This window comes from Streptomyces populi (assembly GCF_002911015.1).
Classification (GTDB): Bacteria; Actinomycetota; Actinomycetes; order Streptomycetales; family Streptomycetaceae; genus Streptomyces; species Streptomyces populi.
In genome coordinates this window covers 1-57,282 of the sequence record NZ_KZ626879.1, presented here as the reverse complement: position 1 = coordinate 57,282, position 57,282 = coordinate 1, and the positions used below count along the sequence as shown (strand labels likewise).

The 57,282-nt window shown below is 72.6% G+C and carries 51 protein-coding genes; 30 read left to right on the top strand and 21 right to left on the bottom strand.

All coding sequences use genetic code 11. The annotated features are described in order from the left end of the window. Positions 1-259 precede the first annotated feature (259 nt). Together CW362_RS21255 and CW362_RS21250 are read left to right on the top strand one after the other, a co-directional pair. Positions 260-904, top strand: a complete 645-nt coding sequence (locus tag CW362_RS21255; protein ID WP_103551107.1) for a GAP family protein — start codon at positions 260-262, stop codon at positions 902-904. 128 nt (positions 905-1,032) lie between these two features. Then, a complete protein-coding gene (locus tag CW362_RS21250) occupies positions 1,033-1,452 on the top strand; it encodes a DUF6325 family protein (protein WP_103551089.1) in 420 nt (139 codons plus the stop codon). 282 nt (positions 1,453-1,734) lie between these two features. Here the strand turns inward: CW362_RS21250 and CW362_RS21245 are convergent, their stop codons facing one another. Further along, on the bottom strand, positions 1,735-2,166 hold the full coding sequence (locus CW362_RS21245; RefSeq protein ID WP_103551088.1) for a DUF7144 family membrane protein: 432 nt from the start codon (positions 2,164-2,166) through the stop codon (positions 1,735-1,737). 252 nt (positions 2,167-2,418) lie between these two features. Here CW362_RS21245 and CW362_RS21240 point away from each other — a divergent pair, with 252 nt between their 5' ends. Continuing rightward, positions 2,419-2,721, top strand: a complete 303-nt coding sequence (locus tag CW362_RS21240) for an SHOCT domain-containing protein (protein WP_103551087.1) — start codon at positions 2,419-2,421, stop codon at positions 2,719-2,721. A gap of 125 nt (positions 2,722-2,846) precedes the next feature. Here CW362_RS21240 and CW362_RS21235 read toward each other — a convergent pair whose 3' ends face one another. Together CW362_RS21235 and CW362_RS21230 are read right to left on the bottom strand one after the other, a co-directional pair. Beyond that, entirely contained in the window at positions 2,847-3,350 is a 504-nt protein-coding gene (locus tag CW362_RS21235; RefSeq protein WP_103551086.1) for an NUDIX domain-containing protein, read from the bottom strand. A gap of 38 nt (positions 3,351-3,388) precedes the next feature. Beyond that, positions 3,389-4,456 carry an ADP-ribosylglycohydrolase family protein gene (locus CW362_RS21230; RefSeq protein ID WP_103551085.1) on the bottom strand — a complete coding sequence of 356 codons (1,068 nt, stop codon included), beginning with the start codon at positions 4,454-4,456 and terminating at the stop codon, positions 3,389-3,391. Positions 4,457-4,624: 168 nt separating this feature from the next. Here CW362_RS21230 and CW362_RS21225 point away from each other — a divergent pair, with 168 nt between their 5' ends. Further along, a complete protein-coding gene (locus CW362_RS21225) occupies positions 4,625-5,776 on the top strand; it encodes a glycerate kinase (RefSeq protein ID WP_206301010.1) in 1,152 nt (383 codons plus the stop codon). Positions 5,777-6,116: 340 nt separating this feature from the next. Here CW362_RS21225 and CW362_RS21220 read toward each other — a convergent pair whose 3' ends face one another. Continuing rightward, complete coding sequence (locus CW362_RS21220; protein WP_103551084.1) at positions 6,117-7,340, bottom strand: PucR family transcriptional regulator; 1,224 nt, start codon at positions 7,338-7,340, stop codon at positions 6,117-6,119. Positions 7,341-7,520: 180 nt separating this feature from the next. On the opposite strand from CW362_RS21220, the gene CW362_RS21215 reads away from it, so the two are divergent. From CW362_RS21215 to CW362_RS21195, 5 genes are all read left to right on the top strand, one after another. Continuing rightward, positions 7,521-8,327 carry an ABC transporter ATP-binding protein gene (locus CW362_RS21215; protein ID WP_103551083.1) on the top strand — a complete coding sequence of 269 codons (807 nt, stop codon included), beginning with the start codon at positions 7,521-7,523 and terminating at the stop codon, positions 8,325-8,327. 85 nt (positions 8,328-8,412) lie between these two features. Next, positions 8,413-9,210, top strand: coding sequence for an ABC transporter ATP-binding protein (locus CW362_RS21210; protein ID WP_376451568.1), 798 nt, complete (start codon positions 8,413-8,415; stop codon positions 9,208-9,210). Next, complete coding sequence (locus tag CW362_RS21205; protein ID WP_103551082.1) at positions 9,207-10,097, top strand: branched-chain amino acid ABC transporter permease; 891 nt, start codon at positions 9,207-9,209, stop codon at positions 10,095-10,097. Before CW362_RS21210 ends, CW362_RS21205 begins: the two co-directional genes overlap by 4 nt. Then, on the top strand, positions 10,090-11,247 hold the full coding sequence (locus CW362_RS21200) for a branched-chain amino acid ABC transporter permease (protein ID WP_103551081.1): 1,158 nt from the start codon (positions 10,090-10,092) through the stop codon (positions 11,245-11,247). Before CW362_RS21205 ends, CW362_RS21200 begins: the two co-directional genes overlap by 8 nt. Further along, positions 11,244-12,506: an ABC transporter substrate-binding protein gene (locus CW362_RS21195; RefSeq protein WP_103551080.1), complete on the top strand. Its 1,263-nt coding sequence runs from the start codon at positions 11,244-11,246 to the stop codon at positions 12,504-12,506. Before CW362_RS21200 ends, CW362_RS21195 begins: the two co-directional genes overlap by 4 nt. Before the next feature lie 361 nt (positions 12,507-12,867). On the opposite strand, the gene pssA is transcribed toward CW362_RS21195, so the two are convergent. The 9 genes from pssA to CW362_RS21150 all read right to left on the bottom strand — a co-directional run bounded on the left by pssA (position 12,868) and on the right by CW362_RS21150 (position 23,779). Then, positions 12,868-13,686 carry a CDP-diacylglycerol--serine O-phosphatidyltransferase gene (pssA, locus tag CW362_RS21190; protein WP_103551104.1) on the bottom strand — a complete coding sequence of 273 codons (819 nt, stop codon included), beginning with the start codon at positions 13,684-13,686 and terminating at the stop codon, positions 12,868-12,870. A gap of 22 nt (positions 13,687-13,708) precedes the next feature. Next, on the bottom strand, positions 13,709-14,356 hold the full coding sequence (locus CW362_RS21185; protein ID WP_078943298.1) for a phosphatidylserine decarboxylase: 648 nt from the start codon (positions 14,354-14,356) through the stop codon (positions 13,709-13,711). Between the two features lie 170 nt (positions 14,357-14,526). Further along, on the bottom strand, positions 14,527-15,732 hold the full coding sequence (locus CW362_RS21180; protein WP_103551079.1) for an acyl-CoA dehydrogenase family protein: 1,206 nt from the start codon (positions 15,730-15,732) through the stop codon (positions 14,527-14,529). A gap of 2 nt (positions 15,733-15,734) precedes the next feature. After that, on the bottom strand, positions 15,735-16,262 hold the full coding sequence (locus tag CW362_RS21175) for a MaoC family dehydratase (protein ID WP_037621470.1): 528 nt from the start codon (positions 16,260-16,262) through the stop codon (positions 15,735-15,737). Positions 16,263-16,267: 5 nt separating this feature from the next. Further along, a complete protein-coding gene (locus CW362_RS21170; RefSeq protein WP_103551078.1) occupies positions 16,268-17,233 on the bottom strand; it encodes an HpcH/HpaI aldolase/citrate lyase family protein in 966 nt (321 codons plus the stop codon). Then, positions 17,230-19,257, bottom strand: coding sequence for a protein meaA (locus tag CW362_RS21165; protein ID WP_103551077.1), 2,028 nt, complete (start codon positions 19,255-19,257; stop codon positions 17,230-17,232). Before CW362_RS21165 ends, CW362_RS21170 begins: the two co-directional genes overlap by 4 nt. A gap of 9 nt (positions 19,258-19,266) precedes the next feature. Then, the gene (ccrA, locus tag CW362_RS21160; RefSeq protein ID WP_103551076.1) at positions 19,267-20,604 is read right to left on the bottom strand and encodes a crotonyl-CoA carboxylase/reductase; all 1,338 of its coding nucleotides are present in this window, start codon (positions 20,602-20,604) and stop codon (positions 19,267-19,269) included. A 420-nt stretch (positions 20,605-21,024) separates the two neighbouring features. Further along, complete coding sequence (locus CW362_RS21155) at positions 21,025-21,837, bottom strand: TetR family transcriptional regulator (protein WP_240657949.1); 813 nt, start codon at positions 21,835-21,837, stop codon at positions 21,025-21,027. Positions 21,838-21,973: 136 nt separating this feature from the next. Next, a complete protein-coding gene (locus CW362_RS21150; protein WP_103551074.1) occupies positions 21,974-23,779 on the bottom strand; it encodes a 3-hydroxyacyl-CoA dehydrogenase family protein in 1,806 nt (601 codons plus the stop codon). Between the two features lie 409 nt (positions 23,780-24,188). Between CW362_RS21150 and CW362_RS21145 the strand changes: the two genes are divergently transcribed. Then, positions 24,189-24,773 carry an adenylosuccinate lyase gene (locus CW362_RS21145; protein WP_103551073.1) on the top strand — a complete coding sequence of 195 codons (585 nt, stop codon included), beginning with the start codon at positions 24,189-24,191 and terminating at the stop codon, positions 24,771-24,773. A gap of 48 nt (positions 24,774-24,821) precedes the next feature. Here the strand turns inward: CW362_RS21145 and CW362_RS21140 are convergent, their stop codons facing one another. The 4 genes from CW362_RS21140 to CW362_RS21125 all read right to left on the bottom strand — a co-directional run bounded on the left by CW362_RS21140 (position 24,822) and on the right by CW362_RS21125 (position 28,687). After that, the gene (locus CW362_RS21140; protein ID WP_206301012.1) at positions 24,822-25,334 is read right to left on the bottom strand and encodes a GNAT family N-acetyltransferase; all 513 of its coding nucleotides are present in this window, start codon (positions 25,332-25,334) and stop codon (positions 24,822-24,824) included. 20 nt (positions 25,335-25,354) lie between these two features. Next, positions 25,355-25,753: a RidA family protein gene (locus CW362_RS21135; RefSeq protein ID WP_103551071.1), complete on the bottom strand. Its 399-nt coding sequence runs from the start codon at positions 25,751-25,753 to the stop codon at positions 25,355-25,357. Positions 25,754-25,813: 60 nt separating this feature from the next. Next, the gene (locus tag CW362_RS21130) at positions 25,814-27,418 is read right to left on the bottom strand and encodes an alpha/beta hydrolase (protein ID WP_103551070.1); all 1,605 of its coding nucleotides are present in this window, start codon (positions 27,416-27,418) and stop codon (positions 25,814-25,816) included. Positions 27,419-27,637: 219 nt separating this feature from the next. Then, a complete protein-coding gene (locus tag CW362_RS21125) occupies positions 27,638-28,687 on the bottom strand; it encodes an Rv2578c family radical SAM protein (RefSeq protein WP_103551069.1) in 1,050 nt (349 codons plus the stop codon). 181 nt (positions 28,688-28,868) lie between these two features. On the opposite strand from CW362_RS21125, the gene CW362_RS21120 reads away from it, so the two are divergent. The 9 genes from CW362_RS21120 (at position 28,869) to CW362_RS21080 (ending at position 40,765) form a co-directional block, all read left to right on the top strand. Beyond that, the gene (locus CW362_RS21120; protein WP_103551068.1) at positions 28,869-29,312 is read left to right on the top strand and encodes an SRPBCC family protein; all 444 of its coding nucleotides are present in this window, start codon (positions 28,869-28,871) and stop codon (positions 29,310-29,312) included. 162 nt (positions 29,313-29,474) lie between these two features. Beyond that, the gene (locus CW362_RS21115; protein ID WP_103551067.1) at positions 29,475-31,931 is read left to right on the top strand and encodes an ATP-binding SpoIIE family protein phosphatase; all 2,457 of its coding nucleotides are present in this window, start codon (positions 29,475-29,477) and stop codon (positions 31,929-31,931) included. 178 nt (positions 31,932-32,109) lie between these two features. Then, positions 32,110-32,835 (top strand): class I SAM-dependent methyltransferase, encoded by a 726-nt coding sequence (locus CW362_RS21110; protein WP_103551066.1) that lies wholly within the window; start codon positions 32,110-32,112, stop codon positions 32,833-32,835. Positions 32,836-32,910: 75 nt separating this feature from the next. Then, a complete protein-coding gene (locus CW362_RS21105; RefSeq protein ID WP_103551065.1) occupies positions 32,911-33,744 on the top strand; it encodes a M55 family metallopeptidase in 834 nt (277 codons plus the stop codon). After that, positions 33,737-35,041 (top strand): M20/M25/M40 family metallo-hydrolase, encoded by a 1,305-nt coding sequence (locus CW362_RS21100; RefSeq protein ID WP_103551064.1) that lies wholly within the window; start codon positions 33,737-33,739, stop codon positions 35,039-35,041. Before CW362_RS21105 ends, CW362_RS21100 begins: the two co-directional genes overlap by 8 nt. Positions 35,042-35,050: 9 nt before the next feature. After that, positions 35,051-37,024 (top strand): LpqB family beta-propeller domain-containing protein, encoded by a 1,974-nt coding sequence (locus CW362_RS44090; RefSeq protein WP_103551063.1) that lies wholly within the window; start codon positions 35,051-35,053, stop codon positions 37,022-37,024. Positions 37,025-37,189: 165 nt separating this feature from the next. Beyond that, entirely contained in the window at positions 37,190-38,116 is a 927-nt protein-coding gene (locus tag CW362_RS44085; RefSeq protein WP_103551103.1) for a S66 peptidase family protein, read from the top strand. 46 nt (positions 38,117-38,162) lie between these two features. Further along, positions 38,163-38,711, top strand: a complete 549-nt coding sequence (locus CW362_RS21085) for a GNAT family N-acetyltransferase (RefSeq protein ID WP_103551062.1) — start codon at positions 38,163-38,165, stop codon at positions 38,709-38,711. Between the two features lie 77 nt (positions 38,712-38,788). Further along, on the top strand, positions 38,789-40,765 hold the full coding sequence (locus CW362_RS21080) for a DUF5107 domain-containing protein (protein ID WP_103551061.1): 1,977 nt from the start codon (positions 38,789-38,791) through the stop codon (positions 40,763-40,765). A gap of 243 nt (positions 40,766-41,008) precedes the next feature. Here CW362_RS21080 and CW362_RS21075 read toward each other — a convergent pair whose 3' ends face one another. Beyond that, on the bottom strand, positions 41,009-41,356 hold the full coding sequence (locus tag CW362_RS21075; RefSeq protein ID WP_103551060.1) for a VOC family protein: 348 nt from the start codon (positions 41,354-41,356) through the stop codon (positions 41,009-41,011). Positions 41,357-41,474: 118 nt separating this feature from the next. On the opposite strand from CW362_RS21075, the gene CW362_RS21070 reads away from it, so the two are divergent. The 3 genes from CW362_RS21070 to CW362_RS21060 all read left to right on the top strand — a co-directional run bounded on the left by CW362_RS21070 (position 41,475) and on the right by CW362_RS21060 (position 44,954). Next, a complete protein-coding gene (locus CW362_RS21070; protein WP_376451571.1) occupies positions 41,475-41,966 on the top strand; it encodes a phage holin family protein in 492 nt (163 codons plus the stop codon). A gap of 259 nt (positions 41,967-42,225) precedes the next feature. Next, positions 42,226-44,073: a transketolase gene (locus CW362_RS21065; protein ID WP_103551059.1), complete on the top strand. Its 1,848-nt coding sequence runs from the start codon at positions 42,226-42,228 to the stop codon at positions 44,071-44,073. A 140-nt stretch (positions 44,074-44,213) separates the two neighbouring features. Beyond that, on the top strand, positions 44,214-44,954 hold the full coding sequence (locus tag CW362_RS21060; protein ID WP_103551058.1) for a GvpL/GvpF family gas vesicle protein: 741 nt from the start codon (positions 44,214-44,216) through the stop codon (positions 44,952-44,954). Positions 44,955-45,046: 92 nt separating this feature from the next. Here CW362_RS21060 and CW362_RS21055 read toward each other — a convergent pair whose 3' ends face one another. From CW362_RS21055 to CW362_RS21045, 3 genes are all read right to left on the bottom strand, one after another. Beyond that, a complete protein-coding gene (locus CW362_RS21055) occupies positions 45,047-45,217 on the bottom strand; it encodes a hydrophobic protein (RefSeq protein ID WP_103551057.1) in 171 nt (56 codons plus the stop codon). Between the two features lie 43 nt (positions 45,218-45,260). Further along, complete coding sequence (locus tag CW362_RS21050) at positions 45,261-46,088, bottom strand: class I SAM-dependent methyltransferase (RefSeq protein WP_103551056.1); 828 nt, start codon at positions 46,086-46,088, stop codon at positions 45,261-45,263. A 158-nt stretch (positions 46,089-46,246) separates the two neighbouring features. Next, positions 46,247-47,746: a bifunctional phosphatase PAP2/diacylglycerol kinase family protein gene (locus CW362_RS21045; RefSeq protein WP_103551055.1), complete on the bottom strand. Its 1,500-nt coding sequence runs from the start codon at positions 47,744-47,746 to the stop codon at positions 46,247-46,249. A 103-nt stretch (positions 47,747-47,849) separates the two neighbouring features. On the opposite strand from CW362_RS21045, the gene CW362_RS21040 reads away from it, so the two are divergent. From CW362_RS21040 to CW362_RS21005, 8 genes are all read left to right on the top strand, one after another. Beyond that, on the top strand, positions 47,850-49,469 hold the full coding sequence (locus tag CW362_RS21040; protein WP_103551054.1) for an ABC-F family ATP-binding cassette domain-containing protein: 1,620 nt from the start codon (positions 47,850-47,852) through the stop codon (positions 49,467-49,469). 172 nt (positions 49,470-49,641) lie between these two features. Beyond that, positions 49,642-49,884 (top strand): DUF6158 family protein, encoded by a 243-nt coding sequence (locus CW362_RS21035; RefSeq protein WP_103551053.1) that lies wholly within the window; start codon positions 49,642-49,644, stop codon positions 49,882-49,884. Then, a complete protein-coding gene (locus tag CW362_RS21030) occupies positions 49,881-50,147 on the top strand; it encodes a maleylpyruvate isomerase N-terminal domain-containing protein (RefSeq protein WP_338069074.1) in 267 nt (88 codons plus the stop codon). The genes CW362_RS21035 and CW362_RS21030 overlap by 4 nt, the downstream gene beginning before the upstream one ends. Positions 50,148-50,456: 309 nt before the next feature. After that, a complete protein-coding gene (locus tag CW362_RS21025; RefSeq protein ID WP_103551052.1) occupies positions 50,457-51,926 on the top strand; it encodes an FG-GAP and VCBS repeat-containing protein in 1,470 nt (489 codons plus the stop codon). 489 nt (positions 51,927-52,415) lie between these two features. Beyond that, positions 52,416-53,210: an RNA polymerase sigma factor SigF gene (locus CW362_RS21020; RefSeq protein ID WP_103551051.1), complete on the top strand. Its 795-nt coding sequence runs from the start codon at positions 52,416-52,418 to the stop codon at positions 53,208-53,210. A gap of 454 nt (positions 53,211-53,664) precedes the next feature. Continuing rightward, on the top strand, positions 53,665-54,774 hold the full coding sequence (locus CW362_RS21015) for a hypothetical protein (RefSeq protein ID WP_103551050.1): 1,110 nt from the start codon (positions 53,665-53,667) through the stop codon (positions 54,772-54,774). Between the two features lie 206 nt (positions 54,775-54,980). Next, positions 54,981-56,228, top strand: a complete 1,248-nt coding sequence (locus CW362_RS21010; protein ID WP_103551049.1) for an aminotransferase class I/II-fold pyridoxal phosphate-dependent enzyme — start codon at positions 54,981-54,983, stop codon at positions 56,226-56,228. After that, the coding region (locus CW362_RS21005; protein ID WP_103551048.1) for an MBL fold metallo-hydrolase at positions 56,225-57,282 on the top strand (1,058 nt) is incomplete at its 3' end. The genes CW362_RS21010 and CW362_RS21005, both read left to right, overlap by 4 nt.

Sequence of the window (57,282 nt, the reverse complement as noted above, 5' to 3'; positions counted from 1 at the left end):
TGCCGGTGGCCGGTGGGACGCGGTCGGCCGTGCGGGGCTCGCCGGCGACCTGCGGTCGGTCGGGGCGCACCGGTCGTGGCGGGAGGGGCCGGGCCCGGACACCAAGGTAGCCCCGGGTCATATGTCCGGCGAGTCGGGCCGAACGGGCTCCGGCACCCGGGGCGGAGCACCGGATTTGTGGGCGCCTGCGGCAAAGGTGACGATGATGGCATGCGCGACACCGCGGCTCCGGGCCGCGCGGGACCACGCGGGGGCGACGATGGTCCTTGACCTGCTCCTCATCGCTCTGGCGATCGCCCTCGACCCGCTGCCGGTCACCGGATTCGTGCTGGTGCTCTCCTCGGACAAGGGGATCTGGAAGGGCCTCGCCTTCATCCTGACCTGGCTGGCCTCCTTCGTCGCCATCATCGCCGCCGTGCTGCTCATGACCGGCGGTGAGCCGCCGCCGCCGAAATCCACGCCCTCCACGGCCGCGCTGGCCGGCAAACTCGCCATCGGCGTCGGACTCGTCCTGTACGCGGAACGCAGACGGCGCAACCTCGACAAGCAGCCGAAGTCCTCCGGCTTCATGTCCCGGATCGAGCGGATCTCCCCCTGGACGGCGGCCGGGCTGGCGCTGCTGCTCCAGCCGTGGGGGATGATCGCGGCCGGCGCCTCCACCGTCGTGGACGCGAACCTCGACCACGCCGCGTCGTACGCGGCCCTGATGGGCTACGTCCTGCTGGCCAGTTCCAGCATCCTGGCGATGGAGCTCTACGCGACGTTCGCCCCGCGTACGGCGCACATCCGGCTGGGGAAGTTGCGCGCGTGGCTGGAGCGGCACCAGGACCAGGCACTGGTGTCGCTGTTCCTGTTCCTGGGGCTGTGGCTGGTGGGCAAGAGCATCTACCAGCTCACCGCGTGAACCACCCGGACCGTCCGAGTACCGAAATGCGGCGGCTTCCGTCCGGTGCTGCAATGACATTGACCTGGGGCAGGGCAAAACCATGACCACGCAGGGGTGAAGCCGTGAGCGAAGATGAATTCGTCGAGATGGGGCCGATCGACTATATCGTCGTGGAGTTTCCCGGTAACCGAATGACGGGGGAGGGGCTGCCGATCCTGGTCGATCTGGTGGACCGCGGCCTCATTCGGATTCTCGACCTCTTGTTCGTGAGGAAGGGCGAGGACGGATCCGTGGCCGGCATGGAGATCGCCGATTTCGACGGGGACGGCGCCCTCGACCTCGCCGTGTTCGAGGGCGCGTCCTCCGGTCTGCTGGGTGAGGACGACATCGAGGAGGCCGGGAAGGCGCTCGAACCCGGAAACTCCGCCGGAATCCTGGTCTACGAGAACGTGTGGGCGGCGCCCTTCGCCGCCGCGCTGCGACGTGGCGGCGCACAGCTGGTCGCCTCCGGGCGCATCCCGGTGCCGGCCGTGCTGGCCGCACTCGAGGAGACGGACGCCGCATAGCCGGCACGGGGCCGGACGCTCCCCGCGGCGGCCCGGCCACGACAGGGGCCGCGCTCCCGGACCCGCCGCCCGGCGGAGATCCGGGGGTGCGGCCCCCGTCGTGGACCCGCGCGGATCCCGCGCCGGACCGGCGCTCGGGGGCTTCCCCGAAGGTCGGCGCCCGGGCGGCGGGGCCCGGGGGCGCTCGGACGGGAGACGGAAACCGTCGGAGACGCGCGGCGGCCCCGCACGTCGGTGCGGGGCCGCCACCGGTCGGAGACCTCGGGGAGGTCGCGCCCGGGGCTACGCGGTACGGGCGTCCCGGCCGGCTCCGACGCACAGCGCCCAGATGACGAAGGCGTCGATGGCGATCAGCACGCTGGCCCACACCGGGGAGTACGGCAGCCACATGAAGTTGGCGATCATGGCCAGCCCCGCCAGGGTGATGCCGACGATCCGGGCCCACAGCATGCCGCGGAACACGGCGATGCCGGCGAGGACCACCAGGACGCCGAGGGTGAGGTGGATCCACCCCCAGCTCGTGAGGTTGAAGGTGTAGACGTAGTTGCTGGTGGTGACGAACACGTCGTCCTGGGCGATGGCGGCGATGCCCTGGAATATCGCCATCGCACCTCCGAAGATCATCATGACTCCGGCGAAGGCGGTCCAGCCGGACACCCACGCGCCCGAACCGCCGGCGGATTCCTGCCGGTGGTGCATACCCGTCGTAGCCATTGCGAGCTCCTCCTGCGTAGACCTCGCCACCGGCCGTCGCCGGCCGGTGGCCACATTTCAGCTTGCCACGGGAATGACGGACCGGCAGATCGTCGGAAATCGTGCCCGGCGACGGCGGGACCGAGGTGCGGGGGAATCCGTTCGGTGCTCCAATGGATCTGCCCGGTGCGCCGGGAGGAATTCGGCGCGCACAAGGGACCGCATCCCTTTCGGGCTCGTTCCGTACGTTCTCGTGCCGGAAAGGAAATCACCGTGCCAGGTCTCCTCCGCGGGGTCGCCCGCACCGCCGTGGTGGCCGGTACGGCCACCGCCGTCTCGAACCGTGTGTCACGTCGTCAGCAGGGGCGATGGGCCCAGCAGGAAGCACAGCAGCAGTACCAGCAGCAGTACCAGCAACAGCAGTACCAGGAGCAGCAGCCCCCGCCTCCGCCCGCCGCCCCGGCCGACGAGATGACCAGCAAGATCGACCAGCTGAAGCAGCTGGGAGACCTCAAGGCCCAGGGCGTGCTCACCGAGGCCGAGTTCGAGGCGCAGAAGGCCCGGATCCTCGGCTGACCCCACAGGACCCCGTCGAGGACACCTGACGAGAACCTCGACGAGGACGCGCGCATGTCGCGAACACCGGCCTCGGCGGCCGGGGCCCGCCCCCGGCCGCCGAGGTGTGTGCGGCGGACTCCCGGTCAGTCCCGGGACCGGCCCACCCGGTGGCCGTTCTCCAGTTCCGCCGTGCCCGAGCCCTCCGCCAGGACGTCGAGCGCGGTGAGGACGCGGCGGCCCGTGGCCCCCGACAGATGGGAGACCACGTCCTCGCGCGGCACCAGCCGCCAGGACAGCAGCTCCTCCTCCTGCAGCCGGATCTCCTTGAGCTCCCGCTCGCCCAGCACGCCGCCGTCGTACAGATAGGCCACCAGCGGCGGCCGTCCCGGCCCGAGGACCCAGTCGACCGCCAGCAGCCGTCCGAGCTCCACGTCGAGCCCGATCTCCTCGGCCGTCTCGCGGCGCGCCCCCTGACGTGGGCTCTCGCCGGCGTCCGACTCCACGGTTCCGCCCGGAAGCGTCCAGCCCTCGCGGTAGTTCGGTTCGACGAGCAGCACCCGCCCCTCGGCGTCCCGGAAGAGTGCGGCGGCCCCGGCGAGGACACGGGGCAGACCGGCGATATATGCGGCATAGTCCGAAGTGCTCACCCCGGAAGGGTAACCAGGCCCGGCCCCGGACTCCCGGTTCAGACGTCGACCAGCGCGACCGTGCGGGACGCGAGCTCGCTGATCCGTACCCCGTCGAAGCCGAACACCGCGCTGCGGACGGTGTCCTCCAACGGGTCCTTCCACTGCGGGGGAATCGCCTCCGCCCCGCACAGGACGCCCGCGACGGACCCCGCGGTCGCGCCGTTCGAGTCGGTGTCCAGTCCGCCGCGGACCGTCAGCGTGATGGTGCGGGTGAAGTCGCCGTCGCCGTACAGCAGCCCGGCGGTCAGCACGGCCGCGTTCGGGACCGTGTGGATCCAGCCCATCCCCGCGGTCTCCTCGGACATGGTGGTGAGCGTGTCCTCCCAGCTCATCCGGGTCTCGTGGAGCGCGATCACCCGGCGCACGGCGCGGGCCAGCCGGCTGCTCGCGGGGATCACGTCGAGCGCCGTGTCCAGCGCGTCCCGGACGGACGGGGCGGTGAAGGCCGCGGAGATCAGCGCCGCCGCCCACATCGCGCCGTAGACGCCGTTGCCGGTGTGGGACAGGACGGCGTCACGGCGGGCCAGGGACGCCGCGCGCCACGGCAGCCCCGGGGACGTCCAGCCGTAGACGTCGGCGCGGATCAGCGCGCCGATCCACTCCTGGTACGGATTCTCGTACGTCGCCGTCACCGGCGGTTTCAGCCCCTTGGCGAGGTTGCGGTAGGCGGCGCGCTCCGCCGTGAACGTCTGGAGGTACGGCAGGCGCGCCAGCCACAGGTCACCGACCTGCTCGGTGCTGAACGAGAAGCCGTGCGTCTCCAGCAGGTCGAGTCCGAGGATCGCGTAGTCCACGTCGTCGTCGCGGCAGCTGCCGTGGATGCGGCCGCGCACGCAGTCGCGCCACTCGGGCCGCAGCTCGAACTCGCCCCCGGCGCCGTCGTCGGCGGGCCCGGGGAGGTAGTCGGTCAGCGGCAGGGCCGCGGCCTGCCGCAGATAGCGGTCGATCCGGTCCCGCGTCCAGTGGTCGCCCTGCTCGACCGGCTTGCCGAGCATGTTGCCCGCGATCCGGCCCAGCCAGCCCCCGAGGACGCGGTCGGCGATGTCGGTGCCCACAGGGGTCATGGCTCCGGTCTAGCCGATTCCGGGCGGGCGTGCTCGCCGGGGCGGGGCGCCACCCGGCCGGTCCCGGGGATTGGGCAGGGGCATGACGACGGGGGCGCGCTCCGGTTATGGTCGCAGCGGCGCGACTGCCTTGACGTGTGCAAGGCCCGGAAGCAAGGGGAATGCGAGATGGCGGACGCTGCTGTGGACCGGACCCCGCGCGTGCTCGTCGCGGCGGACAAGTTCAAGGGATCGCTGACGGCCGTGCAGGTCGCGGAGCGGGTGACGGCCGGACTGCGCCGCGCCGCGCCGCACGCCGAGGTCGAGTCGCTGCCCGTGGCCGACGGCGGCGACGGCACCGTCGACGCGGCGGTCGCGGCCGGGTTCGAGCGCCGCGAGGTGCGCGTCGCCGGTCCGCTGGGCCACGAGGTGACCGCCGCGTTCGCGCTGCGCGGGTCGACCGCGGTCGTGGAGATGGCCGAGGCGAGCGGGCTGCAACGGCTGCCCAAGGGGGTCTTCGCACCGCTCTCGTCCTCGACGTACGGCACCGGGGAACTGCTGCGCGCCGCGCTGGACGCCGGCGCCCGCACCGTCGTCTTCGGAGTGGGGGGCAGCGCGACGACGGACGGCGGGGCGGGCATGCTCTCCGCGCTCGGCGCGCGCTTCCTCGACGCGGAGGGCGAGCCGGTGGCCCCCGGCGGCGCCGCGCTGTGCGACGTGGAGAGCGCCGATCTGTCCGGCCTCGACGAGCGGCTCGCCGCCGTCGACCTCGTGCTCGCCAGCGACGTGGACAACCCGCTGACCGGCCCCCGGGGCGCGCCCGCCGTCTACGGCCCCCAGAAAGGAGCCGGTCCCGACGACGTGGCGGTGCTGGACACCGCCCTCGCCCACTTCGCCGGCGTCCTGGAGAAGGAGATCGGGCCGAAGGCCGCCGGGTACGCAGCCGCGCCCGGTGCCGGTGCCGCGGGCGGTGTCGGCTACGGAGCGCTGGTGCTCGGCGCCCGTTTCCGGCCCGGTATCGAGGTGATGCTCGAGGTGCTGGGCTTCGCGGCCGCACTGGAGCGCGCCACGCTGGTGATCACCGGTGAGGGGTCGCTGGACGAGCAGACCCTGCACGGCAAGGCGCCCGCCGGGGTCGCGGCGGCCGCCCGGGCCGGGGGCAAGGAGGTCGTCGCGGTCTGCGGCCGCCTCGCGCTCCCGCCCGAGGCGCTCGGCAGGGCCGGCATCCGGCGGGCGTACCCCCTCACCGAGGCCGAGCCCGACATCGCGAAGTGCCTCTCCGACGCCGGGCCGATCCTGGAGCGGGTGGCGGAGGACATCGGACGGGACTTCCTGGTCTGAGAGAGGGCCTCCGGCCGGGTGCGGGGGCCTCGGCCCGGGGGCCGAGGCCGACCGGCGTCCCCGCCGGGCTCAGGCCCCGGTGGTCCGATGGCTGGGGGCCGATGGCGTTCCGACCGGGCCCGGGGTCGACCGGTGTCCGCGCCGGGTACGCGTCCTGGTGGCCCAGGGGCCGGGGGCCGACGGCGTTTCGACCGGGTACGCGTCCTGGTGGTCCAGGGGCCGGGGGCCGGCGGCGTTCTCACCGGGCCTGCGGCCTGCCCGGCGGGCGTACGGCAGCCCGGTCCAGGTGCGCATGGCCCGGGCCGGCGGGCGCCCGGTCCGGGCCCAGGAGCCAGGGGCCTCATCGGCCCGGGCCCGTGGTGGTCGGGGCGCCCGCCAGCCGGTAGGCGTCCAGGGCCAGGGTCATCTCGATCAGGTCGCGGGGACGGGCCAGCGAGCGCGAGGTCAGCTGTTCCAGCCGGCGCAGCCGGTTGAAGACCGTGTTCCGGTGGCAGTACAGCCGCCCTGCCGCGCGCCCCGCCGAGCCCTCGCAGGCCAGCCACATGTCCAGCGTCTCGATCAGCACGGCCCGGTCGCCGGGCTCGAGTTCCAGCAGTGCCCCGAACACGTCCGACACCAGCCGGCCCGCCAGCTCCGGCTGGCTCACGACGAGCGCCGTCGGCATCCGCCGGTCGAGGCGTACGACCCCGGTCGCGTCCGGCGGACAGGTGCGCAGCGCCAGCTCGGCCCACCGCCGGGCCCGCCCCAGCTCGCCGAGCCCCGAGACCACGGGAGAGATGCCGCCCGGACCCGAACGCCGTCCGTCCAGCAGCCGGGCCACCTCGTCCAGGCCCTGCCCGGCGTCCAGCGCCACCACCGCGATCTCGCAGTCGGCCCGCATCCGCCAGATGAACCGCAGCCCCGCGCCCAGCACCGGCCGGACACAGCCGTCCCGTCCGTCGTGACGTTCCGTCCGCAGCACGACGACGGCGTACGGTCCGTGCTCGGGCAGATCGAGCCCGGCGGCCGCCCGCGCCGCGAGCCCCGGTGTCTCCTGGCCCTCCAGCAGGGCGTCGAGCAGGGCCTGTAGCTGTTCGTCGGTGCGCCGCCGCAGTTCGCGTTCCGTGGCGAGGTAGGACTCCGAGGCGGTCGCGGCCTGCGCGTCCACCGCCGACCACACCATCGTGGCGCACCGCATGAGCACCGCGAGCCGCTCGGGCTCGCGGCCCGCCGCACTCTCCATCAGCGCGTCCCACACCAGATAGCCCGCGGCACGGTAGGCGTGCACGAGGAGTTCGAGCGGCAGCCCCTGATGGGCCCGCCGCCGGCCCGCCTCCTCGGCGTGCTCCAGATCGCGGCGCGGTGAGTCCCGCGGCGCGGAGATCGCCTCGATGCCGATGCGCATCGCGGTCTCCGCCTCCCGCCACTGCTGGTCGTACGGCAGCACCTGCCCGTAGACGGGGGAGTACTCGGTGAGCTGCCCGACGTGCTCGTCGACGAGCTCGGGCAGCCGTTCCAGCAGAGCCGCACACGACTCCGCGAGCAGCTTCCAGTCATGACCGGTCCGCGGTCTGCGCCCTCCCATGGCCGGAGGATGCCACCGGTACCCGGGGGCGCACAGGCCCCTGACACGCGGTGTTGTGCGCGTGCACAACGGGCGGGCACCACCGGTGGGCTCCCGCCGCGTATCGGCCTCGGCCCGTGGACGGGGATGTCCGCCGGTGCTGAGGTGAGCGCCACACCGAGTGAGGACAAGGGAGATGCCATGGGCGGTTCCGCTCTGCTCGTGCGGGATCTGTCGGCCGGATACGGCCCCGTACGCGCACTGCGTCATGTGTCGCTGGAGGTGCCCGAGGGAACCGTGGTGACGGTCCTCGGCGGCAACGGCGCGGGCAAGTCGACGCTGCTGCGGGCGGTGTGCCGGACCCTCTCCTTCCACGGGGGAGCGGTCACCGGCGGCACGGTCACCCTGGGCGGGCGTCCGCTGGACCGGCTGCCGCCGGACCGGGTGGTGGCCGCCGGGGTGTCCCAGGTCCCGGAGGGGCGGAGGGTGTTCAGCCGGATGACGGTCGCGGACAACCTGCGCGCCGGAGCCCTCGGCGGCGCCGGCGGCCGCGTCGGCCGGGCGCGCGCCCTGCGGCGCGTGCACGAGCTGTTCCCGGTCCTCGCCGACCGCGCCGGGCAGCGGGCGGGGCTGCTGTCCGGCGGGGAGCAGCAGATGCTCGCGGTCGGCCGGGCGCTCATGGGCGCCCCCGAGGTGCTGCTGCTCGACGAACCCTCGCTCGGGCTCGCCCCGTTGATGGCCGCGCGGATCGCCGACACCGTGCGGGAGATCAACGAACAGGGCACCTCGGTCCTGCTCGTCGAACAGAACGCCGCCCTCGCCCTGCGCCTCGCGTCCAGGGCCTACGTCCTGGAGGTCGGCGAGGTCACCCTGTCCGGCCCCGCGGACGAACTCGCAGCCTCCGACGAGGTGCGCCGCCGCTATCTCGGCGTGGTCGACGAGGACGCCGCCTCCGACGGAGCGGCCACGCCGGACGGCCTTCCGTCCCTGTCCCGCTGGAAGGGGTGAACCCGCCGTGGAAGAACGCGACGACGCATCGGCCCGCACGACCGCCCGGGCGACCGCGCCGGCCCGTACCGCCGCCCGGACGACCGTGCCCTCCGGCATCCCGTCGCTCGACGTCCGGGACGTGACCGTCCGCTTCGCCGGGCTGACCGCGCTCGACGCGGTGAGCTTCACCGTGCGGCCGGGCACCGTGCACGCCCTCATCGGACCCAACGGCGCCGGGAAGTCGACCTGCTTCAACGTGCTGTCCGGTGTGTGCCGGCCCGCCGCCGGAAGCGTCCGCCTCGGCGAGCACGAGCTCACCGGCCTGCCGCCGCACAGGATCGCCGGGCTCGGAGTGGCCCGCATCTTCCAGAACCTCGCCCTGCCCCCGCACGCCAGCGTCGAGGACTGTCTGCTGCTCGGCCGGCACCGGCTGACCCGCGCCGGGTTCCTCGCCGCCGGGCTGCGGCTGCCCTCGGCGGCCCGCGAGGACCGGCGCCACCGTGAACGCGTCCGCGAGATCGCCGCGTTCGTGGGCCTGGAGCGGCAGCTCGACAAGCCCGCCGGTTCGCTCCCGTACGGGCAGCAGAAGCTCGCCGAGCTGGCCCGGGCCCTGTGCATGGAGCCCCGGGTCCTGCTCCTGGACGAACCCGTCGCCGGCATGACCGCCGACGAACGGCGCCGTACCGCCGCGGTCGTCGCGGGGGTCCGCGACAGCCTCGGCATCTCGATCGTGCTCGTGGAACACGACATGGGGGTGGTGATGCGGCTCGCGGACGCGGTGACCGTACTCGACTTCGGGCGCCGGATCGCTGACGGCGCCCCCACCGACGTACAGAACGATCCGGCGGTGGTACGCGCCTACCTGGGCGGACAGGCCGGCCCCGAGGAGACCGCTTCATGAGCACCTTCGCCGAACTCCTGCTCAACGGACTGTCGTTGGGCTCCGTCTACGCCCTCGTCGCGCTCGGCTTCGTCGTCATCTTCCGGGCCACCGAGGTCGTCAACTTCGCGCACGCCTCCCTGTTGCTGGCGGGCGGCTACGTCACCGCGACCCTCCACGACGACATCGGCTTCTGGCCCGCCCTGCTCGCCGGGATCGCGGGCGCCGCGCTGGTGGGGGCGGCCGTGGAGTTCCTGGTGATGCGCCGCTACCGGGGCTCCGACCAGAGCGTCCTCGCGATCGTCACCATCGGCGTCGACATCCTGCTCACCACCGAGCTGACGCGCCGCATCGGCACGGACGTCCTGACGCCGGGCGACCCCTGGGGCGACGCCGTCCTGACCGTGGGCCCCGTCTCCATCGCCCACACCCGGATCGCCGCCTTCGTCACCGCGTCCCTGCTGATCACGGTCTTCCTGCTGGCCTTCCGTTTCACGTCCTGGGGCGTCGCGATGCGCGCCGCGGCCGAGAGCCCGGAGACCGCCGCCCTGATGGGCGTCCGGCTCGGCCGGGTGTCGCTCGGGGCCTGGGCGGTCGCCGGCGGCCTCGCGGCCGTGGCCGCGCTGTTCCTGACCGTCTTCCCGACCCCCGGGCTGGAACGCGCCACCTCCCTCGCCGCGCTCAAGGCGTTCCCCGCGGCGATCCTCGGCGGCCTCGACTCGACGACCGGCGCGCTGGTCGGCGGACTCCTCGTCGGCGTCACCGAGTCCCTGGCCACCGGCTACCAGAGCGACCTCACCTTCCTCGGGCGCGGCCTCGGCGACCTCGCGCCCTACGTGGTCATGGTCGCGATCCTGCTCATCCGGCCCGCCGGGCTGTTCGGCACGAAGGAGCTCGCCCGTGTCTGAGGTCCTCACCCGCGACGAGACGGACAGCGCGTCCCGCCCCGCCCGCCGGCGCCCGCTCCGGCTGCCCGCGGCCCGGACCGCCACCGGTGCCGCCTGTGCCGTGCTCCTGCTCGCGCTGCCCTTCTACGTCGACCGCTTCTGGTTGCAGGCCGGACTGTTCGCGATGGCCGCCGCGATCGGCGCGATCGGCCTGAACCTGCTGACCGGCGCAACCGGGCAGCTCTCCATGGGGCACGCCTTCTTCCTCGCGGTCGGCGCGTACGGCTACTGCGTGTTCGCCGCCGACGGGGGCGACGGACCGGCCGGCCTGGGCCTGCCCGCCTGGCTCGCGGCCGTGCTCGCCGTGGCCGTCTCCGGGATCGCCGGGGGCCTGTTCAGCCCGATCGCGGGACGGCTGCGCGGCGCCTACCTCGGCATCGCCACACTCGCCCTGATCTTCATCGGACAGCACGTCCTGTTCAACGCCCGGGACCTGACGGGCGGCTTCAACGGCCGCGACGTGCCGCCGCTGAGCCTCTTCGGACTCACCTTCGACGACCGCGAGCTGGTGGTCGCGAACGTGCCGTTCGGCTCGGCCGAGAAGCTCTGGTACGTGGGTCTGCTGCTGCTCCTCGGCTGCGGGCTCTTCGCCCGCGGGGTGCTGCGCGGCCGGCCCGGCCGGGCGATGAACGCGATCCGCGACCACCGGATCGCGGCCGGGGTGATCGGCGTGCCCGTCGCCCGTTACCGCGCCGGCGTCTTCGTCCTGTCCTCGATGTACGCGGGGCTCGCCGGGGTGCTGCTCGCCCTGGTCTTCCAGCGCACGGTGCCCGACTACTTCGGGATCACGCTCTCGCTGGACTACCTCGCCATGATCGTCATCGGGGGGCTCGGCTCGGTCGCCGGGGCGGTGGCCGGGGCCGCGTTCGTCTCGCTGCTGCCCCAGCTGCTGACCCGCTACAGCGACGCCCTGCCCCTGGTCTCCGACCCGGGCACGGGCGGGATCGCGCCCGGCGAGGCGGCCCGGTACCTGTACGGCGCCGCCGTCGTGGCGGTGGTGCTCTTTCTTCCGGGCGGCCTGGTCAGGCTGGCCGCCCGGCTGCGCGTCAAGCCCCGTCCCGGGGTCCGCGTCACGCCCCGTCCCGGGGCCACCGAAGGGGAGGAACGATGAGAACGACACACACCGCGCGGCTGGCCGCCGGGGCGCTGGCCGCCCTGCTCGTCCTGGCCGGATGCAGTTCGAAGGCCAAGGACGACGGCGGCGACAAGGGGTCGGCGGGCGGGGTGAAGACCGGGGAGGGGATCTCCGGGAAGACGATCGGCCTCGGAGCGCTCACCGACATGAGCGGTGTCTACGCGACGCTCGGCAAGAGCGTCACCCAGGCCCAGCAGCTCTACGTGAAGCAGATCAACGCCGCGGGGGGCGTCTGCGGCTACAAGCTGGCGCTGACGGTCCGCGACCACGGGTACGACCCGCAGAAGGCCGTCTCCGGCTACACGGAGCTGGCGCCGAAGGTGCTGGGCTTCACCCAGTTCATCGGCTCACCGTTCGTCGCGGCCGTCAAACAGCGCATCGACGGCCAGGACAAGGGCCTGGTCCTGCCGCAGGCCTGGTCGGCCACCCTGCTGGGCAGCCCGTACATCCGGCCCATCGGCTCCACGTACGACATCGAGACGATCAACGCGATCGACTTCCTGATGAAGGAGAAGGGCCTGAAGAAGGGCGACAGCATCGGCCACGTGTACTTCGAGGGCGACTACGGCGAGAACGCCCTGACGGGCTCCCGGTACATGGCGAAGCAGGCGGGGCTCAAGGTCGTCGAGCAGAAGATCAAGCCGACGGACAACGACATGACCGGTCAGGTCGTCGCGCTGAAGAAGGCCGGGGTGAAGGCCGTGGTGATCAGCGCGGGTCCGCGGCAGGCGGCCTCGCTCGTCGGGGTCGCGGCGGCCGTCAAGTTCGGCGTGCCGGTGATCGGCAACAACTCGGCGTTCGCCCCGCAGCTCCTCGCCACCGCGGCGGCCCCGGCCCTACAGGCGAACTTCTACGTGGCCAGCCCCCTGCTGCCGATCGGCGCGGACACCCCGAAGGCGAAGAAGCTGGTCGCGGACTACAAGGCCGCCTATCCGAAGGACTCCCTGGACAACGGTGTGGTGGCCGGCTGGGTGGCCGCGTCGGCGTTCGGCGAGGCGCTGAAGAAGGCCTGCGCGGCCAAGGACCTCACCCGTGAGGGTGTCGACAAGGCCCTGCTGACCATCGGCGCGTTCGACACGGGGTTCGGCGTCTCCCAGAACTTCACCGACCCGAAGTCGGCCTCGTCGAGGGAGAGCGTCATCCTGCAGCCCGACAAGAACGCCGTGGGCGGGATGAAGGCAGTCCGCGAGGCCGAGGCCTCGTCCGTCGCCCAGGGATACACGCCCGGCGCCTGACACCGGCGCACGCCCAGCGCGTGCTCCCGTGCGCCCCGCGCGAGGGCGCACGGGCTGGGAAGGGCTCGCCCCGGGCCCGAGGAACTCCGCCGGCACGACGGGCCTCCGCCCGGTCCAGGGGTCTCCGCCCCGGGCCGGGCGGGCCGCTGTCCGGCCCTGAAGCTTCGGCCGGGCGGCAGATGCCACCGTCCGGCCGGGGCCTCCGTCCGAGCGCCAGGGGGCTCCGTCCCGGCGTGAGGGCCGTCGCCCGGCCCGAGGTCACCGTCCGGCCTCCGGGGACTTCGTCCGGACGTGGGGGACCGTGCACAGCACAAGGGCCCCGAACCGTGTGGTTCGGGGCCCTTCGGCGTCGTACGGGGTGTTACGGGAGCTGCGCGGCTCGCGCCTCACGGCGGTTGCCCCGGAAGTTGTTCACCCGGCGGGCCGTGGCGAACAGCGGGATCACCGCGCCCATCACCAGTTGCAGCGCGCAGCCGGTCTGGAGGAGCAGCTGGCCGCCCGGAGCGTCGAACGCCCACGCCGCCAGGAGACCCATCGACAGGACGATCCAGGAGAGCATCGCGACCGCGAGGCGGCCACGCGGCTTCGGGTACTCGACCCGGCTCACCATCAGCCAGGCGGTGCCCATGATCGCCATGAGCGTGGCGACGAAGGGCAGCTCCAGCAGGATGATGGAGACCACCGTCAGCGCGCCGAACGGGCTCGGCATGCCCTGGAACGTGCCGTCCTTCACCGTGACGCAGGAGAATCTCGCGAGCCTCAGCACCACGGCGAGGAGCACCACGATCGCTCCGACCGCCGCCACCTTCTGGTAGGCGTCGTCCGCGACCATGCCGTACACGAGCACGAAGTACGCCGGCGCGAGACCGAAGCTGATCAGGTCGGACAGGTTGTCCAGCTCGGCGCCCATCGGGGAGGAACGCAGCTTGCGGGCCACCAGGCCGTCGAACAGGTCGAAGACCGCGGCGCAGAGCATGAGGATCACGGCCGTCGCGGCGGAGTGACGGGCCATGCCCGACTCGTCGCTGCCCGTGAGGTGCGGGATCAGGATGCCGGTGGTGGTGAAGTACACCGCCATGAAGCCGCACGTGGCGTTGCCGAGCGTGAGCGTGTCCGCTATCGAGAGGCGGAGCGAGAGAGGCATCTCCTCCTCGTCGTCCATCTCATCGGCCTCCGGCACCCAGCCGGCCTGTGTCTCGGGATCAATCACGGTCAATTCGAGTCACCCCAGCCACGGTCTTCTGACCGACCTCCACGTCGACCTCGACACCCTCGGGGAGGTAGATGTCCACGCGCGAGCCGAAGCGGATCAGACCGATCCGGTCGCCCTGCTCGACCTTCGTCCCCTGCGGGATGTAGGGAACGATGCGACGGGCGACGGCGCCGGCGATCTGGATCATCTCGATGTCACCGAGCTCGGTGTCGAAGTGCCAGACGACGCGCTCGTTGTTCTCGCTCTCCTTGTTGAAGGCCGGGACGAACCCGCCGGGGATGTGCTCGACCGACGTCACGGTGCCGGAGAGGGGCGCGCGGTTGACGTGGACGTTGAGAGGGCTCATGAAGATCGCGACGCGGGTGCGCCCGTCCTTCCACGGCATGATGCTCTGCACCACACCGTCGGCGGGCGAGATGACCCGGCCCTGCGTGATCTCACGCTCGGGGTCGCGGAAGAACCACAGCATCCCGGCCGCGAGTGCGGTGGCGGGTACGGCCACGGCCTTGGCCGCGCCGGAACGGCGCGAACGGGCCAGGCTGAGTGCTGCGGTGGCAACGGTCGGGAGAAGCCACGGCGATGCTCCGCGCGCGAGGCGGACCCGGCCGCGAGGTGCAGAGGTTTGGCTGTGGGGCATGGATGACCTTCGTAGCGGATGATGCCGCGCTCGAACGGGGGACGGCGGCTTTCACGCGATCGTACCGGTCGCATACCGCAACTGGGCAAGCCAAGATGCGGAGTCGACAACCGAAGAGAGCTGACGGGGTGTGATCTTCTTCGCGAAGAAAACACCCCGAACCCGGACATCTAGCCCTGGAGTCGATACTCTTCGAGCAGTCGGCGCCCGATGATCATTTTCTGGATTTCGGCGGTACCTTCGCCGATCAGCAGCATCGGTGCCTCACGGTAGAGGCGCTCGATCTCGTACTCCTTGGAGAAGCCGTAGCCGCCGTGGATCCGGAACGCATCTTCCACGACCTCTTTGCAGTACTCGGAGGCGAGGTACTTCGCCATCCCTGCTTCGAGGTCGTTTCGTTCCCCGGAGTCCTTTTTGCGAGCTGCGTTCACCATCATTGCATGGGCGGCCTCGACCTTGGTAGCCATCTCGGCCAGCTTGAACTGGATCGCCTGGTGCTGGGCGATCGCCTTGCCGAAAGTGTGACGTTGCTGGGCATACGAGACGCCCAGCTCGAACGCACGCTGCGCGACACCGCAGCCACGGGCCGCCACGTTGACGCGGCCGACCTCGACCCCGTCCATCATTTGGTAAAACCCTCGGCCGGTGGTGCCGCCGAGGACCCGATTGGCCGGAATGCGCAGTCCGTCCATGATGAGTTCGGTGGTGTCGACCCCCTTGTAACCCATCTTGTCGATCTTGCCAGGGATGGTCAGACCGGGACGGACCTCTCCGAAGCCCGGCTCCTTCTCCACGAGGAAGGTCGTCATCGACTTGTGGGGCGCCGTGCCCTCGGGGTGTCCTTCGTCACTTCTGACGAGAACGGCCACCAGGGTCGACGATCCGCCGTTCGTCAGCCACATCTTCTGGCCGTTGAGGACGTACTCGTCGCCGTCCTTGACCGCCTTGGATGTGATCGCCGACACATCGGAGCCGAGCCCCGGCTCCGACATCGAGAAGGCGCCGCGCACCTCGCCGAGCGCCATGCGGGGCAGGAAGTGGTCCTTCTGCTCCTGCGTCCCGTGCTGCTTGAGCATGTACGCCACGATGAAGTGGGTGTTGATGATGCCGGAGACCGACATCCAGCCGCGGGCGATCTCCTCGACGCACAGCGCGTACGTGAGGAGGGACTCGCCGAGACCGCCGTACTCCTCGGGGATCATCAGCCCGAAGAGGCCCAGCTCCTTCAGGCCGTCGACGATCTGCTGGGGGTACTCGTCGCGGTGCTCCAGCTCGGTGGCGACCGGGATGATCTCCTTGTCCACGAAATCGCGGACCGTGGAGAGGATCTCCTGCTGGACGTCGGTCAGACCGGCGGTCTGGGCGAGTCGCGCCATGACTACTTCTCCGTCTTCTTCTCCGCCGGGGCGGTGAGTTCGGGCCGGCCGGGCTGCTCGCCGCCGCGCTCCTTGATGTACGTCTCGGTGGGGACCATCACCTTGCGGCGGAACACGCAGACCAGCGTGCCGTCCTGCTTGTAGCCCTTGGTCTCGACGTAGACGATCCCGCGGTCCGACTTGGACCGGGAGGGCGTCTTGTCGAGGACCGTGGTCTCGCCGTAGATCGTGTCGCCGTGGAAGGTCGGCGCCACGTGCTTCAGCGACTCGATCTCCAGGTTCGCGATCGCCTTGCCGGAGACGTCCGGCACGGACATGCCGAGCAGCAGCGAGTAGATGTAGTTCCCGACGACGACGTTCTTGCCGAAATCGGTCGTCTTCTCCGCGTAGTTGCTGTCCATGTGGAGCGGGTGGTGGTTCATGGTCAGCAGGCAGAAGAGGTGGTCGTCGTACTCGGTGACCGTCTTTCCGGGCCAGTGCTTGTAGACCGCCCCGACCTCGAACTCTTCGTAGGTGCGTCCGAACTGCATGGTGCTCAGGCCTCCGGGGCTTCGAACGAGGTGGTGCGCTGCATGCCGGCGGCCCGGCCCTTGCCCGAGATGACGAGCGCCATCTTGCGGCTGGCCTCGTCGATCATCTCGTCGCCGAGCATCGCGGAGCCCTTCTTGCCGCCGGCCTCGGACGTGTAGTAGTCGTACGCGTCCAGGATCAGCTCGGCGTGGTCGAAGTCCTCCTGCGAGGGGGAGAAGATCTCGTTCGAGGCCTCCACCTGACCCGGGTGCAGCACCCACTTGCCGTCGAAGCCGAGCGCGGCGGCGCGCTGCGCGACCGCGCGGTAGCCGTCGATGTTGCGGATCTGGAGGTAGGGGCCGTCGATCGCCTGGAGGTTGTTGGCGCGGGCGGCCATCAGGATCTTCATCAGGATGTAGTGGTAGGCGTCCGCCGGGTAGCCGGGCGGCTGCTCACCGACGACCAGCGACTTCATGTTGATGGAGGCCATGAAGTCGGCCGGGCCGAAGATGATGGTCTCCACGCGCTGCGAGGCGGTGGCGATCGCGTTGACGTTGTTCAGGCCCTGGGCGTTCTCGATCTGCGCCTCGATGCCGATCTTGCCGACCTCGAAGCCCATCGTCTTCTCGATCTGCGTCAGCAGCAGGTCGAGGGCGACGACCTGCTCGGCCGTCTGCACCTTCGGCAGCATGATGCAGTCGAGGTTCTGGCCCGCGCCCTCGACGACCGTGACGACGTCGCGGTAGGTCCACTCGGTCGTCCAGTCGTTGACGCGCACGACCCGCGTCTTGCCGGTCCAGTCACCCTCGTTGAGGAACTTGACGATGGTGTGCCGGGCGTCCGGCTTGGCCAGCGGCGCGCACGCGTCCTCCAGGTCGAGGAAGACCTGGTCCGCGGGGAGCCCCTGGGCCTTCTCCAGGAAGCGGGGGTTGCTGCCCGGCACGGCCAGACAGGAGCGCCTGGGACGCAGACGGTTCACGGGCGTGGTCATGCGGGGACCTCCAGGGGGTCGAGCTTGTTCGCTTTCCGGATCTCGTCGACGATACGGCCGATGATTCCGGTGATGTCGAAGTCCTTCGGTGTGAAGACCGCGGCCACTCCCGCGGCCCGCAGCTGTTCGGCGTCCGCGTTCGGGATGATCCCGCCCGCGATCACCGGAATGTCGCCCGCGCCCGCCGTGCGCAGCTTCTCCAGGACGTCCGGGACGAGCTGGGCGTGCGAGCCGGAGAGGATGGACAGGCCCACGGCGTGCACGTCCTCGGCCACGGCCGCGTCCACGATCTGCTCCGGGGTGAGCCGGATGCCCTGGTAGACCACCTCGAAGCCGGCGTCACGGGCCCGCACGGCGATCTGCTCGGCGCCGTTGGAGTGCCCGTCCAGGCCCGGCTTGCCGACCAGGAACCGGAGGTTGCCGGCGCCGAGGTCCTTGGCGGTCAGCTCCACCTTGCGGCGCACCAGGGCGAGCGCGGTGCCCTCCTCGGCGGTGACGGCGACGGGCGCCGACGAGACACCGGTCGGGGCGCGGAACTCGCCGAACACCTCGCGCAGGGCCCCGGCCCACTCGCCGGTGGTGACACCGGCGCGGGCGCACTCCAGGGTGGCCTCCATGAGGTTGTCGGTGCCCTTCGCGGCCTCCTTCAGCCGCTCCAGCGCCTTGCACGGGCGCGGGTGGTTGAAGGGCGGCTGGTACCGCGTGTCGCGCCAGGTCCCGAGCGCCGAGATCACCCGGGCCTCGACCGCGGGGTCGACGGTCTGGATCGCCGCGTCGAGGTCGGCCGTGAGCGGGTTCGGCTCGGTCGACTCGAAGACGTTGACGCCGACGATCTTGTCCTTGCCGCCCTCGATGCGGGCCCGGCGCTCGGCGTGCGAGGAGACGAGCTGCGACTTGAGGTAGCCGGACTCGACGGCGGCCATCGCGCCGCCCATCTCCTCGATCCGCGCGATCTCGGCCAGCGACTCCTCGACGAGGGCGGTCACCTTGGCCTCGATCACGTGCGAGCCCTCGAAGATGTCCTCGTACTCCAGCAGGTCGCTCTCGTGCGCCAGGACCTGCTGGATGCGCAGCGACCACTGCTGGTCCCAGGGGCGGGGCAGACCGAGCGCCTCGTTCCAGGCGGGCAGCTGCACGGCACGCGCGCGGGCGTCCTTGGACAGGGTGACGGCCAGCATCTCCAGGACGATCCGCTGGACGTTGTTCTCCGGCTGCGCCTCGGTCAGACCGAGGGAGTTGACCTGGACGCCGTACCGGAAACGCCGCTGCTTGGGGTCCTCGATGCCGTACCGCTCGCGGGTGATCTTGTCCCAGATCCGCCCGAACGCCCGCATCTTGCACATCTCCTCGATGAAGCGGACGCCCGCGTTCACGAAGAAGGAGATGCGGGCCACGACATCGCCCTTGCGGTCCTCGGAGATCTGCCCGGACGCGAACACCGCGTCCAGGACGGCGATCGCGGTGGACATCGCGTACGCGATCTCCTGGACCGGCGTGGCGCCCGCCTCCTGCAGGTGGTAGCTGCAGATGTTGATCGGGTTCCACTTGGGGATGTGGTTGACCGTGTACGTGATCATGTCCGTCGTGAGACGGAGGGAGGGCCCCGGCGGGAAGACGTGCGTCCCCCGCGAGAGGTACTCCTTCACGATGTCGTTCTGGGTCGTGCCCTGGAGCTTGGTGATGTCCGCACCCTGCTCCTCGGCGACGACCTGATAGAGCGCCAGCAGCCACATGGCGGTGGCGTTGATGGTCATCGAGGTGTTCATCTGCTCCAGGGGGATGTCCTGGAACAGCCGGCGCATGTCACCGAGGTGCGAGACCGGCACGCCGACCCGGCCGACCTCGCCGCGGGCGAGGATGTGGTCGGGGTCGTAGCCCGTCTGCGTCGGCAGGTCGAAGGCCACGGAGAGCCCTGTCTGCCCCTTGGCGAGGTTGCGCCGGTACAACTCGTTGGACGCCTCGGCCGTGGAGTGGCCGGCGTAGGTGCGCATGAGCCACGGCCGGTCCTTCTGGCGCTCTGTCATGGATGGACCTCAGACGTTCCGGAAGCGGTTGATGGCGTCGATGTGCTGGGCGCGCTTCTCGTGGTCGCGGACTCCCAGGCCCTCCTCGGGCGCCAGCGCGAGGACGCCGACCTTGCCCTGGTGGAGGTTGCGGTGCACGTCGTAGGCGGCCTGCCCGGTCTCCTCCAGGGAGTAGACCTTGGAGAGCGTCGGGTGGATCTTGCCCTTGGCGATGAGGCGGTTGGCCTCCCAGGCCTCGCGGTAGTTCGCGAAGTGCGAGCCGATGATCCGCTTCAGCGACATCCACAGGTAGCGGTTGTCGTACTCGTGCATGTAGCCCGAGGTCGAGGCGCAGGTGGTGATGGTGCCGCCCTTGCGGGTGACGTAGACCGAGGCGCCGAAGGTCTCGCGGCCGGGGTGCTCGAAGACGATGTCGATGTCCTCGCCGCCGGTGAACTCGCGGATGCGCTTGCCGAAGCGCTTCCACTCCTTCGGGTCCTGGGTGGTCTCGTCCTTCCAGAACTTGTAGCCCTCGGCGCTGCGGTCGATGATCGCCTCGGCGCCCATCGAGCGGCAGATGTCCGCCTTCTGCTCGCTGGAGACGACACAGATCGGGTTGGCGCCGCCGGCCAGCGCGAACTGCGTGGCGTACGAGCCCAGCCCACCGCTCGCGCCCCAGATGAGCACGTTGTCGCCCTGCTTCATGCCGGCGCCGTTGCGGGAGACGAGCTGCCGGTAGGCGGTGGAGTTCACCAGGCCCGGGGCGGCGGCCTCCTCCCAGCTCAGGTGGTCGGGCTTCGGCATCAGCTGGTTGGACTTGACGAGCGCGATCTCGGCGAGGCCGCCGAAGTTGGTCTCGAAGCCCCAGATGCGCTGCTCGGGGTCGAGCATCGTGTCGTTGTGGCCGTCGGAGGACTCCAGCTCGACGGACAGGCAGTGCGCGACGACCTCGTCGCCGGGCTTCCAGGAGTTGACCCCCGGGCCGGTGCGCAGGACGACGCCCGCGAGGTCCGAACCGATGATGTGGTACGGCAGGTCGTGGCGCTTGCTGAGGTCGCTGAGCCGGCCGTAGCGCTCCAGGAAGTTGAAGGTCGACACCGGCTCGAAGATCGACGTCCAGACCGAGTTGTAGTTCACGGAGGACGCCATCACGGCGACCAGCGCCTCGCCCGGGCCGAGCTCCGGCAGCGGAACGTCGTCCAGGTGGATCGACTTGCGGGGGTCCTTGTCGCGGCTGTTGAGCCCGGTGAACATCTCCGCCTCGTCCTTGTGCACGGTGATCGCGCGGTAGGACTCGGGGAGCGGGAGAGCGGCGAAGTCGTCGGCCGTGGCCGTCTGCGACTGGATCGCGTCCAGGATTTCCTTCACGGTGTTGCCTCCGGCGATGCGCGTTCCGAGGGAGAACGCTGAGGGGTACGTCGGTGCTGCTGCTGAGGGGTGTGCCGTCGGTCCGGCGGAGGTGGTGCTGTGGCAGCGCTGTGGTTGGCGCGAAAGGTTGCCTGTGACGCAGGCGTCCGGGCGCGCAGGCCATGGGGCTTGCGGGGACAGCCGGCGTACGCATGGTCTCTGCACGCCGGCCGCCCGGACTCCTTCAACGTATGGCACGCCGTGTCACCTGACAAGGCACGGAGTGCCAGAAGTTGCGCTCAGGTGAAATCTTTACGTAACACCTGAGCGATGATCGATCAGATCGGGTCGCAAAACACTCGAATCAGGGCACAAAAAACGCCGGACGCGCTCGAAGTGAGCGTGTCCGGCGAGAGTTTTGCCGTTCGGGGAGAAGGGGTCCTACGACCGTTCCTTGAGGGCCTGCTCGATGGTGCGCATCACCTGGTCCAGCGGGGCGTCGACCCGGGCGACGGTCACGAGGACGTCCCCCTCGGTGAAGGAGGAGGCGGGCGCCGGTCGCGGCGCGGTCTCCCGTCCCGCGCCGATCCCGGTGCCGAAGGTCTTGCGGACGATGGCGAAGGCGTGGTCCAGCTGCGACTCCACGTCGCCCTGGCCGCCGGCCCGCAGCCACCGTCGCAGGACGTGGTTGTGGGCCGTGACCACGGCCGACGCGGCGACCTCGGCGAGCAGGGGGTCGTCGTTGGCGTCGTCGTCGTGCGCGTGCTCGTCGAAGTGACCGAGGAGGTAGCGGGTGAAGAGCCGTTCGTAGCGGGCCACCGAGGCGATCTCGGCCTCCCGCAGCGTCGGCACCTCGCGCGTCAGCTTGTAGCGCGAGACGGAGATCTCCGGCTGGGCCGCGTACATCCTCATGACTTCCTTGATGCCGCGGCACACGGTGTCGAGAGGATGCTCGTGCGCGGGTGCCGCGTTGAGCACGGCCTCGGCCCGGATCAGGGTGTCGTCGTGATCGGGGAAGATCGCCTCTTCCTTGGAGCGGAAGTGGCGGAAGAACGTACGGCGGGCCACTCCGGCCTGGGCCGCGATCTCGTCGACGGTGGTCGCCTCGTACCCCTTGGCGGCGAACAGCTCCATGGCCGCGGCCGCCAGCTCCCGGCGCATCTTGAGGCGTTGGGCCGCCGCGCGACTGCCCGCGGCGCTCTCCGGCGCGTCGGGCGTGGCTGGTGTACGTGAGGACTTGGCGGGCTGGGACATGACCCGAACGTACTGCATGTGCGCAGGAGAGCGCGCATGTCCGGGGATCCCCCCGCCCTGGAAGGGCGGGGGGTGTCCGGCGGGGTCGAGCAGTCCGCCCCAGTCGGCGTCCTCAGTGAACCAGTCGCCCTGACCCTCAGCGGCGGGCATATTCGCGGAAGCCGCGGCCCGTCTTGCGGCCGAGGCAGCCCGCGGCCACCAGGTGCTCCAGGAGCGGCGCGGGGGCGAGTCCCGGGTCCCGGAACTCACGGTGCAGGACCTTCTCGATGGCCAGCGAGACGTCGAGCCCGACCACGTCGAGCAGCTCGAAGGGACCCATCGGGTAGCCGCCGCCCAGCTTCATCGCCGCGTCGATGTCGTCCAGCGAGGCGTAGTGCTCCTGCACCATCTTGATGGCGTTGTTCAGGTACGGGAACAGCAGCGCGTTGACGATGAAGCCGGCCCGGTCACCGCAGTCCACCGGGTGCTTGCGGATCTTCGCGCAGACCTCGCGCACGGTGGCGTGCACGTCGTCCGCGGTCAGCACGGTCCGCACGACCTCGACGAGCTTCATCGCCGGGGCCGGGTTGAAGAAGTGCATGCCGATGACGTCCTGCGGGCGCGAGGTGGCGCGGGCGCAGGCGACGACGGGCAGCGAGGAGGTGGTGGTGGCGAGGATCGCGCCGGGCTTGCAGACCTTGTCGAACGTGCCGAACAGCTGCTGCTTGATCTCCAGGTCCTCGGCGACCGCCTCCAGCGCGAGGTCGACGTCGGCGAAGTCGTCGTAGCTGCCGGTCGGCGTGATCAGCTCCAGGGTCCGCGCCGCCGCCTCGGCCGTCATCCGGCCCTTGTCGACGGAACGGGAGAGCGACTTGCCGATGCGGGCCTTGGCGGTCCCCGCCTTCTCCTCCGTACGGGCGGCGAGGACGACCTCGTACCCGGCCTTCGCGAAGACCTCGGCGATGCCGGAGGCCATCGTGCCGGAGCCGGCGACGCCCACCGAGCGGATCGAACGGCCCTCGGCGAGCACGGAGCCCTCCAGCGGCGTCAGCGCGTCCCGCACGACGGCGTCGCTGCCGGGGGCCTCGTACGAGTAGAAGCCGCGGCCGGACTTGCGTCCGGTCAGGCCCGCCTCGCTGAGCTGCTTGAGGATCGGCGCGGGGGCGTGCAGCCGGTCGTGCGACTCGGCGTACATCGCCTCCAGGACGGTCCGCGCGGTGTCCACGCCGATCAGGTCGAGCAGCGCGAGCGGGCCCATGGGCAGTCCGCAGCCGAGCTTCATCGCCGCGTCGATGTCCTCGCGGGAGGCGTACTTCGCCTCGTACATCGCGGCCGCCTGGTTGAGGTAGCCGAAGAGCAGGCCGTCGGCGACGAAACCGGGGCGGTCGCCCACCGCCACGGGCTCCTTGCCGAGCTCCAGCGCCAGGTCGGTGACCGCGGACACGGCCGTCGGCGCGGTCAGCACCGAGGAGACGACCTCGACGAGCTTCATCGCGGGCGCCGGGTTGAAGAAGTGCAGGCCGAGCACGCGCTCGGGCCGGGCCGAGTCGGCGGCCAGGCGGGTCACGGACAGGGCGTTGGTGCCCGTCGCGAGGATCGCCTCGGGGCGCACGATGCCGTCGAGCGCCCGGAAGACCTGCTGCTTGATGTCGTACGACTCCGGGGTCACCTCGATGACGAGGTCGGCGTCGGCGGCGGCCGCGAGGTCGGTGAAGGTGCGGAAGCGGGCGAGGGCGTCGGTGCGCTCCGCGTCGCTCAGGTGCTCGCGGCGCACGGCGCGGGCGGTGGAGGCTTCGAGGGTGGCCACGGCCTGGGCGGCCGCGGCTTCGCTGACGTCGATGCCGATCACATCACGGCCGGCCCGGACCAGGACCTCGGCGATGCCGGTGCCCATGGTGCCGAGGCCGACGACGGCGACGGTCTTCAGCGGGGACAGAGGGGTGTCGGACAGGGGAGTGGCCATCGCGGGACTCCTGGAAGAAGTGACGACTGAGGAGCGCACGCGGGTGCGCCGAAAGGCGCACACCGTGCGGAGGTTGCGGGTGTTTCCGGGCTGACGAGCGCACACGCCCGGTGCCGTCCCGGGCGCCGTGAGAACGGGCGCCCATGGGCGGTGAAAGCCGACCGGCCCTGTCCCGGAGCCATGTCGTACTGAGGTACCTGAAGTACCGAACCGACTGCTCTCGCGGTGGCTGCGTCACCAGGCCACCGAGAGGTGAGACACGAGTGGGTAACTCGCTCGTCTGAGCTTAACCCGCCGGTAACGAGCGCGCCAGCCCCCGACTTTGTGATGTACGTCCCCGCATCAGGCCCTGTCGTCAAATTCCCGTCGTCCGCCCGCAGGGCCTAGCGGGCTTGCCTAAGCTCGGCCCATGGACGAAGCGTTGCGATCGCTCACGGAGCGTCTGCGGGCCGAGGCCGGGGCCGGGGCTTCGGCGGCATACGAACGTCTGGCGGGGACGGAGGACCCCGAGGTGCTGGCCGCCGCGCTGACCGAACCGGGACAGCCGCTCTGGGCGAGGGAGTTGGTCGCCTTCCGGCTCGGCACGGCAGGGGACCGGCGGGCCTTCGAGGCGCTCGTCCTGCTGCTCAACCACCGCGATCCGCAGCGCTGCGCGTCCGCCGCCGACGCCCTGGCCCGGCTCGGCGACCCGCGCACGGCCCGCGCCGCCGCCGCGCTCGCCACCAACGAACTGCGGGTCGCGTACGCGCTCCAGCCGGTGCGGCTCCTGGTCCGGCTGCGCGCCCCCGAGGCCGTGCCCGCGCTGATCACCACCCTGGAGCGCAGACTGCGCCCGCACGACCCCTACCGAAAGGTCGCTCTCGCGTGCGCCGAGGGCCTGGGCGTCCTGGGCGACGCCCGGGCGCGAGGGGTCCTGAACGAGGCGCTGGCCCACCCGGCGCTCGCCGAGACGGCCGTGCGCGCCCTGGCCCGGCTGACCGAGGCGCAGGTGTAGGCGCCGGTCCGCGTGCGCCCGCGCGGACCGGCGCGCCTTCATCGGTCGTCAGTCCGCGCCGCCGCCCGTCAGCACCCGCGCGTAGCGCACCTCGGGCACCGCGACCCCGTCCGCCTCGAAGGGCTCCTCGGCGCCGTCGGGGCGGAAACCGGCCTTCTCGTAGAACCGGCGGGCCGGGGCGTTCTCCTTGAGGACCCACAGCAGCATGCGCTCGTGCCCGGCCGCCGCGCAGCGGTCCGCGGACTCCCGCAGCAGGGCCTGCCCGACCCCCTGGCCCAGCACGTCGGGGTGTACGTAGATGGCGTACAACTCGACTTCCCCGGAACGGGCTTCGCTGTCCCGGTGCGGTCCGTGACAGGCCCAGCCGACCACGGACCCGTCGCGCTCCGCGACCAGGTTCACGACGACGCCGTCGCCCTGTTCGAGGGTGCGGCGGCGCCGCGCCGCGTCCTCGGGCACGCTGAGCCCGTCCAGGTACGACCGCGGTATCAGGCCCTCGTACGCGGTCCGCCAGCCGCGCACCCGGATCTCGGCCACGCGCGCGCAGTCGTCGAGGGTCATCTCGCGGACCCGGGTCCCGCTCACGCGCCGACCACCGCGTACGCCTCGATCTCCATCAGGAACTCGGGCCGGACCAGCGCGGCGACCTGGACCGCCGAGGCGGCCGGAAGGCGGTCCGCGGGGATGTGCGCGGCGCGGGCGGCCCGGATCGCGGGCATGTGGGCCATGTCCGTGACGAAGAAGGTGAGTTTGACGACGTCGTCGAAGCCGGCGCCCGCCGCCGCCAGGCACCGGCGCAGGTTCTCGAAGACCTGGCGGGCCTGGGCCCCGGCGTCGCCCTCGCCGACGAGGGCGCCGTCCTCGTCCAGGGGGAGCTGGCCCGACACCGCGACGAAGCGGCCCGTGGCCGTCACCACGTGGGAGTAGGCGGTGGCTGGGGCGACCCCGTCGGGGGCGGAGATGCGTGTCGGTTCGCTCATGGGTCCATCGTGGACCATGGATCCGGCGGTGCTCCCGACGGGTTCGCGGGCGGGGCGGGATCAGCCGCGGTGACCGAGGAGTTCGTGCAGCGTCGACCCCCGGGAGGAGGAGGACGCGGCCTTCGCGGTCAGCGGCTTCGGGTCGGGCAGCGTCCCGCACACCGCGTCGGCCTCGCCGTCGCCGCGCGGCACCTTGCCGTCGGCCAGATAGGCCGCCAGGTACTTGTCCAGGCAGGTGTTCCCGCTCAGGGTGATGCCGTGGTTGCCGCCGCCCTCCTCGACCACCAGGCTCGATCCGCGCAGCTGGTGATGGACGGTCACCCCGCCCTCGTAGGGCGTGGCCGCGTCGTCGGTCGCCTGGAAGAGCAGCGTCGGCGGCAGCCTGCGGTTGGAGACGTCCACCGGCCGGAGCGAGTCCGTGGGCCAGAACGCGCACGGCGCGTTGTACCAGGCGTTGTTCCAGGTCATGAACGGCGCCTTGGCGTGGACCGCCCAGTTGTCCCGGCGCCACCGGCGCCAGTCGCGCGGCCAGGGCGCGTCACGGCACTGGACCGCCGCGTAGACGCTGTAGCCGTTGTCGCCCGAGGCGTCGACGGCGCCGAAGTTCTCGTACGCCTCGACGAGCGCGTCCGAGTTCTTGTCGTTCACGTAGGACGCGAACGCCTCGGCGAGGTAGGGCCAGTAGCCGTTGTAGTAGCCGCCCGGGATGAAGGTGTCCTCCAGTTCGGAGGCGCCCACCGTCTTCTGCGCGGGGTCCTTGGCGAGCGCCGCGCGCATCGCGTACCACTTGGCCCCGACCGCGGCCGGGTCGGTGCCGAGCCCGTAGGCCGCGTCGTTCCTGGCGACCCACGCCAGGAACGCCAGGTGGCGGTCGTTGAAGGCGTAGTCCTGGCTGATGTTGTCCTCGTACCACACACCGGTGGGGTCGACGATGGAGTCGAGGACCAGCCGGCGGACCCGCTGCGGGTAGAGCTTGCCGTACACGGCCCCCAGGTAGGTGCCGTACGAGTAGCCGAAGTAGTTGATCTTCTTGGCGCCGAGGGCGGCGCGGATCGCGTCCATGTCGCGGACCGTGCTCACCGTGTCGAGGTACGGCAGCAGCTTCGCGTACTTCTTGCCGCACGCCTCGGCGAAGGACCTGGCGCGGGCCAGGTTGGCCTTCTCGAGGGCCCGGGTGCTCGGAACGGTGTCGGGGCGGACGGGTTTGAAGTACCCCGGCTCGCAGTCCAGCGCGGGCTTGCTCGCACCGACGCCGCGCGGGTCGAAGCCGATGACGTCGTACTGCGCCGCCACGGTCTTGGGCAGCGCGGAGGCGACGAAACCGGCCAGCGTGAGTCCGCTGCCGCCGGGGCCGCCCGGGTTCACCAGCAGCGGCCCCTGGAACGTCTTCGCGGTGTGCGGGACGCGGGACAGAGCGAGGGTGATCCGCTCGCTGTAGGGGTTCGTGTGGTCCAGCGGCACCTTCAGGGACGCGCACTGGAGCGTCGGGTAGTCGCTGGTGCCGCACTTCTTCCAGACGGGTTTCGCGGTCCGGGTGGTGCGCGGTGCGCCGGCGGAGCCGGTGCCCGCGCCGGCGGAGCCGGTGCCCGCGCCGGCGGGGACCGACGTGATCATCCCGGCCAGCACGACGGCCGCCCCGCACACAGCGGCTGCGCGTTTCTTCACAAGGCCTCCCAGGACGGAGGATTCTGAGCCGTGCACGCCACGGCCTTCGCCGTATCGTGCCGAAGGAGGGTCCTGGGAGAACGCGTTCCGGCGGGACTCGACCCGATCGGACCGCGGGATGCGCCCGGATGCCATCACGAGCGCCCCCGGAGGCCTTCGGGGGCCCGGAGGTTCCGCGGGAGTGCGCGACGGACGGCCGTGAGGGCCCGTCACCGTCCTTCAGAGCAGCGTCAGCTGGGTCGGGCCGGGCTCGGCGGGCGCCGGCGCGAGGGTGGGTTCGGGGACGGTGATCCGGCGTGGCATCCCCGCGCGGGCGGGGCCGATGCCGTACTCCTGTGCCAGCTCGTGGACCTGACGGGTGATCCGGCGCTGGTACCACTTCGGGGCGTAGGCGCCCTCCGCGTACAGCCGCTCGTAGCGCCGCACGAGGTGGGGGTGGTGGCGTTCCAGCCAGGCCGTGAACCACTCGCGGGCACCGGGCCGCAGGTGCAGCACCAGCGGGGTGACCGAGGTGGCCCCCGAAGCGGCGACGGCCCGTACGGTGGCGCGCAGCTGGGCGGGGTGGTCGCTCAGGAAGGGGATCACGGGGGCCATGAGGACTCCGCAGCCGATGCCGTGGTCCGTCAGGGTGCGGACGACGTCCAGACGGCGCTCGGGGGCCGGTGTGCCCGGCTCCACGGTGCGCCACAGCTCGCCGTCGGTGAAGCCCACGGAGACCGATATCCCGACGTCGGTGACCTCGGAGGCCTGCTTCAGCAGGTCGAGGTCGCGCAGGATGAGCGTGCCCTTCGTCAGGACGGAGAAGGGGTTCGCGTGGTCGCGCAGGGCCGCGATGATGCCCGGCATGAGCCGGTAGCGGCCCTCGGCGCGCTGGTAGCAGTCGACGTTGGTGCCCATCGCGATGTGCTCGCCGTGCCAGCGGGGCGAGGCGAGCCGGCGGCGCAGCAGCTCCGGCGCGTTGACCTTCACCACGATCTGCGAGTCGAAACCGAGTCCGGTGTCGAGGTCCAGATAACTGTGCGTCTTGCGGGCGAAGCAGTAGACGCACGCGTGCGAGCAGCCGCGATAGGGGTTGACCGTCCACTCGAACGGCATGCGGGAGGCCCCCGGCACCCGGTTCACGATGGACCGTGCCTGGATCTCGTGGAACGTGATCCCTTGGAACTCGGGGGTGTCGAACGTCCTCGTCGTGACCGCGTCCGCGTCGAACAGGGCGGCGTCCCGGGCGGGGCTGCCGGCGAGGTCCGCTGTCAGGTTCTCCCAGCGCATGGCGCCTCCTAGGTAGCACTGGACAGAGAATAGAACACATGTTCCCTTGATCGTGCGACCCGTTTCCCGTGTCGCCCCGCCGACGGGGCCCGCGCCCACGGGCACCCCGATTTGGGCGGCCGGGGCGCCGGGTGGTTGGCTGGCCGTACAACCCGAGGAACCACACGCTGGAGGAAGTGCCATGGCGCAGGTCGAGGCCACGACGGAGCGGGTCATCGCGGCGGACGCGGAAACGGTGTTCGACGCCCTGGCCGACTACAGCGACACGCGGCCGAAGCTGCTGTCCGAGCACTTCAGCGAGTACGAGGTGCGCGAGGGCGGCGACGGCGGGGGCACCCTCGTCCACTGGAAGCTCCAGGCCACCAGCAAGCGCGTCCGTGACTGCCTGCTCGAGGTGAGCGAGCCCACCGACGGCGAGCTCGTCGAGAAGGACCGCAACTCCTCCATGGTCACCACCTGGCGCGTCACCCCGGCCGGTGAGGGGAAGTCCCGCGTCGTGGTCACCAGCGTCTGGAACGGCGCGGGCGGCATCGGCGGCTTCTTCGAGCGGACCTTCGCGCCCAAGGGCCTCGGCCGCATCTACGACACCCTGCTCGCCAACCTCGCGGCGCAGACCGAGAAGTGACCCGTCCCCCCGGGAGGCACGCGCCTCCCGGGGACCCCGCGCGCCGGAGCCGCCCCCGCCGGGGCCAATTCCCGTGTTGCCGCACATCGTGACGGGACGCCGCCGTACGGTGGTGGAGGCGGCACAGATCATGCGGAGCCGTGGGGAGAGAGGGCCTGGGTCATGGACCGTGGCACCGAAGCGGGCGCGACTCCCGGCCCCGGAGCCGGTGACGGCGTGGCGGAGCACGCCGACGCCGGCCGCATCCCGCTGGCCGTGGTGGTCGTGGACCGCGACGGACTCGTCTCGCACTGGAGCAGCGGCGCGCGGCGGATGTTCGGCACCCCCAAGGAGGAAGCGCTGGGCCGCCACGCGGCGGACCTGCTCCCCGTCTCCGGCGCGCTCCCCGAGGGCGTGGACAGGCCTCCCTTCGGGACCCGTGCCACGTACGACGGACTCGGGCCCGGTCTGGAGTCCTCCCTGGACGGGCGGCTCTCCTACCCGGCCGCCGGACGCGCCCGGCTCACCGCGGCCGGTGCCGACCGGATCGACGTCCTGTGGTGGGCCTATCCGCTGGTCGGTCCGGGCCCGGAGCGGCTGCTCGTGCTCGCCGCCGACGCGGGCGCGATGCGCCACGAGGACGACGACGTCTCCTTCGAGCGCATCGCGCCCGGCTTCGCGCTGCACACCGACTTCCCCGGCGCCGAGGAACTGGCCCGCCGGCTCCCCGAGATCCTGCCCAGCATGAGTGTCGGCGACGGCGCCCGCATCGTCTCGCAGGTGCTGGAACTGGGATATCCCGTCCTGGAGTTCAGCCAGAACGACCGGGTGCCCGTCACCCCCGACTGGGGCGTGCCCCGGCGCGTGGAGCGCAGGGCGCGCCGCGAGCGGGCGATGCGGGCCGCGGCCTCCGGCGCGCCCGTGCCGCAGGACCTCCCGGACGACGAGCGCGAGGACCTCGAGTACGCGGCCGTCCGGGAGCGCCTGGAGTTCCTGAACGAGGTCAGCGGGCGCATCGGGACCTCCCTCGACCTGTCGCGGACCGTCCTGGAGGTCAGCCGGGCCGTCGTGCCCCGCTTCACGGACGTGGCGGGCACCTATCTGCGCGAGCAGGTCGTCGCCGGGGAGGGCTTTCCCGAAGGTGTGCCCGACACGACCACGATGTGGCACCGGGTCGCCGTGGAGCACACCGACGAGCCGGGCCGCTGGGACGACGTCGTGCCGGTCGGGGAGGCCATGCCCTTCCCGGCGCACACCCCGTTCTTCCAGTGCATGACCACCGGTGAGCCCGTCCTCGTGCCGCGCATCAGCGAGCAGGTGGGGCACATGATCGCCGCGCAGTTCGAGAAGCGCGACATCAGGCCGCTCATCACCGGCCGCTCCATGCTGGTCGTGCCCCTCAAGGCCCGTGACGTGGTGCTCGGCTTCATGATCCTGCTGCGTCACCCCGAGCGCGTCGAGTTCAACGACATGGACCGGGTCACCGGTGCCGAACTGGCCGCCCGCGCCGGCCTGGTGCTGGACAACGCGCGCATGTACACGTACCAGGAGAGCGTCGCCGAGACCCTCCAGGACAGCATGCTGCCGACCATCGCCCCCCGTATGGCCGGCTGTGACATCGCCACCCGCTACCTGCCGGGGACACTCCTCGGACGCGTCGGCGGCGACTGGTTCGACTCGGTGAAGCTGCCCGGCTCGCGCACCGCCCTGGTCGTCGGGGACGTCATGGGCCACGGCCTCAACTCGGCCGCGATGATGGGCCAGTTACGCACCGCCGTACAGACCATGGCCGCGCTCGACCTGCCGCCGGCCCAGCTTCTGCGCAACCTCGACGACCTCGCCCAGCGTCTCGGCGACAGCTACCTCGCGACCTGCCTGTACGCGGTCTACGACCCGATCGCCGGAATGCTGCACATCGCCAACGCGGGCCACATCCCGCCGGTCCTGGTCCGCGCCGCGGACGGCCGCAGCGAACTGCTCGACCTGCCGACCGGAGCGCCCGTCGGTGTCGGCGGAGTGCCCTTCGAGGCGGTCCGCGTGCGGGTGGAGCCGGGTGACCGGCTCGTGATGTGCACCGACGGACTGGTCGAGATGCGCGGCGAGGACATCGGTGTCGGCCTCGCCACCCTCTGCGAGTCCGCCGCCCACCCGGCCGCCTCCATGGACCAGGCCTGCGACACCATCATCCGCGCGCTCAACACCCGCGGCGGGCGCAAGGACGACGTGGCCCTGCTGATGGCCCGGCTCAACGGGATCGAGCCCGCGGACGTCGCCGAACGGCACCTGGCCCTCGACCCGGCCGAGGCCGGCAGGGCGCGTGCCGTGGTCCGTGAACAGCTGCACGCGTGGGGTCTGGCGGGGCTCGCCGACAACGCCGAGCTGATGGTCGGCGAACTCGTCACCAACGCCGTACGGCACGCGAACAGCCGGGGGATCGAACTGCGGCTCGTGCGCGGCGACACCCTGCTGTGCGAGGTGGGCGACGACGACCACACGCTCCCGATCCTGCTCAGCGCCGGTCCCGGCGACGAGTTCGGACGCGGACTGCGGCTCGTCAGCGCGCTGTCCCGGGAGTGGGGGTCCAGCCGTACCGGCGCGGGCAAGACCGTGTGGTTCGAACTGACGCTCCCGCGGCGCTGATCCGTCCGCGCGGTGCCCCGCAACGGGGTCGGCTCCGGCGCGCGTAGGCGCACGAAGGCGTACGAGGTCCGAACGGGCGGTGAAGGAACGCGCCGTCGGCTTGTCGCCGCACACCGGGCGCGGTAGACCGATCGGGCCCGCCGGACCGGTGGGCCCGATCACGACCCCGGGAGCGGGCATGAGTGTGAGCAGTCGGTACAGGGAGGCCTGGGAGGGCTTCTGGCGCGAGGCCCCCGGCGGACAGGGCGGGGTCCTCTGGGACGCCGAGCCCGCGCTCACGGCCGCGGTCCACCTCGCCCGCTTCGAGCCGCACCTGACGGCACCCGACCTGCCCCTGGTGGACCTCGGCTGCGGCAACGGCACCCAGACCCGCTTCCTGGCCGACCGGTTCCCCACGGTCGTCGGCACCGACCTCGCGCCCGCGGCACTCGACCACGCCCGCACCGCCGATCCGGCGGGCCGGGCCCGGTACCGGCTGCTCGACGCGGCGGACGAGGCCGAGGCCGAGGCGCTGCACGCCGAGCTCGGCGACGCCAACGTCTACATGCGGGGCGTGCTCCACCAGACCGAGCCGCACGACCGGCAGCCACTGGCGGACGGCCTGGCCACCCTGACGGGCGACCGGGGCCGGGTCTTCCTGGTCGAACTCGCCGAGGCCGCCGGTCCGCTCCTGCGCGCGCTGGCCCAGGGCCCGGACGGCCCCCCGGCCAAGCTGGCCCCGGTGTTCCGGCACGGCATCGCCCCGGGCGAGGTCGCGGACGCGGCGGTCCCCGAGCATCTGCGCCGGGCCGGCCTCACGGTCCTCGCGAGCGGCGAACTCCCGCTCCTCACGACCGAGCACACCTCCGACGGCACCCTCATCGAGCTTCCGTCGCGGTGGCTGGTGGCCGGCCGTCCCGGCTGACACCGGTGGTCCGGGACCCGCCGGAGTTGTCCACAGGCTCTGCCGGGTCCGGGCCGAAGCGCGTACGGTTTCGGCATGAAGATCCTCATCAGCGCCGACATGGAAGGCGCCACAGGTGTGACCTGGCCGGCCGACGTGTTGCCGGGGACTCCCCAGTGGGAGCGGTGCCGCGCGCTGTTCACCTCGGACGTGAACGCCGCGGTGCTCGGCTTCCTCGACGGCGGCGCCGACGAGGTGCTGATCAACGAAGCCCATTGGACCATGCGGAACCTCCTGCTGGAGCGGCTCGACGAGAGAGCGGAGATGCTCACCGGACGGCACAAGGCGCTGTCCATGGTCGAGGGCGTGCAGCACGGGGACGTGGACGGCATCGCGTTCGTCGGGTACCACGCGGGGGCGGGCATGGAAGGCGTCCTCGCCCACACCTATCTGGCGAACTCCATCACGGGCGTGTGGGTCGACGACGTACGGGCCAGCGAGGGCCTGCTCAACGCCCGTGTCGTCGCCGAGTACGGCGTACCGGTCGTGCTCGTCACCGGCGACGACGTGGCCTGCGAGGACGCGCTGGGGTACGCGCCCGAGGCGCTGAAGGTCGCCGTGAAGGACCACGTCTCGCGGTACGCGGCCGTGTGCCGCACCCCGGCCAGGACCGCCGCGGACATCCGGGCCGCGGCCAAGGAGGCGGCGGCGCTCGCGGTGCGGCGCGAGCCGGTCGTCGGCGGGCCGTTCACCATCGCCCTGGAGTTCGACGCCGAGCACCTGGCCATGGCCGCCACCGTCGTGCCGGGGGTCGGCCGCGTCGGTGAACGGAAGATCGCGTACACCAGCGACACGATGTACGAGGGGATTCGTACCTTCAAGGCGGTCACCACGATCGTCTCGGCCGCAGTGGAGGAGCAGTATGGCTGACGAACGCGCACTCGACGAGGTCGTCCGGTTCACCTCCGACCTCATCCGGATCGACACGACCAACCGGGGCGGCGGGGAGTGCCGGGAGCGCCCGGCCGCCGAGTACGCCGCCGCGCTGCTCGCCGAGGCGGGCCTGGAGCCCACACTCCTGGAGCGCACCGAGGGGCGTACGAACGTCGTGGCCCGCCTGGAGGGCACCGACCCGTCCGCCGACGCGCTGCTCGTCCACGGTCATCTGGACGTGGTGCCCGCCCAGGCGGAGGACTGGAGCGTCCACCCGTTCTCCGGGGAGGTCCGCGACGGTGTCGTCTGGGGACGCGGCGCGGTCGACATGAAGAACATGGACGCGATGATCCTCTCCGTCGTCCGGTCCTGGGCCCGCGAGGGGGTACGGCCCCGGCGCGACCTGGTCATCGCCTTCACCGCCGACGAGGAGGCGAGCGCCGCGGACGGCGCGGGCTTCCTGGCCGACGAGCACCCCGAACTCTTCGAGGGCTGCACCGAGGGCGTCGGCGAGTCGGGGGCGTTCACCTTCCACGACGGCGCGGGACGGCAGCTGTATCCCATCGCGGCGGGCGAGCGCGGCACCGGCTGGATCAAGCTCACCGCGCGGGGACGGGCGGGCCACGGCTCCAAGGTGAACCGGAGCAACGCGGTGACCCGCCTGGCCGCCGCGGTCGCCCGCATCGGTGCCCACGAGTGGCCGCCGCGCATCACCCCGATCCTGCGGGCCGCCCTGACCGAACTCGCCGCCCTGTACGGCGTGGACGGCGGCCCGGACGACGCGGACGCCCTGCTGAGCAAGCTCGGCCCGGCCGCCTCGCTCGTCGAGGCGACCGTCCGCAACAGCGCCAACCCGACGATGCTGAGCGCCGGTTACAAGGTCAACGTGATCCCGGGGGAGGCCGTCGCCTATGTGGACGGCCGCTATCTGCCCGGCGGCGAGGACGAGTTCCACACGACCATGGACGAACTCACCGGACCGGACGTGGAGTGGGAGTTCTACCACCACGGGGTGGCCCTCCAGTCGCCGCTCGACTCGCCGACGTACGCGCGGATGCGCGCGGTCGTCGAGGAGTTCGCACCCGAGGGCCATGTCGTCCCCTACTGCATGTCGGGCGGCACGGACGCCAAGCAGTTCTCCCGCCTCGGCATCACCGGCTACGGCTTCTCGCCGCTCAGGCTCCCCGAGGGCTTCGACTACCAGGCGATGTTCCACGGAGTCGACGAACGTGTCCCGGTCGAGGCGCTCCACTTCGGCGTCCGGGTCCTCGACCGCTTCCTGCGCACGGCCTAGGGGGACGAGATGCAGACCACGCCGTACGGTTCATGGCCCTCGCCGATCGGTGCGAGGCTCGCCGCCGCGCACGACGGCCGTCCCGAGTTCGTCGGGTTCGTCGGCGACGAGGCCTGGTGGACCGAGCCCCGGCCGGCCGAAGGCGGGCGGCACACACTGGTCCGGCGGAAGGCCGACGGCACCGAGGAGCCCGTCCTCCCGGCCCCCTGGAACGTGCGCAGCCGCGTCATCGAGTACGGCGGCAGCCCCTGGGCGGGGATCATGCTTCCCGAAGGCCCGCTGATCGTCTTCGTCGACTTCGCCGATCAGCGCCTCCACGTCTGCGAGCCCGGAGGCGAACCGCGCCCGTTGACCCCGCTCTCGCCGGTGGGCGGCGGACTGCGCTGGGTGGATCCGCAGCTGCGGCCGGAGCACGGCGAGGTCTGGTGCGTCATGGAGGAGTTCACCGGGGAGGGACCCGCCGATGTGCGCCGGGCCGTCGTCGCGGTGCCGCTGGACGGATCGGCGGCGCGGGACCGGGACGCCGTGCGCGAACTGTCCGACGGGCGGCACCGGTTCGTCACCGGGCCCCGGCTCTCGCCCGACGGCCGGCAGGCGGCCTGGCTCGCCTGGGACCACCCGCGCATGCCCTGGGACGGCACCGAGGTGATCCTCGCGGACGTCACCGGGCACGGCACGCTGTCCGACCCGCGAGTCGTCGCGGGGGGCCCGGAGGAGTCCGTCGTCCAGGCCGACTGGGCGGCCGACGGCACGCTGCTCTACGTCAGCGACCGCAGCGGCTGGTGGAACCTCTACCGTCTCGGCGCGGAGGGCGGGGCGATCGCCGTCTGTCCGCGCGAGGAGGAGTTCGGCGGCCCCCTCTGGAGGATCGGACTCCGCTGGTTCGCGCCGCTGGACAGCGGTCTGGTCGCCGTCGTGCACGGGCGGGGCGCCACCCTGCTCGGGATACTGGACCCCGAGACCGGCGAACTCGTCGACACGGCGGGTCCCTGGACCGAGTTCGCGTCCACGCTCGCCGTCCACGGCAGCAGGGTCGTCGGCGTCGGAGCCAGCCCCCGCAGCGCCTACGAGGTCGTCGAACTGGACGCCCGCACCGGCCGGGCCCGGGTGATCGGCGCCGCGCACGACGGCCCGGTCGACCCCGCGTACTACCCCGAGCCCCAGATCCGTACCTTCGCCGGCCCCGACGGACGCGAGGTGCACGCGCACGTCTACCCGCCGCACCACCCCGGCCACGTCGGCCGCGCCGACGAACTCCCGCCGTACGTCGTACGGGTCCACGGCGGCCCCACCAGCAGGTCACCCCTGGTCCTCGACCTGGAGATCGCCTACTTCACCTCCCGGGGGATCGGGGTGGCCGAGGTCAACTACGGCGGATCGACCGGCCACGGACGGGAGTACCGCAACCTGCTGCGCGAACAGTGGGGTGTCGTCGACGTCGAGGACTGCGCCGCCGTCGCGCTCGCCCTCGCCGACGAGGGCACCGCGGACCGGCGGCGGCTCGCGATCCGCGGCGGCAGCGCGGGAGGCTGGACGACCGCCGCCTCGCTGGCCACCACCGACGTCTACGCCTGCGGCACGATCCTCTATCCCGTGATCGACCTCACCGAGTGGGCCTCGGGCGAGACCCACGACTTCGAGTCGCAGTACCTGGAATCGCTCGTCGGCCCGATCGCCGAGGTGCCGGGCCGGTACACGGAGCGGTCGCCGTCCACGCACGCCGACCGGATCACCGCTCCCTTCCTGCTGCTCCAGGGGCTCGACGACGCCGTCTGCCCGCCCGCGCAGTGCGAACGCTTCCTGGCCCGTGTCGAGGAGCAGGGCCGCCGTGTCCCGCACGCCTACATCGCCTTCGAGGGGGAGGGGCACGGTTTCCGGCGCGCCGAGACGATGGAACGCGCCCTGGAGGCCGAACTCTCCCTGTACGCCCAGGTCCTCGGACTGAATCCGCCCGGCATCCCCACCCTGGAGCTGTCGAAATGAGGCGGCCAGCCGCCGGGGAGGGACCGGGCGGATCCCCCCGCCCCACCCGGCGCCGGACGACCACCCCCGGACGGGGCGCCGACACATGAACCGCCCGCACATGAACCGCCCGCACATGAACCACCAGCGACCGGAGCCGCACGAGTGATACGAACGACCGCACCGATCCCCGCCCTGACCCGACCCGCGCGGCTCGCCGCCGGGGCCAGGGTCGCGGTCGTCGCGCCCAGCGGGCCCGTCCCCGAGGAGCGGCTCGAAGCCGGCCTCGACATCCTGCGCGGCTGGGACCTCGACCCCGTCGTGGCGCCCCACGTCCTGGACCGGCACACCGAGTTCCCCTACCTGGCGGGGACGGACGCCGACCGGGCCGCCGACTTCCAGGCGGCCTGGTGCGACCCGGACGTGACCGCGGTGCTGTGCGCCCGCGGCGGGTACGGCGCCCAGCGCATGATCGACCTGCTCGACTGGGACGCCGTCCGGGCCGCGGGGCCCAAGGTCTTCGTCGGCTTCAGCGACATCACCGCACTGCACGAGGCGTTCGCCACGCGGGTGGGGCTCGCTACCCTGCACGGACCGATGGTGGCGGCGTTCGACTTCCTGAAGAACGAGCGGTCCCAGGAGCATCTGCGGGCGACCCTCTTCGAACCCGAGTCGGTGCTGACCGTCGCCTCCGGCGAAGCCGCCGCGCTGGTGCCCGGGAAGGCCACCGGTGTCACGCTCGGCGGCTGCGCCAGCCTGCTGGCCGCGGAGCTCGGCACCCCGCACGCCCGTGCCGGTGCCAGGGGAGGGCTGCTCCTGATCGAGGACGTCGGCGAAGAGGCCTACCGACTGGACCGGATCCTGACACAACTGCTGCGCGGAGGCTGGCTCGACGGCGTGGCCGGGGTCGCGCTCGGCTCGTGGGTGGACTGCGGACCGTACGAGGAGCTCCGCGCGGTGTTCGCCGACCGGCTCGGTCCGCTCGGCGTTCCCGTCGTCGAGCACTTCGGATTCGGGCATGCGGAGGGGGCCCTGACGATGCCGTTCGGTGTCCGGGCCGAGCTCGACGCGGACGCGGGGACACTGACCCTGGAGGAGCCCGCGCTGCTCTGACCTCGGCAGAGCCGCCGCCGGGTCCGTGCTCGCGTAAGGTGACCGGATGCCTCAGAAGATCGGCTTACTCGCCGAAGGCCCCCGCGTGGGCATTCGCCGTTTCACCCTCGAGGACGGCCCGGAGTTCACCGCACGGGCCGGGGAGAGCCGGAGCCTGCACCGGCCCTGGCTCTTCCCGCCCGATGACACCGCCGCCTACGCCGCCTACGCCGGACGGCTCATCGAGGACCCGACCAAGGCCGGGTTCCTCGTCTGCGAGCGGGACGGCGGGGGCATCGCCGGTTTCATCAACATCAACAACATCGTCGAGGGCGGCTTCCTGTGCGGTGCCCTCGGCTACGGCGCCTTCGCGCACGCGGCGGGACGCGGGCTGATGACCGAGGCCCTCGGCCTCGTCGTGCGGTACGCCTTCGGGGAGATGGGTCTGCACCGGCTGGAGATCAACGTGCAGCCCGGCAACGCGGGGTCGATCGCCCTCGCCCGCAAGTGCGGCTTCCGGCTCGAGGGCTTCTCACCGGACTTCATCCGCATCGACGGTGCCTGGCGGGACCACGAACGGTGGGCGATCACCGCGGAGATGGTCGAACCCGGCTGACCGCCGGCGCCTTTGCGGAGTCCTGACCCGATTCCGGTGAGCCGACACCCTGGTCAGCAGGCCGATGACCATGTTCCATGGTCGTCGTGACGACGATCCGACGTGACGTACTGACCCTCCCGGCGGCCGAACTGGGTCCGAGCAATCCGCTGCCGCCCCTGCGGACCCTCGACGAGGCGCACCGCATCGACGACCGCGACCGCGTCGGCCTGCCGGGCGACATGGCCCGGCAGATCGGGTACGAGCCGCTGCGCAGCGTGCTGCCCGAGCGCATACGCGACGGGTACGGGCGGGAGAGGACGCCGCGCGAACTCGACGCGATAGTCATCGAGAACGACCGGCTGCGCGCCACCGTGCTGCCCGGCTACGGCGGCCGCGTCGTCTCGCTCTTCCACAAGCCCACCGCGACGGAACTGCTCTACACCAACCCGGTGCTCCAGCCGGCCTGCTTCGCCCTCAACGGCGCCTGGTTCTCCGGCGGCATCGAGTGGAACATCGGGGCCACCGGGCACACCACCCTGTCGTGCTCACCCGTCCACGCCGCCCGGGTCCCCGCCCCGGACGGCGGCGAGATGCTCCGCCTGTGGGAGTGGGAACGGCTGCGCGACCTCCCCTTCCAGGTCGATCTGTGGCTGCCGGACGGCTCCGACTTCCTGCACGTCGGCGTGCGCGTCCGCAACCCGCACGAGAGGCCCGCCCCGCTGTACTGGTGGTCCAACATCGCGGTCCCCGAGGAGCGCAGGGTCATCGCCCCCGCCGAGGAGACCTGGCACTTCGGCTACGAGCGACGGCTGCGCCGGGTGCCCGTGCCGACGCACGAAGGAACCGACCGGACGTACCCGCTGAACAGCACCTTCCCCGCCGACTTCTTCTACGAGGTGCCCGACGGCCGGCGCCGCTGGATCGCCGCGGTCGACGCATCGGGCGAGGGCCTGGTCCAGACGTCCACCGACGTCCTGCGCGGGCGCAAGCTCTTCGTCTGGGGCTCGGGGCCCGGCGGGCGGCGCTGGCAGGAGTGGCTCACCGAGCCGGGGACCGGCGGGTACTGCGAGATCCAGGCCGGGCTCGCCCGCACCCAGCTCGAACACGTACGGCTCGAGGCCGGGAGCGAGGTCTCCTGGCTGGAGGCGTACGGGCCGCTGTCCGTGAGCGCGGAGCGCGCGCACGGGGCGGACTGGGAGGCCGCGCGGGCGGAGGTCGAGGGCCGCCTGGAGAGTGCCCTCTCCCGGGAGGCGGTCGACGCCGCGTACGCCGCCTGGCTGCCGCACGCCGACAGCGCGCCCGGCGAGGTCCTCGCCGTCGGATCAGGCTGGGGAGCGCTCGAAGTGCTGCGCGCCGCGCACAAGTTGCCCGGCACGCCCTTCGCCGAGAGCACGCTCGGGGACGACCAGGAGCCGTGGCTGGAACTGCTGCGCTCCGGAGCGTTCCCGGAGCCCCGGCGGGTCGGCCCGCCCGGCGAGACGCTGGTGGCGCCGCACTGGCGCGACATGCTGGAGACGGCTCCCGCCACACCGGTCGCCGAGTACCACCTCGGAGTCGCCCAGTGGCACGCCGGAGACGTGGCCCAGGCCGTGCGGAGCTGGGAACGGGCGCTCGGACTCGCCCCGTCGCTCTGGCCGTTGCTGCGCTGTCTCGCCGTCGCCGACCAGGAGGCGGGCGACGACGAGCGCGCCGCCGACCGCTACGCCGAGGCCTTCGACGACCTGTGCCGGGAGCGGCGCGACGACGGGCAGTGGTGGACCGCGGCGACCGCCGCGCTCGGGCGCGAGGCCATCGACGCGCTGCTGACGGCCCGCCGTACGGCCGAGGCGCGTGCCGTGTGGGAGCGGCTGCACCCCGCGACCCGGGAGCGCGGCCGGTTCCGTCTCGTCGAGGCCGAACTGCTGCTCGCCGAGGGCCGCCGCGAGGACGCGCGGGCGGTCTTCGACGCGGGCTTCGAGGTCGCCGACCTGCGCGAGGGGGCGGAGACCGTCGACCGGCTGTGGTCCCGGCTCGGTGACGAACCCCTGCCGGCGCGCTACGACTTCCGCATGCGGCCGCCGTCCACGCCCTGAGCCGTCCCGCCCCGTCACGTCCCACGCCCGGGGGTCCCGCTCCGGGGACCGTCCGGCGCGGGGCTGTCCGATACCGGGCCGTCCGGCGCCGGGCGGTTCCCGCCCGGGCCGTCGACCCCGCCCCCGGTCCGGCTCCGCCCCCGGTCCGGCTTCGGCCGCGGTCCGGCCTTCGTGGTCACGGTCCCGGTTGCTCCGCCGCCGGGTGGGGCGTCCGGGACCGGTCGCGTCCGGGCGCGGTGCCGCTCAGCCGTTGCGGTCCGCGTACTCGTACACCGATCCGTCGGGATGGACGGCGATGAGGTTGCGGCCCGCGGGTGTCTCCACCGGGCCCGCGACGACACGGGCGCCGAGGCCGGTGAGGACCCGGCCGGTCTCCTCGACGTCCTTGACGGCGATCGTCGCCGCGACCTTGCGCAGCACGTCGAGTTCGGACGCGGGCCCGCTCATCAGCAGGAAGCAGCCGACCGCGGCGACCGACACGCCGCCGCGCTCGAAACGGAGCGCCCTGCCGCCCGCGAGCCGTTCGTAGAAGGGGACCGCGGCCTCCAGGTCGTCGACGCAGACGCGCAGCGTGGCTCCCAGAATCTCCATGAGGGCGAGCCTAGTTGGGCGCGCGCGGCGGGGGAGATCGATTCGGACGATCGCCCCCGGCGCCGGGGCCGATCCGTTACGGGTCCGGCCCGGCGGGTACCCGCGGACGATGAAGCGCATCGAGCACCTGGAACAGCTGGAGCATCTGGACAGGGAACTCGTCGACGAACTCACCGCGGTGGCCCGCGAGACCGTCCGGGACGAACTGCGCGAGCAGACGCGCGCGAAGCGCCGGACGGCCGTGCTGTACGCCGCTTCGGGCGCCGCCGCGCTGTACGCGGGCGCCGCCCTGGTCCTCGCCCTCGGTCTGGCCCTCGCGTCGGCGGTGCCCGGCTGGACGGCCGCCCTCGTCGCGGGGGTGGCGCTCGGGGCCGTGGCGTACGCGCTGCGGGGCACGGCCCGGTCGTCCGCGCACGGGCCGACGACCGGGAACGCGGACGCGCTCGCCCCGCCCGGCCGGGTCATCGGCGCCCACGCGCCCGCCTTCCCGCCCGGCGGCCTGGGCCTGATGTACCCGCCGATGCCGACCGGGGCGCCCGGTGTCCCCGACGGCGGTACGGGCCCGGTTCCCTCCGACGACCCCGAGGTGTGGCGCCGCCGGGCGCGATGAACCCTCCGCCGCGCACGGCGCCGGTGCCGTGTCCGCGGCCCCGCCGGGCGGGTACGCGGGGCCGGAAAGTGCCCGCCCGGGGCGGGAGAGCGTCTCCGGCTTCCGGTCCCGGCGGGAAACACCGGGCGTGCCCGTGTTTGGGCGCCGAGGTCGGGGGGACGCGGAAAGCCCGTACGGCGGGAGGGAACCGGCCTCACCCGAAGGGAGGGGCCGGGGCACCGGGCTGTCCAGGAACCGCCGGAGGTCTGGAAGGAGCATCATGAACACACGCCAGCTCATCGACCTGGCCCAGCAACTGCGCGTCGACAGCGTCCGGGCCGCCGACGCCGCGGGCTCGGGGCACCCGACGTCGTCCATGTCCGCCGCCGACGTGATGGCGGTCATGCTGGCCAACCACACACGGTACGACTTCGAGCGCCCGCAGCATCCCGGCAACGACCGTTTCGTCCTCTCCAAGGGGCACGCCTCACCGCTCCTGTACGCCGCGTACAAGGCGGCCGGCGCGCTGAACGAGGCCGAACTGCTCACCTTCCGCAAGGCGGGCAGCAGGCTCGAGGGGCACCCCACGCCCCGGCGGCTCCCGTGGGTCGAGACCGCCACCGGATCGCTCGGCCAGGGGCTTCCCGTCGGGGTCGGCATCGCGCTCGCCGGAAAGCGGCTCGACCGCACCGGATACCGCGTCCGGGTGCTGTGCGGCGACAGCGAGCTCGCCGAGGGATCGGTGTGGGAGGCCGCCGAGCACGCGGGCCACGAGCACCTCGACAACCTGACCGTGATCGTCGACGTCAACCGTCTGGGCCAGCGCGGACCGACCCGGCACGGACACGACCTCGACGCGTACGCGCGCCGCTTCGGGGCGTTCGACTGGCACACCGTCGAGGTCGACGGACACGACGTGGACGCGATCGACCGGGCCTTCCTGGAAGCGGACTCCACCAGCGGACAGCCCACCGTGATCCTCGCCCGCACGCTGAAGGGCAAGGGCGTGGCCTCGGTCCAGGACCGCGAGGGACTGCACGGCAAGCCGCTGCCGGACGCCGAGGAGGCGATCGCCGAACTCGGCGGTGTGCACGACCGCCGGGTGGAGGTCCGGCAGCCGCCCGCCGCCAGGATGCTGCACGCCGTACGCTCCGGACACCTCGACCTGCCGCGGTTCGAGACCGGTGACGAGGTCGCCACCCGCGACGCCTTCGGGAAGGCGCTCGCCGCGCTCGGCGGCGCCCGCGGTGACGTCGTGGCCCTGGACGGCGAGGTCGGCGACTCGACCCGCGCCGAGTTCTTCGCCAAGGAACACCCCGAGCGCTACTTCGAGTGCTACATCGCCGAGCAGCAGCTGGTCGCCACCGCCGTCGGCATGGCCACGCGCGGCTGGGTGCCCTACGCCTCGACGTTCGCGGCCTTCCTCACCCGGGCCCACGACTTCGTCCGCATGGCGTCCGTCAGCGGCACGGGCGTCAACCTCGTCGGCTCCCACGCGGGCGTCGCCATCGGGCAGGACGGGCCCTCGCAGATGGGCCTCGAGGACCTGGCCATGTTCCGGTCCGTGTACGACTCGACCGTGCTGTACCCCTGCGACGCCAACCAGACGGCGAAGCTCGTCGTCACGATGGCCGGTCTGGAGGGCATCCGCTATCTGCGCACCTCACGCGGTGAGAGCCCCGTCATCTACAGCGCGACCGAGGAGTTCCCGGTCGGCGGCAGCAAGGTGCTGCGCGCCTCCGCCGACGACCGGCTCACGCTCGTCGCGGCGGGCGTCACCGTCCACGAGGCGCTGGCCGCCGCGGAAGCGCTCGACCGCGAGGGCATCCAGGCCCGCGTGATCGACCTCTACTCGGTGAAGCCCGTCGACCGCGCGACCCTGCGCGAGGCCGCCGAGGAGACCGGCTGCCTGGTCACGGTGGAGGACCACCGGGAGGAGGGCGGCCTCGGGGACGCGGTGCTGGACGCCTTCACCGACGGCCGCCCCGTGCCCCGCCTGGTGCGCCTCGCCGTCCGTACGATGCCGGGTTCCGCGAGCCCCGACGAGCAGCTGCGCGCCGCGGGCATCGACGCCGGGTCGATCGCGGCGGCGGGCCGTCTGCTGGTCGAGACGGCCATGGTGCGCTGACCGGTCCGGGGGGCGGAGATGCCCCCCGCGGCGCGCCCGCCGGAGCGCGGGCGGGCCGTCGTGGTGCGCCGACCGGAGTCCGGAGCGCACCATGGGCAGTACGCCGCGGGGGGCGCGAGTGGAAGCGCGGGAGGAGACCCATGAGCGCTCTGCGCTATGTGTACGCGATCTGCCGCCCCTTCTCGGCGGCGCTGTCGGCCGAGCTGACCGGGGTCGGGGGCATTCCGCCCAGGCTGCTGCGCCACGGCGACCTGATCGCCGTGGTCGGCTCGGTCCCGGAGCGGGAGTTCGCCGCGGAGCCGCTGCGCCGGCGGCTGGAGGACGTCCACTGGCTGGAGGCGACGGCCCGCGCGCACCAGAGCGTCATCGACGCGCTCACCGCGGTCACCAGCCCGCTGCCGCTCCGGCTCGCCACCGTTCTGCGGGACGACAGCGGCGTACGCGTGATGATGGACGAACGCAGGGAGGATTTCCTGCGGACCCTCGACCGGCTCGACGGGCGGGTGGAATGGGACGTGCGGGTGTATGCCGGACCCGCGGGAGATTCCGGGGATTCCGGGAGCTTCGGGAACTCCGTGGACGAATTCACGCGCCGGCTGCACGACACCCTTTCCGAGTGTGCCGAAGAGAACCGGATGCTGACTCCGCGGAATCCGGAATCGGCTCGGGAGGCTCCGCCCGGGGAAGAAGGCGAGAAAATATTCGATGCGGCCTATCTGGTGCCGCGCGCGGACTCGGGGGAATTCGTGGAACTGGTGAACGGAAAGGTGGGGGAGGAGCCGGGGGTGCGGGTGGAGCTCACGGGGCCGTGGGCCGCCTACTCCTTCACTCGGTCCACGGGCCTCACCGGGTTCACCGGCCTCACGAGCTGTACGGGCTGAGCGGCACGGAGCCCGGCCCGGGGTCCAGGACTGTCCTGGACCCCGGGCCGGGCAAAGCCTTTTCTCCCCGGGTTCTCATCGGAGGGGAAGGGCTACCACCTGTACCAGCGGCCCCGGCCGCCGGAAGCGTTCGTGCCGCGCACCAGGAATCCGAGCAGCCACAGGACGATGACCACCAAAGCTATCCACCACAGAATCTTCAGCGCGAATCCGGCACCGAAGAGAATCAACGCGAGCAGCAGAACCAGCAGAATGGGAACCATAGTGTGTAACCTCCTGCGTTCCTGGTTGCCCGATATCGCGGGATCACGCTTCCTTTCGGCAGAGAATTTCTCCGTGCAGGACGGAGAACCAGCCGTCCTCCTGCCGCCCCCACTCCCGCCAGGCGTCCGACACCGCCCGCAGCTCCTCGGGGGTCGCGTGGCCCCCTTCCGTGGCCCGCTCCGCGTACGCGGACGCCACCGTGCGGTCGGCCCACAGACCGCTCCACCAGGCCCGCTCGTCCTCGGTGGAGAAGGTCCAGGTGCTCGACGTGGCCGTGATGTCCCGGATCCCGGCCGCCAGTGCCCACGACTTGAGACGGCGGCCGGCGTCGGGCTCGCCCCCGTTGGCACGGGCCACGCGCAGATACAGGTCCTGCCAGTCGTCCATGCCCGGAGACGACGGGTACCAGGTCATGGCCGAGTAGTCCGACTCGCGGACGGCGATGAACCCGCCGGGCTTGGTGACCCGGTGCATCTCGCGCAGTGCCCGCACCGGATCGCCCACGTGCTGGAGCACCTGGTGGGCGTGGACCACGCAGAACGTGTCGTCCGGGTACTCCAGCGCGTGGACGTCGGCGACGGCGAACTCGACGTTGTCCAGGCCGCGTCCGGCCGCCGTCCGGCGTGCCTGGTCCAGGATGCCGGGGGCGTGGTCGACAGCGGTGACCCGGCCGTCCGGGACCAGTTCGGCCAGGTCCGCGGTGATGGTGCCCGGTCCGCAGCCGATGTCGAGGATCTGCATGTGCGGCTTCAGTGAACCGAGCAGGTAGGCCGCCGAGTTGGCGGCGGTGCGCCAGGTGTGCGAGCGGAGCACCGATTCGTGGTGGCCGTGCGTGTAGACGGCGGTCTCCTGCGGCTTCGACTGCGACATGACCGATCCCCTTCTCGTCGTACGGGACTCGCCCGGAGCGCGCGCACTCCCGGAGTGCGCACTCCCTGAGGCGACGTCATCACCGTACGCGCTCATGCCGCATTATGAGATACGCGTCTTGTCATGTGGACAACACCCGTCCCTGTCCGGGCCCGTGGTCAGCGCGCGGCCGCGGGGCGGTAGACGGTCAGCGCCTCGGGGCTCTTGCGCAGCGTCACCTCGCCGCTCACCTCGGTGACCTCGCCGTCGTAGGCCAGCAGCGTTCCCGGCGCCACACCCTCGACGCGCAGGCGGCCCACCCGTACCGCCGCGTGCGCGGGGGAGCGGGTGAGGGGCCCCGCGAAGGCCGCGGCCAGCAGCCGCACCGCGGGATGGCGGCCGCCGTGCACGACCCGTACGTCGAGGCGGCCGTCCGCGAGGTCGAAGCGGCGGGCGGGTGCCAGGCCCATCCGGTGGTAGGTGCCGTTGCCGGCGAACAGCAGCCACAACGGGTGGCTGCGCCCACCGAGTTCGGCCCGCAGCGGGTGGTGGTCGGCCCGGAGCACGCGCAGGGCGCCCAGTACTCCGGCCGGCCAACTGCCGATCACCTGGGACCAGTTCTCCCGCTCGCGCACCAGCTCCGGATAGACGCCCAGACTGCACGTGTTGAGGAAGATGCCCTCCGTGCCGCCGGAGGCGAACCGGCCCACGTCCACCTGGACCGCCTCGCCCTCCTGGAGCGCGCGGGCCAGATCGCGTTCGCCCTCCACGCCGAGGTCGTGGGCGAAGTGGTTGAGCGTGCCGCCCGGCAGGACGGCGAGGGGGATCCCGTGGCGCAGGGCGACCTCGGCCGCGGTGTTCACCGTGCCGTCGCCGCCGCACACGCCCAGCACCCGGGCGCGGGCCGCCGCCTTCTCCAGCTCCTCCCGCACGTCGGCGGGTTCGCACTCCACGATCTCGGCCCCCGGCAGCGCGGCGGCCAGCGCGCCGGCCCGCTCCGCGGTGCCCGAGCCCCTGTTGGCCACCATGACCAGGCCCTCGCCCTCGGCCAGCGCGGGCGCGTCCGTGCGCGGGCGCCCCGGCGGGGTCACCTGGTCCCGGGTCGGCACCAGCGCCCGCACCGCGTACGCGGCGCCGACGCCCAGCGCCGCACCGGCCACGACGTCGCTCGGGAAGTGGACCCCGGTGTAGACGCGGGACAGCGCCACCGCCGCGGCGAGCGGCGCCACGGCGGCGCCCCAGCCGCGGGACTCCAGCGCCACCCCCGCGGCGAAGGCCGCGGCGGAGGCCGCGTGCCCCGACGGGAACGACGTGGTGACCGGCTGCCGCTTCAGCTGCCGGACGGCCGGCACCGGGCCGAGGCCGGGGCGGGTGCGGCGCACCGAGCGCTTGCCGACGGTGTTGATCGTGGCCGAGGCCAGGGCGAGCGAGGCGACGCCCCGGACGGCGGCCCGGCGGGCCCGGGGGGTGCGGCTCGCCGCCACCGCGGCGGCCGTGGCGAACCACAGGAGACCGTGGTTCGCGCCCCGGCTCAGCCGCGGCAGCACGGGGTCGCAGCCCGGCCAGTGCCGCGCCGCGACCGCCTCGAAGAGGCGCAGGTCCAGGCCGAGCAGGCGGTCCCGAAGGGCGTGGCGGCCCGGTACGAGGGCGGTCAGGTCGACATCCGGGGTCGTGGTCATGCGGCTCCGTCTACCCCGGATCGGGCGCTTCCCGCCCCGGCCCCGGGCCCCCGCCCGGATACGCGTTTGCCCAGCACCCCCGCTCCCCGGAGAATGCCTGCCCATGGGACATCTCGAAGCCGCACACCTTGAGTACTACCTTCCCGACGGGAGGGCGCTGCTCGGCGACGTGTCGTTTCGGGTCGGGGAAGGGGCCGTCGTCGCCCTGGTGGGACCGAACGGCGCCGGCAAGACGACGCTGCTGCGGCTGATCTCCGGGGAGATCAAGCCCCACGGCGGGACCGTGAACGTCAGCGGCGGGCTCGGCGTCATGCGCCAGTTCGTGGGGTCCGTACGCGACGAGACGACCGTGCGCGAGCTGCTCGTCTCCGTGGCCCCGCCCCGTATCCGCGAGGCCGCGAAGGCCGTGGACGCCGCCGAGCACGCGATGATGACCGTGGACGACGAGGCGGCGCAGCTCCAGTACGCGCAGGCGCTGTCCGACTGGGCCGAGGTCCGCGGGTACGAGGCCGAGACCCTCTGGGACATGTGCACGATGGCTGCCCTCGGCGTCCCCTATGAGAAGGCCCAGTGGCGCCTGGTGCGGACCCTGTCCGGAGGCGAGCAGAAGCGCCTGGTGCTGGAGGCGCTGCTGCGCGGCACCGACGAGGTGCTGCTCCTCGACGAGCCGGACAACTACCTCGACGTGCCCGGCAAGCGCTGGCTGGAGGAGCGGCTGGGGGAGACCCGCAAGACCGTGCTGTTCGTGTCGCACGACCGCGAACTCCTCGCCCGCTCCGCCGAGAAGATCATCAGCGTCGAGCCCGGCCCGGCCGGTGCGGACGCCTGGGTGCACGGCTCCGGTTTCGCGACCTATCACGAGGCCAGGCGCGAGCGGTTCGCGCGCTTCGAGGAGCTGCGCCGACGCTGGGACGAGAAGCACGCGCAGCTCAAGAAACTCGTGCTGAACCTCCGTCAGGCGGCCGCCGTCAGCCATGAGATGGCGTCCCGCTACGCGGCCGCGCAGACCCGTCTGCGCAAGTTCGAGGAGGCCGGACCGCCTCCGGAGCCGCCGCGCGAGCAGGACATCACGATGCGGCTGCACGGCGGACGCACCGGGGTGAGGGCCGTGACCTGCAAGGGGCTTGAGCTCACCGGGCTGATGAAACCCTTCGACCTGGAGATCTTCTACGGCGAACGCGTCGCCGTCCTCGGCTCCAACGGCTCGGGCAAGTCGCACTTCCTGCGGCTGCTCGCGGGCGGTGACGTCGCGCACACCGGAGAGTGGAAGCTCGGCGCCCGCGTGGTCGCCGGCCACTTCGCGCAGACGCACGCCCACCCGGAGCTGGAGGGCCGCACGCTCCTGGACATCCTGTGGACCGAGCACTCCCAGGACCGCGGAGCCGCGATGTCCAGGCTGCGCCGCTACGAGCTGACCGCCCAGGCCGAGCAGCGCTTCGACAAGCTGTCGGGCGGCCAGCAGGCACGTTTCCAGATCCTGCTCCTCGAACTGGAGGGCTCGACGGCCCTGCTCCTCGACGAGCCGACCGACAACCTCGACCTGGAGTCCGCGGAGGCACTTCAGGAAGGCCTCGAGGCGTACGAGGGGACGGTGCTGTCGGTCACCCACGACCGCTGGTTCGCCCGCTCCTTCGACCGCTACCTGGTCTTCGGCTCGGACGGCCGGGTACGGGAGACGCAGGAGCCGGTGTGGGACGAGCGCCGGGTGGAGCGGGAGCGGTAGGCGGGCCGTAGGGGCGGCGGACTCGTCCCGGAGAGGCCCGGCACCCCGGATGTTCGTAGAGTGGAGGGAGAAGGTCTCAATCCATGGCTCCCTCCCGGACGCCGCTCGGGGCACCGTTTGCCCGGGTCGGCGCCCGGACCGCACCGACGGCCACGACGAGCGGGGTAGCACCATGACCGGAGTCGAACCGGACCGGCTGGACGACCAGCAGTTGATGAAAGAGCTGGAGGCCATCCACCGCACCCGCCACGACACGTTGCTGCACGGTTCGAACGACGCGCTGCACACCCACAACGTGCGCATGGCCCAGCTGGAGGGCGAGTATCTGCGCCGCCATCCCCGCCGGCCCGTCTCCGCGGGCCGTACGCGTGAGGGGGCCCGGGAGCGCGGACCCGCGGGGGTGCCGCCTGCGTGACCGGCCCGGACCCGGTCACCACGCGTCCGATGCCGGCCCGGCAGGCCGCGGCCCTCGAACTGTCCGGCCGACGCGTCCACGCGATCCGTGACGACCGGTGGGACGCCCCCACGCCGTGCACCGGGTGGAGCGTGCGCGACCTCGTCGGCCACCTCGCCGCCGAGCAGGCCCGGGTGCCCGCGCCTGTCCGGGACGGCGACACCGTCGGCCCGGCCGGCGACGCGCGGACGAAACCGCTGTGCCCGGTCGGCCGCAGGCCCTGACGACGCGCGTCACCGTACGGGCAGGGGCCGCGGCGGACCGACCGCCGGGACCGGCCCCGGCGTCTCCCGCCGCCCAGGTCCTCACGGCGCCGCACGCCGCGCGTTCCGTCGACCGCCCCGGACGCGGGGGCGGGGAACCCCGGCCGGCCCGCACCCGGAAGGGCGCGGGCCCGTGGCGTCGTACGGAGCGTTCGCCCGCTGTTCATCGCACAACCATCGACCGTTGACGGATGTCTTCCCGGTGAAACTCACTCGCGCGCGCTCGCGGCCCCGCACCGTCCGCGACCGCCCGCGCCACAAGGAGGAACCGTGGGCATCCGCAGACCGGCCGTCACCGCAGCAGCAGCCGCCGCGCTGATAGGGGCGTTCACCGTGCCGCTCGCCGGGGGGACGGCGTCCGCGACGGAGGGCACCACCGCCGTGCGGGAGGACTTCGACGGCGACGGCCACCAGGATGTCGCCGTCGCCGCCCCCGCCGCCACCGTGGCCGGACACACGTGGGCGGGCTACGTCGCGATCAGCTACGGCTCCGCGAACGGTCCGGGCCGTACCGTGGTCATCACCCAGGACACCCCGGGCGTGCCCGGCACCTCCGGTGACAACCACGGCTTCGGCTACGCGTTGATCCCCCGCGACCTGGACGGCGACGGCTTCACCGACCTGGCCGTGGCGACGAACGAGTACCAGCCGGCGAACAACGTCAGCGGTTCGGTGATCGTCCTCTGGGGCAGTTCGAAGGGCGTCTCCGGAACGGGCGCGGCCACCGTTCTCGCACCCGTGAACGCGTTCGTCGGCGAGAACATCACCGCGGGCGACTTCGACGGCGACGGGCACGTGGACCTGTTCCTGCGCAACGCCGAGGACTACGACCTCCGCGGAGTGCTCTACGGCCCGTTCGGCCGGAACGGGGAACCGGCGCGCGACCAGCAGCTGAACGCGTTCAGCACCGACAACACGATGTGCACCACCGCCGCGGGTGACTTCAACGGCGACGGCATCGACGACCTGGCCACCTTCTACGTCTACGAGAACCATGCCGAGGGCGGCAAGCTGTGGCTCGGCACGCCACAGGGTCTGTCCACGGTCCCCCGGCGGATGAACTCCGCGAACACCACCGCCGTCGGCGACTTCGACAAGGACGGGTACGCCGATCTCGCCACCCGGGTCTACCCGAACGGCGACACGGAGGGGATGCAGTACGACTCGGGGACGATCAAGATCTACTACGGCTCGGCGGCCGGGCCCGGCACGACCCGTACGAAGACGATCACCCAGGACACCGCGAGTGTGCCCGGCGTGAGCGAGAAGAACGACCGCTTCGGGGCGCGGCTGAGCGCGGGCGACGTGAACGGCGACGGCTACGCGGATCTGGCCGTGGGTGTTCCGGGCGAGGCCATCGGCTCGGTGACGAAGGCCGGCTCGGTGGTGCTGCTCAAGGGCGGCAGGGGCGGGCTCACCGGCACGGGCGCGCAGGCGTTCCACCAGGACACCGCCGGTGTGCCGGGGGCGGCGGAGAAGGGTGACCTCTTCGGCGGGTCGCTGCGACTGCTGGACGTCACGGGCGACGGGAAGGCGGACCTGACCACGGGCGCGCCGGGGGAGGACCTGGGCACGATCGTGAACGGCGGCGCCGTGTGGCTGCTCCGCGGCACGGCGTCCGGCCTGACCGCCGCCAAGGCCTTCGCCGAGAACCCGGTGGACCTGGGGGCGCCCGCGACGAAGGCGCAGTTCGGGATGAACCTGGCCGGCGACAACGGACCGAACCAGCTGATCCCGTAAGCCTGCGGACGATTCCGCGGGGCCCGCCGACTCCCGGGCCGCCGCTCACCGCGGGCCCGGATCCACCCGGTGGAAACCGAACCCCTGCTCCTTCCCGGAGAAACCCGGACGGGGGCGTCGGCGCGCGTGCGGGCAACCCGCCCGGAACGGCGAAGGTCTGGCCCGGGAGGCCCGGCGGAGTACTCCTGAGCCGGGTTTCGCGGTGCGCCACGGACAGGGTCCGGCCCGCGGGACCCGGCTCTCGGGGAGCCCGGCGCGGGGGAAGAACCCGTTCTCCCGGACCCCGGGAGAACGGGAAGCCCGGCTCGAGGGACAATCGAGCGGTGTTTGCCCCGCATGGCGCGGGGCAGACGCAGTTGCAGTGCTTCGGACAGGAGGCACGTCCGTGGGAGCGGTGATCCGCGCCATGGGTGTACTCGTCCGGCGCACGGGTGCGTTCCCACGATGACTGTCCATCACACGGCATCATCAAGGGAGTTGCGACGCATCATGCGAACCCGAGCGAGCGCGACGCACCATCCGCACGACGACGCCCCCGACACCGCGGAGGCGTTCCGCAGGCTCGACGCACTCCCCCCGGGGCAGGAGCGCGACGCGCTCCGCGCGGAGATCGTCGAGTCCTGGCTGCCGATGGCCGAACGGCTCGCGGGCCGCTTCCGCAGCCGTGGCGAGAGCCACGAGGACCTGCGCCAGGTCGCGGCGCTCGGGCTGGTCAAGGCCGTCGACCGCTACGACCCCGAGCTCGGCAACGCCTTCGAGAGCTACGCCGTGCCGACGATAACCGGCGAGATCAAGCGCCACTTCCGCGACCACATGTGGACCCTGCACGTGCCGCGCCGGGTCCAGGAACTGCGCAATCGGGTCCGGTTCGCCGGCCAGGACCTGTCGCAGACCATCCCGGGCCGCCGGCCCACGGTCACCGAGCTCGCCGAGCACGCCGGCATGAGCGAGGAGGACGTCCGGACGGGTCTGGAGGCCCTGGAGAGCTTCACCGCGCTCTCCCTCGACGCCGAACTGCCGGGCGGCGAGGACGGCTACTCCCTCGGCGACGGCCTCGGTTCACCCGATCCGGCCCTCGACACCGTCATCGACCGCGAGGCCGTCAAGCCCCGGCTCCAGGCCCTGCCCGAGAGGGAACGCGCCATCCTCTACATGCGCTTCTTCGACGACATGACCCAGAGCCGCATCGCCGACGAACTGGGCATCTCCCAGATGCACGTCTCCCGCCTCATCAGCCGCTGCTGCACCCGGCTGCGCGACCAGATCATGCGCGACGCGGCCTAGGGCGGATCGGATCGGGCCGGGCCGGGCCGGACCGGGCCGCCGACGGTGCCGTCACGGTGGTGTGACGTGGCATCAGGTCCATCGGCGGACCGCCCTGGAGGCGGCACCCGCCCGGCGCCGCGGAGCGGCCGTCGTCCGGGCATCCGGGCGGTTCCGTGGTCGCGGCTCCTGCGGGGGCGGCTCTCCCGCGGGCCGCGCGCGGGGCGCCGTACGGCCGGTACGGCGGGTCCCCCAGGGCATCCGGCCGCGGGTGGCGTGCGGGCGGTGGCCGCGGGTGTGTCCAGGTCGCGGGGGACCGGTGCCGTGCGGTGGCGATGTCACCCGCTCGGGCCCCCGCTTTCCCGCGAATGGTGCCCGGCCGTTCGCGCCCGGCGGTACGGCGGGCTCTGATGGCCCCGAGGGGCACGACGGCCGTGGCCCTCGGACCGCAAGCCCCGCCGAAGGAGCCCCGCTCATGCGCCGTACCGCCCGTGCCCTGTACGCCACCGCCCTGGCCGGCGCCGCCCTCGGCGCCGCCGCGTCGGGCGCGTTCGCGGATCCGGCCGCGGAGGTCAGTCCGGGCTCCGTCGAGCCGGGCGGCACCGTCACCGTCACGGTCAGCTGCGAGGAGACCGGGGGGACCCTGCCCGACTCCATCGACGCCAGCTCCCAGGGGTTCCAGGAGGGCAGGGTCCAGCTGCACCGCGTCGAGGGCGCCGACCCGGGCGCCGCGGGCGCGGCCTCCTACAGCGGCACCGCCCACGTCTCGTCCGGCGAGCCCGGCACGGCTCCCGACCAGGCCGCGTACTCCGCCACGCAGGGAGCCGCCACAGGGCGCGGCGCCGACGGTCCGGGGGCCGCGGACGCTTCCGACGCGAAGAATCCCGACGGCGCGGGCGCGGCGGCGGCGGTCCCCGGGTCCGGGGGCCCGGACACCCTGGGTCCCGATGCCCCGGCCCCCGCTTCCGGCGGCGGCGATCCCGCGGTCCCGGTCCCGCAGACCGCCGGCACCGCGGGTCCGAACGCGGTCGGTCCGGACACCGTGGGCCCCGATGGAGTGGGTCCCGAGACGGTTCCCGACACGCTGGGCCCCGACACGCTGGGCCCGGACACGGTTCCCGACACGCTGGGCCCCGACACGGTCGGCCCGGACACGGTTCCCGACACGGTCGGCCCGGAGACGGTTCCCGACACGCTGGGCCCCGACACCGCGGCTCCCGGCACGGTGGGCCCGGACCGGGCGGACCCCGGCACCGGGGGCGCCGACGGGCGCTGGAACGTCGGCGGCGTCTGTCCCGCACCCCCCGGCGGTCACGGGAAGCAGTGGACGGCCTCGTACGCCGTGGCCCGGGGTGTCACGGCGACGCACGGTCCCGACGGCGGGATCGGCCCCGACCACCTCGCGGGCGGGCGCCCGCCCACCGTCCAGCGGGGCGTACGGGCCGGCGAGGGCGGTGTGTTCACCGACTCCGTGCCGGCCCTGGTCGCCGGCGGAGTGCTGATCACCGGGGCCCTGGGCGCGGCGGCGCACCGGCTGCACAGACTGCGCAGGCGACGTTACGCGGCCGGGAGGACGGCACGGTGACGGTGGACGGCACGGCGGCCGACGAGGTGACGGGCACACACGTGAGGACACGCCCGGGGCGGCACGCCTCTGGGTGCTGAGCGGCTCACGGCACGGACCCGCGGGCAGCGCCCGGTGAGCTGGACGAGGGGACGAAGAGACCGGAACCGTACGGGCGGGCGGGCTCCGGAACGGGGAACGGCGGTATCCACGGTGCGGAGGCAGACATGCGGCGGACGGCCCCGGAGAGCCACGGACCGGTCCGGTACGGTCCGCCCCTGCCCGACCAGGGCCTGCCCGTGCCGCCGGAACTCCGTTCCGTGCTGGCCGCCGCCGCGGACCGCTTCGCCGCCGAGCCCTTCGGCGGCGGCCCGGTTCTCCTCGACGCCGCCGGCGGCTACTGGACCCGCCGCGGACTGCGCGCCGCGCCCGACCGGGTGGCGGCCGCCCCCGGAGCCCCCGCGCTGCTGCTGGCCCTGACCGGCGCGCTCGGCGGCGACCTCCTCGTGCCCCGCCCGTGCGCCGCGTGGTGGGCGCCGCAGGCACGCCTGCTGGGCAGGTCCGTGTTCCACGTGGCGACGCCCGCGGAGTGCGGCGGTGTCCCCGACCCCTACGCCCTCCTGGAGACCGTCCGCAGGGTCCGCGCGGAGGGCGGCGACCCGCGGCTGCTCCTGCTGTCCGTCGCCGACGACCCGACCGCCACCGTCGCACCCCCCGAGGTGGTGCACGAGGCCGTCGAGGCCGCGGCGGGCGAGGGACTGCACGTCGTCAGCGACGAGACCTGGCGCGACACCCTGCACCGGCCGCAGGACACCGTGCTGCTCAGCCCCGCCGAGATGCTCCCCGACGACGTCGTGGCGATCACCGACCTCGCGGGCTCCTTCCTGCCGCAGGGCTGGCCGGCCGCCGTCGCCCGCTTCCCCGACAACGACGCGGGCGCGTCGCTGCGCTCCCGCGTCCTCGACGTGCTCACCGTGCTGGGCGCGCGCGTCGCCGAACCGGTCGCGGCCGCGGCCGCGTACGCGCTCGACGAGCCCGCCGTGGTCGCCGACCGGCTCACCGCCGCCGTACGCCTGCACGCGCGCGTGGCCGGGGCCGTCCACCACGCGGTGGGCGGCGCGGGGGCCGTCGTGCGTCCCCCGCAGGCCGGCCGACACCTGTACGTCGACCTCGGTCCGCTCCGCTCCGCCCTCGCCGCGCACGGCGTCGGTGACGCGCAGGACCTGGAGGACTGGCTCTCCGCCCGGCTCGGCATGCCCGCCCCGGGCGGCCACCGCTTCGGCGACGACCTCGCCGCCCTCCGGGTCCGCCTCGGCACCGGGCCGCTGCTCGGCTCCACGGAAGAGGAGAGGGAGGAGGCGCTCGCCTCCCCCTCGCCACTGGAACTGCCGCATGTGCAGCGCGCGTTGACCCTTCTGGAGTCGGTCTTCGACGATCTCCGTGACGACGCTCGGCGACGGGAGTCCCCTCGATGACGCAGCAGTCCGAGTCGACCACCACGAGCACGACGCCCCGGGACACCGGTGATCCCGCGCCTCCGGCCGCCCCGGTGCGGGGGCACCCCGCCGTCCTTCCGCCCCCGCCGCTCGCCGAGCCGCGCCCGCTCGGCGAGCGGCGTGTCTGGCCCCGGTCCTTCGTGGACCGGCTGACCGCGCCGCTGCCGGGGCTGCGGGCCTTCACGCGGCTCGCCCGCGAGGGCTCCCTGCGGCCGCGCGCCGAAGGGCTCGCCGACATCCCGCTGCTGCCCTTCGAGCCGGGACCGCTGCCGGGCGTGGACGCCGGGACGGTCGCCGTCTCCTGGGCGGGACACGCGAGTTGGGTGATCCGGATCGGCGGGCTCACCGTCCTCACCGACCCGGTCTGGTCCCGCCGGATCGTGGGGACCCCCACTCGGATCACCCCGGTCGGCGTGGCCTGGAGCGCGCTGCCGCGGGTCGACGCGGTCGTCATCAGCCACAACCACTACGACCATCTGGACGCGCCGACCCTGCGCCGACTCCCGCGCGACACACCGTTGTTCGTACCGGCCGGACTCGGACGCTGGTTCAGGCGCCGCCGGTTCACCCGTGTCACCGAGCTCGACTGGTGGGAGGCGGTCCGGCTCGACGGCGTCCGCTTCGACTTCGTCCCCGCCCACCACTGGTCCAGGCGCACCCTCACCGACACCTGCCGCTCCCTGTGGGGCGGCTGGGTCCTCACGGCGCCCGAGGGCCGGTGCGTGTACTTCGCGGGCGACACCGGATACGGCCACTGGTTCACCCGCATCGGGCAGCGCCACCCGGGGATCGACCTCGCCCTCCTGCCCATCGGCGCGTACGACCCCCGCTGGTGGCTGGGCGACGTGCACTGCGACCCGGAAGAGGCCGTGCGGGCCGCCGTCGACCTGCGCGCGCGGCGGATGGCCCCGATGCACTGGGGCACGTTCGTGCTCTCGGCCGAGCCCGTGCTGGAACCGCTGCGGCGGGTGCGGGCCGCGTGGGAACGGGCGGGCCTGGCCCGGGAGAACCTGTGGGACTTGGCCGTGGGAGG

Coding starts and splice junctions, on each gene's coding strand:
- CW362_RS21010 (WP_103551049.1), top strand. CDS start 54,981: ATGCGGCGGACGGCCCCGGAGAGCCACGGACCGGTCCGGTACGGTCCG.
- CW362_RS21220 (WP_103551084.1), bottom strand. CDS start 7,340: ATGGGAGGGCGCAGACCGCGGACCGGTCATGACTGGAAGCTGCTCGCG.
- CW362_RS21175 (WP_037621470.1), bottom strand. CDS start 16,262: ATGCAGTTCGGACGCACCTACGAAGAGTTCGAGGTCGGGGCGGTCTAC.
- CW362_RS21155 (WP_240657949.1), bottom strand. CDS start 21,837: ATGTCCCAGCCCGCCAAGTCCTCACGTACACCAGCCACGCCCGACGCG.
- CW362_RS21255 (WP_103551107.1), top strand. CDS start 260: ATGGTCCTTGACCTGCTCCTCATCGCTCTGGCGATCGCCCTCGACCCG.
- CW362_RS21165 (WP_103551077.1), bottom strand. CDS start 19,257: ATGACAGAGCGCCAGAAGGACCGGCCGTGGCTCATGCGCACCTACGCC.
- CW362_RS21195 (WP_103551080.1), top strand. CDS start 11,244: ATGAGAACGACACACACCGCGCGGCTGGCCGCCGGGGCGCTGGCCGCC.
- CW362_RS21065 (WP_103551059.1), top strand. CDS start 42,226: ATGAACACACGCCAGCTCATCGACCTGGCCCAGCAACTGCGCGTCGAC.
- CW362_RS21135 (WP_103551071.1), bottom strand. CDS start 25,753: ATGAGCGAACCGACACGCATCTCCGCCCCCGACGGGGTCGCCCCAGCC.
- CW362_RS21140 (WP_206301012.1), bottom strand. CDS start 25,334: ATGACCCTCGACGACTGCGCGCGCGTGGCCGAGATCCGGGTGCGCGGC.
- CW362_RS21145 (WP_103551073.1), top strand. CDS start 24,189: ATGGACGAAGCGTTGCGATCGCTCACGGAGCGTCTGCGGGCCGAGGCC.
- CW362_RS21105 (WP_103551065.1), top strand. CDS start 32,911: ATGAAGATCCTCATCAGCGCCGACATGGAAGGCGCCACAGGTGTGACC.
- CW362_RS21170 (WP_103551078.1), bottom strand. CDS start 17,233: ATGACCACGCCCGTGAACCGTCTGCGTCCCAGGCGCTCCTGTCTGGCC.
- CW362_RS21075 (WP_103551060.1), bottom strand. CDS start 41,356: ATGGAGATTCTGGGAGCCACGCTGCGCGTCTGCGTCGACGACCTGGAG.
- CW362_RS21100 (WP_103551064.1), top strand. CDS start 33,737: ATGGCTGACGAACGCGCACTCGACGAGGTCGTCCGGTTCACCTCCGAC.
- CW362_RS21085 (WP_103551062.1), top strand. CDS start 38,163: ATGCCTCAGAAGATCGGCTTACTCGCCGAAGGCCCCCGCGTGGGCATT.
- CW362_RS21045 (WP_103551055.1), bottom strand. CDS start 47,746: ATGACCACGACCCCGGATGTCGACCTGACCGCCCTCGTACCGGGCCGC.
- CW362_RS21125 (WP_103551069.1), bottom strand. CDS start 28,687: ATGCGCTGGGAGAACCTGACAGCGGACCTCGCCGGCAGCCCCGCCCGG.
- CW362_RS21225 (WP_206301010.1), top strand. CDS start 4,625: ATGGCGGACGCTGCTGTGGACCGGACCCCGCGCGTGCTCGTCGCGGCG.
- CW362_RS21205 (WP_103551082.1), top strand. CDS start 9,207: ATGAGCACCTTCGCCGAACTCCTGCTCAACGGACTGTCGTTGGGCTCC.
- CW362_RS21215 (WP_103551083.1), top strand. CDS start 7,521: ATGGGCGGTTCCGCTCTGCTCGTGCGGGATCTGTCGGCCGGATACGGC.
- CW362_RS21250 (WP_103551089.1), top strand. CDS start 1,033: ATGGGGCCGATCGACTATATCGTCGTGGAGTTTCCCGGTAACCGAATG.
- CW362_RS21015 (WP_103551050.1), top strand. CDS start 53,665: ATGCGCCGTACCGCCCGTGCCCTGTACGCCACCGCCCTGGCCGGCGCC.
- CW362_RS21180 (WP_103551079.1), bottom strand. CDS start 15,732: ATGGCGCGACTCGCCCAGACCGCCGGTCTGACCGACGTCCAGCAGGAG.
- CW362_RS21115 (WP_103551067.1), top strand. CDS start 29,475: ATGGACCGTGGCACCGAAGCGGGCGCGACTCCCGGCCCCGGAGCCGGT.
- CW362_RS21060 (WP_103551058.1), top strand. CDS start 44,214: ATGAGCGCTCTGCGCTATGTGTACGCGATCTGCCGCCCCTTCTCGGCG.
- CW362_RS21150 (WP_103551074.1), bottom strand. CDS start 23,779: ATGGCCACTCCCCTGTCCGACACCCCTCTGTCCCCGCTGAAGACCGTC.
- CW362_RS21040 (WP_103551054.1), top strand. CDS start 47,850: ATGGGACATCTCGAAGCCGCACACCTTGAGTACTACCTTCCCGACGGG.
- CW362_RS21110 (WP_103551066.1), top strand. CDS start 32,110: ATGAGTGTGAGCAGTCGGTACAGGGAGGCCTGGGAGGGCTTCTGGCGC.
- CW362_RS21035 (WP_103551053.1), top strand. CDS start 49,642: ATGACCGGAGTCGAACCGGACCGGCTGGACGACCAGCAGTTGATGAAA.
- CW362_RS21245 (WP_103551088.1), bottom strand. CDS start 2,166: ATGGCTACGACGGGTATGCACCACCGGCAGGAATCCGCCGGCGGTTCG.
- CW362_RS21120 (WP_103551068.1), top strand. CDS start 28,869: ATGGCGCAGGTCGAGGCCACGACGGAGCGGGTCATCGCGGCGGACGCG.
- CW362_RS21020 (WP_103551051.1), top strand. CDS start 52,416: ATGCGAACCCGAGCGAGCGCGACGCACCATCCGCACGACGACGCCCCC.
- CW362_RS21050 (WP_103551056.1), bottom strand. CDS start 46,088: ATGTCGCAGTCGAAGCCGCAGGAGACCGCCGTCTACACGCACGGCCAC.
- CW362_RS44090 (WP_103551063.1), top strand. CDS start 35,051: ATGCAGACCACGCCGTACGGTTCATGGCCCTCGCCGATCGGTGCGAGG.
- CW362_RS21185 (WP_078943298.1), bottom strand. CDS start 14,356: ATGCCCCACAGCCAAACCTCTGCACCTCGCGGCCGGGTCCGCCTCGCG.
- CW362_RS21055 (WP_103551057.1), bottom strand. CDS start 45,217: ATGGTTCCCATTCTGCTGGTTCTGCTGCTCGCGTTGATTCTCTTCGGT.
- CW362_RS21080 (WP_103551061.1), top strand. CDS start 38,789: ATGGTCGTCGTGACGACGATCCGACGTGACGTACTGACCCTCCCGGCG.
- CW362_RS21230 (WP_103551085.1), bottom strand. CDS start 4,456: ATGACCCCTGTGGGCACCGACATCGCCGACCGCGTCCTCGGGGGCTGG.